Here is a 48,609-nt window from a genome sequence, read left to right as displayed (position 1 = left end):
GAGAGTTACCTATTTTGTTTTGATTAAAGATTCGACACCTTTATCAAAACGGGTAACTCTCATCTTTTCAAGAAGAAGTGTCAGATTAAGTCGAGACTAATTCACCTTAGATGACTATAACTCTAAACTAGCACTTTATATAGCATCTTTATTAGCCGCTTTTGGTATTGAAGCTAACGCGGCGCAATACGAAGAAGTAAATAATAGGCTAATTGAACCACTTACCAAGCGAGAAGAAGAGTTATTGCACCTCATTAATAAAGGCCATACTAATAGCAAAATTAGTGCGTTACTAAGCTTGTCAGAAAGTACAGTTAAGTGGCATTTAAGCAATTTATTTTCAAAATTAGGGGTTAAAAGAAGAAATCAAGCTACCTCAAAAGCACGAGAACTTGGTTTATTATAAATTTATTTTTGCTTAATTTGACGTCTTTTTACCTACTTGATAAAGCATTGAACGATTCTAAAGAAACTTATCAAAGCCCCAAATGTATAACGGTCTAGCTTGAATGTCGTTTTGGATATGAGCCTACAAAACTTAGTTACTTTTCTATCAAATTTTAAAACGTTAGCTATATTTAAGACAATTAAATAGCAGAATATGACCTGAATTTCGCATAAAGGACTCTACTATTGATAAAAGATAACAATAAATTTAAGTGAAATTAACAATCGGGAAAGTTATGAGAACCAACAATGTTTTTGTAAAAAGTCGCTTAGCGGCGGCTATCGGGGTTTCATTCTTATTTTCAGGCAGCTTGTACGCAGAAGAAGCTGCTGGTGAGCAGGCTGAAAAAGCCAAAGAGAAATCTGGCTTAGAAGTCATCCAAGTAACAGCTCGTAAAAGAGTAGAGTCAGTTCAAACAGTACCTTCAAGTGTTAACGCGGTAACAGGCGAACATATGGAAGGCATGGGCGTACACAGTGTTAACGACCTTGCTAAGTTTGTTCCAGGTCTTGAACAGCCACAACTAGCTAACCATTCACGTTTATCACTTCGTGGTGTTTCATCAGGTGATAACCAGTCATTTGAACAGTCTGTAGGAACATATGTAGACGGTGTATACCGTGGTCGTATGAATCAACAGCGTTCAGGTTTCTTCGATATGGAGCGTGTGGAGGTATTAAAGGGCCCACAAGTGTCACTTTACGGTAACAGCTCAGTTGGTGGTGCGTTAAGCATGGCTACTAAGCGTCCTGAAGTTGGTGATGAACTAAATGGTAACTTTACCGTTAAATATGAAACAGAATATGAAGAGTCACAAATTTTAGGCGGTGTAAATATACCAGTAACAGACGAATTAGCTGTACGCTTTGCGGGTAAGTGGCGTGATCAAAATGGTGGTGCGGCATTTAACCATTATACGGGTAAAGTTGAAAACTCTTATGAAGATTCAGCGTTTCGTATCAGTGCCGTATGGGAACCAAATGACGAGCTCAATATTTACCTTCGCCATGAGCAAGCTACCTTTGAAAAGCACGGTGAAAGCCTAGCTATCTACGCTCATGTTAATCCAGACTTTACACCAAGAGCTGATTCGCCTTTGGCACCATTTGGTATTGGTACTGGTGAAATGTACACAGGTAATGATCAAAGCATTTTTAACAATGGTCCGTCGGGTAACTATAACGACAGTGACGAAACCATGTTGGAAGTGGTTTGGAACATTAACGACGACATGACATTAACGTCAATTACTGCTGACAGTAATTATGATTATTATCATACGCTTGATGTTGATATGACACCGGCAAACTTTATGTCGACAAATACACCTGAAGATTACAGTCAGTTTTCTCAAGAATTGCGTTTAGATACTGAAATAAACGACCAATTAAACATTATGGCAGGCCTTTATTATCAAGATGCAGATTTTAATACAGGTTTTGATGTTGACTTTTATATGCCTCATGTAAGCACATTAATTGGTAGCCCATTAGAGTTTGGTTCATTCTCTCGTTCAAACTATTTAAGGCAGAATACTGAACAGCAAGCGATATTTACGCAATTTGACTACAATCCAACAGATAAATTGAGTTTAACGCTTGGTGTTCGTTATACCGATATTACTAAAACTGCAACACAAGGTTTAAGATTACTTGATATTGATGGTTCTACGTACGATGAAGCGCCATACCCTGAAGGTCACCCATTTGCTGGTTTAACGCCTGCATTGTTTAGTTATTGGGGGGTTTTAAAGTCTGTGGGTGCTCCGCATGAATTTCAAGATATGGTACGCGAAGAAGATCACTTAATGTTACAAGCAAGTGCTAGTTATCATTTCTCTGATGACTTTATGGGTTATGTAAATTACGCCGATGGTGCTAAAGCGGGTGGTTTTGATACGCTTTATGAAGGCCCAGTTACAGCGAGCCCTCTTGGCACATCACCTGGACCTTCAGCGGGTACGCCAGAAGATACTGAATTTGAAGATGAAAGTGTATCAGCGTGGGAAGTGGGCTTTAAGTCAGACTGGGAAACAGTTCGCTTGAATGTTGCAGCCTTTTATGGTGTTTACGACAACCTACAAACGTCGATTTTCAATGGTTCTATTGGATTTAACGTAGGTAATGCAGGTAAATCAATTCAAAAAGGTGTTGATGTAGAGTTTATCTGGCAAGCAACAGATGATCTAAAAATTACTGCAAATGCGGAATACTTAGATTTTTACTACGATGAATTCCAAGGTGCAGCGTGTAGCTTAACTGAAGTTTATAGAGGTGAGCAGGGCGCAGATGGCAAGTGTGACTGGTCTGGTGATAGCCTTGCTTGGGTGCCTGAGTTTACTGCGGTTGTAGCTGTGGAGCATATTGCAGAAGTGTTTGGTGATTATGAATTAGTTAATATGTTAAGTGTTAGCTATAAGTCTAAACATACGGTCGATTCAAGTAATGAAGTAAACCTTACTCAGGATGGCTACGCTTTAGTTGACTATCGCGTCACACTAACACCAGCAGACAGCAATTGGCATGCTGCATTTACTGTAAACAACTTGTTAGATGAAGACTATGAAGTTTACCTAACTAAGATCCCATTAATTGCAGGTGCATATGCTAATGGTGTTCATCAAAGTAAACGTCGTATTAACTTCGAAGTAGGTTTTAACTTCTAAATTAAACTCGAATAATTGCTCGCAAGTTAAGGCGAAAGTAAGGTGACATTGTTACCTTACTATCGCCTTTTTTTCGCTCGTCTATTTTTGGAAAGTATAAAATGTTAAAGAATTTCAAAGAAAAAGCCCCCGAACCTCAACACCTGTTGCATGTAGGTAATAACTTATATTGGCTGCGCATTAGTATGCCATTTGCACTTGATCATATAAATATTTGGCTAATAGAAGAAGCTGATGGTTGGGTGGTAATTGATACTGGCCCGAATACATCAAAAGCCAAAGAGCAGTGGCTTGCGGTAATAAATAACCAGTTAAAAGGTAAACCAATCACTCGCATTATTTGTACTCATGGTCACCCTGATCATATTGGCTTAGTGGGTTGGCTACTTGAAGAGCTAGAGCACAAGCCTAGTTTTAGTATTTCAATGCCTGATTACAAATATTATCAAATGTTATTTTCTTGTGAGCCAAGTGTACCAAGAGATCAGCTCAATGAGTTTTATACTGGATACGGTGAAGGACAAAAACAAGTAAAGGCTTATTTTAGGAATATTGATACCTTTCGCAGTATTATTTACCCTGTAGACTCACCTTGTCAGGTATTACAAGATGAGCAAATAGTTACTTTAGGTAATCATCAATGGCGAATAGTGATGGGCTATGGCCATGCGTCGGAGCATGCATGTTTTTATTGTCAGGAATTAGATATTCTTATTGCTGGTGATCAAATATTACCGAGTATCACGCCAAATATCAGTATTTGGCCTGATGCGCCTGATGCTAACCCTATGCAATTATATTTTGATTCAGCACAGCACATATCAACAGTGATTACAGATGAAACCTTGATTTTGCCAGCACATGGTTTAGCTTTTTATGGTGGTGTTAGCCGATTAAATAAAATAGTTTATGGGCATAAAGAAAAGCTTGAACAGCTTTATCTGCATTGTAAAGAACCCAAACAAGTTAATGAAACTTATCAAGTGTTATTTAACTGTGAAGTTGACTCAGGTAATGACTTATTTGCATTTGGTGAAGCATTAGCTAGTTTGCAAATATTGGTTAAAGCGGGTCGCTTAAAAGTGACTCTTAATGAGCAAGGTGTAAAGTTATTCCAACAAGCTTAGGCTAAGTTGTGTAGAATTAGTAATTTATAGATTGATAAGCTTTGCTTTGTAAATGGTTAGCATTACAACCATGTAGTTAATCACATTATTTGTGTATCGGGTGTTTAAGAGCACTGGGCAATAAATTTATTTTATCTTGCGTAATAGCTAAAAAACTTCTTTAAGTTTTGTTTTAATTTATTAATTTTAAGGGATAACTTTGCTAATTCGGTTTAAAACATCAATGGCTTTAATTTGGTGTTTCTTTGTCTTTTCATTATTTGTTAGTTTTAAAAGTGAAGCTAACAAAGACTTAAGCTGTGCTTCTTGTCATCAAACTCAAACACTAGCTTGGAAAAGCTCACACCATTTTCACTCTATGGCTGAAGTATCATCGGACTCTAATTTGGGAGATTTTACTTTAGGCAAGGTTAAGCTAAACGATGAAGAAATAAAGCTACTGATTCAAGACGACAAGTATTTAATAACTATGCCTGGAGTAGATGGAAGCCCAGTAACTAAAGAGTTACTTTATACTTTTGGTTATTACCCGCTACAACAATATATGTTTAGTGATGGAGCAGGAAAGTATCAATTTATTCCTTACGCTTGGGACAGTCGCTCAAAAGCTGAAGGTGGACAAAGGTGGTTTAACCTTTATCCTGAACTTAATGCTGAAGATGAATTTCATTGGACGCAAATGGGGCAAAATTGGAATCAAAACTGCGCCGATTGCCACAGTACAAACTTTAAGAAAGGCTTTGATTTAGAAACACTTTCATATCAGTCGAGTTATGACGTCATTAATGTTAGTTGTTCCGCTTGTCATCAGGGAAGTGAGCAACATTTAACGTGGGTAAAAAATCCTGATAGTAAAATAAAAAATCCTGACAGTAATAAAAATAAATTTGGCTTTAGCCAAGATATTTCAACAAAAGTACCCGCATTTGCTACTAATGACTTAGGTAAGCTATTTCCAACAACGCGAGTGAAAAAAACACAGCAAGTGGAAGTATGTGCTCAGTGTCATAGCCGAAGATCACAACTGTCAGATCACACTGAATCAGTGCCATATCATCAGCAATATCAATCGTCATTAGTAAATACGCCTTTATATTACCCTGACGGGCAAATTTTTGATGAAGTATATGTATATGGTTCGTTCAAGCAAAGTAAAATGTATCAAAATGGTGTTACTTGTACTAATTGCCATGATCCGCATACTTTAAAGCTTAAACATGAAGGTAACGCCACCTGTACCCAATGACTCCGTACTGCATTTGCAAATCGGGCTTTTGATAACTTGGCAGAACTAATGTAGTAACGATACTCAAGGGATTCTTTACCCTGTTTCGTCTGCCGATAGCTCAGTGCTACACCAATAGTTTTCAGTTCTTTCCATTCACAGAAGTTATCCGTTAACGAACCCGCTTCCATTACATGATACGCTCTGGCTTCACTTCTTCCGTGAGCTTTTTCCAGACAAATTACTTCCTGATTTATCGCACCAGAAAGCGCCTTACGGACGGCATCATGCAGCTCTTTTTGATTTCCTTTCAGGGCCAGAAGGTAGTCACCACCACCATCAATAATTTGCTCAGCGATTTCTTTCTGGCAGCCCATTGCATCAATGGATATCAGACAGCCTTTTATGTCCAGCATAGTCAGCAAAGCTGGAATGGCGGTGATTTCATTCGATTTGCTCTGAGTTTTAATCTGTCCTAATACGACGTTATTCTCTGAGGCAAAGGCGTTAACCATGTGGATAGCCGACTGCCTGTTTTCCCGGTTATAAGAGCCACAAAGCCGCTTGCCATCAATAGCAATGAGTTTCCCCTCGGATAACTCCACCACCGATTGCATCCAGCCGATAAAACAACGCTGAAACTGCCCACTGTCTATCCGCGATATCACACGCGCTATGGTGTCATGAACCGGTAAGCCGTTCTTGAATAATCCCTTAGCGGCAAACCAGTCAAAATGCAGATCGCCAAAATCTTCGATATCTTCCCATCCTTTGGCTCCAGCGATGGACGCACATACCACCAAAAATAAAATATCAGTAAATAGATGGGCTACCTTGGCTGACTGTCTGGGATCTTCTAACTCACCAAAAAACTGTTCAAATGCGCCTGTTTCCATGACTCTCTCCGCAAAAGAGAGTATAAGATCACAGACGCTTACTATCGTCCAGAGTTGTTGGCGATTCAAACGTCAATTGAACGATTTATGTTCATGATCTTGCCCTGTACTCTAATCATTCCATTTCGACGTAGCCAACCCAAAGCCGGAAAGATAAGAATCAGTCTCGCGATGCAAAGGGTGGCAAAAAATATTGGTCAATCAAAATAAGTGAAAGATTCGAACGTGATAGAACAACTACTACAGCCAATCAATCAGTTTTTATTATGCCAAACACCAGTAGCTTGGGTAGACGAGGCTAAGAAATCAGAAAACCTTCCCGTAGTATTGCTTGACCATTTGGTTTGTGAATTAAAGGCCGCTCAATCAGCTATGTACCTTATTCGCAAGTATGCCGTGGATAAGGACAGTGGTGATGCGTTGTTAGCGTGGTTGAAGCCATTCGAAGATTTCACTTACCGCAAACAAGGTGACTGGAAAGCGTTAGCTGACCACGAAAAGCTGACCAAATCTATGATCCCCAAATCTGGTGCGCCTTACAGCCAAGACTTAATTGATAAAATGGTGTTGTTGATAAAGGAAGAACTGCACCATTTTTATCAGGTTCTGGAAATCATGGAAGAGTATGGTATTGCCTATGAATCCGTTGGTTCGAGTCGCTATGCCCGTGGTATGCTCCGTCATGTAAGAACGTATGAGCCAGCTGCTTTAATTGATAAATTGATATGTGGGGCTTATATAGAAGCGCGTTCGTGTGAGCGCTTTGCGGTATTGGCACCCCATGTTGATAAGCGTTTAAATGATTTTTATGTGTCGTTGTTGCGCTCAGAAGCACGCCATTATCAAGATTACCTTACGTTGGCTGAATCAATAGCTACATCGACCTCCGGCGAGGATATCACTGAGCGGGTTGCCTTTTTCGGTGAGGTAGAGGCTGACCTGATTTCATCGTCAGATGATGATTTTAAGTTTCATAGTGGTGTACCAGTTTAACTGGCACTCGTCAATCGAAAAGATCATATGTTCTCAGTATTATACGTCCTGGTGTACTCCATATGACAGTTTCGGATTTTGAGTTCAATCAAACGTGACAGTCCGCAACAAGTTAATGTCCGAAAAGAGCGAATAGCAGACGTTAGAGGAGCCTCCGTTGTAGACTAGCTATCTGATCGTATACCGGTCGTTCAGATAACCACGAACCACTGCCAATTTCTGTCACTCTGGTCAGTTTACTTACCAGCCCAACAAGGTACACTATAGACTTTTACATTAGCAAGGATGCTGATGTTAGCTGCAGAGCAATACACCTATCAACGCCATCGTCCAGAGCAAACATTGCTCTATCAACTTGTTGAGAAACATTACCCTGCCTTCGCCGAGATGATGCAATCTCAGGGAAAGGCATTACCATACCATGTGATCAAAGAGTTTGAAGAGTTTCTTAAGTGTGGTCGACTTGAGCATGGATTTCTGCGCATAGTCTGTGATGACTGCAAACATGAGAAGCTTGTAGCTTTCAGTTGCAAGCGAAGAGGTTTCTGCCCGAGTTGCGGAGCTCGAAGGATGGCTGAGAGTGCGAAACTACTGGTTGATGATGTATTGCAGGGTTACCCTGTTAGGCAATGGGTGTTAAGCTTACCTATTCCCCTAAGGTTATTACTCGCCAGATACCCCAAAGAACTCAGCAACGTCCTGCAAATCGTTCACCGCGCAATTTCCACAGACATCATCCATCGTTCAGGCTACTTGAAGAAGCAGGCTAAGACAGGGGCAGTCACCTACATTCAGCGTTTTGGTAGTGCGCTTAACTTAAATATACATTTCCATATGCTGTTCCTTGAAGGTGTCATCACACAAGAGCATGGACAAATGACATTTAAGCGAGTCAAAGCGCCGAGTCATTCCAATATGGAGGCGTTGGTAAACACCATCAGCCAGCGCATCGCACAATATCTCGAAAAAGCAGGGCTAATTCAACGCGACATTGACAATACCTATCTGGACTTGCCAATTAACGATGAAGACAGCTTGTTACCACTGCAAGCTGCTTCGGTCAGCTACCGGATCGCAGTTGGTGCAGATACTGGTAAAAAAGTGTTTACTTTGCAAACCATGCCAGCAAAAGATCCTGATCACTTAGGACAACTCGCAAAGATAGCTGGATTTAGCCTACATGCAGGGGTCTTCGCAGATGCAGATCAACCAGAAAAACTAGAAAGATTGTGTCGTTACATCGCAAGACCTGCAATAAGCGAAAAACGCTTAAGCCTCACAACGACAGGTAATGTCAGATACGAACTCAAGACACCCTACAGCAATGGTACGACTCACGTATTCTTCTCGCCGATTGACTTCATTAGTAAGCTAGCTGCCTTGGTACCACCGCCTAGACTGAATCTGACGCGGTTTTATGGCGTGTTTGCGCCAAATGCCAATGTACGAGCAGAAGTAACTGCTTCACAACGCGGCAAGAACAGCCCTCGTTTAGCAGAGCATCTGAAAGATTCAGATAAGCCCTACCAGGCGCGCAGCATGTCATGGGCACAGAGGTTAAAACGTGTATTCAACATTGACATTACCATTTGCGAAGCTTGCACAAAGGCGAATGTCAAAATCATCGCATGCATTACAGAGCCTGCCGTCATCCAAAAGATACTCTGGCATTTGGATAAGCAAGATTCACCAATTACCGCTAATTCTTGCAGAGCGCCGCCACTGATTGAGTCAAAACAAATAAGAACTGACGATTACGTTATTCAGAGAGATTTCAACTTTGGCGCTTAAGGGCTCCACCGCCAATATAGCTTGAACACTCATGTGTTGAGGCATCATGTTGCACATATCGAGAGAATTTTTCAGTCCCAATGATCAGTCTATTTTCTTATCTTGACTACACTTACTTCGTAATTGCTTCCTGTTTTTGGACCTAAATCGCATGAAACAAGCCTTAAAGCCAGTTGTCACAGAGGATAGTAAATAGCGTTAATTTGTCTTAAACTCAACCAGATTGAGTTCTTCTTTAACTTGTTCGGTACAAGCAGGGGGTATGGCGACGTGAAGTATGTCGTCTATATGCAACACAATATCGGGCGATACACCAGCTTTCAGTTCACGCCAGCCGCGAACTCGCTGAGATAAGTCGAGGATACGGATGCCGTACTTTTTATACAATTCACTTTCGCCAATGGTTTTCCCGTGCAGCGGTGAGCCGATGGCTACGCGTAAATAGGTTAATTCCTTTTCAACTCGATATTCATCCCACAATGCTTGTACCGATCTACTTTTGGATTCTTCACCGCTTGGAGCACCGTCAGGAAGCCACTTCCGACCGTAGCTGACCATGTATAACACCAAACCGGCTAGCACAATTAAGCCAGGTAACGTGAAAGAAAAAAAGCTGAGTGGTTCAAAACCTTGACTCTTTAAACCCGCACTTACCACTAAGTTTGGCGGAGTAGCAATTAAGGTCAACATACCACTAACCAAAGCCGCGTAGGACATGGGAAGGAGCAGTTTACTTGGGCTATTGTTGGAATATTTAGCAATGCGCAGCACAATAGGTATAAAGATAGCAACAACGGCGGTCGAACTCATTACGGCGCTAAGTATGGCGCTCGCTAACATCAGCATAATCAGCATTTTGGTCGTTGAGCTACTACTATTTTGGCTGATCCAATTACCGACAAATCTCGCTACACCGGTTCTGTCTAGCATCTCGCCAACCACGAGTAAGCCAGCTATGAGTATGACAACTGAATTGCCAAAGCCTGCCAATGCTGCGTTAACGGGCAGTATGTTGGTCAGTATTAGGGCCAAAACCACACATATTGCAATCATGTCGTAACGCACACGGTTACTCGCCATGAGTAACGCCGCGGCGGCAATCAGTGCAAACACGAAATTTGCGTGATATTGCTCAGATAACGTGAACATGATGATAGCTCCTTGCGTAAATTCGGAAAATAGAACGAAAGTGAACGTTCAAAACAACCCGATGACGATAAGAGGCTGAAAGAAAACCTTTCGTAAAATGAAAAAGCCAGTTAAAAGAGTGTTCTACAATCGTCAAACACTATTCTAGCTGGCTTTATATTACTTAGATAAGTTTTTTAGGTATTGGGGTACGTTGGACCACCACCACCCTCGGGTGGACGCCATGTAATGTTCTGTGCTGGGTCTTTTATGTCACAGGTTTTACAGTGAATGCAGTTTTGTCCATTAATTTGGAACTGCATTTCACCGTCGCTTTCCACCACCTCATAAACGCCTGCCGGGCAGTAACGTTGCGCGGGTTCATCGAAGCGAGGCAAGTTCTGCTTAATAGGGATAGACGTATCGGTTAATTTCAGATGACACGGCTGATCTTCTTCGTGGTAGGTATTTGAAATATAAACCGAAGAAAGTTTATCGAAGCTAAGTTTACCGTCTGGTTTCGGGTAGTCGATTTTAATGTGCGCACTAGCCGGTTCCATACACGCGTAGTCTTCTTTCGAATCGCGTAGTTTTAACAGTGGCTTACCACCAAAAATCTTCTGCTCCATCCAGTTATAGCCGCCACCAACGATAGGGCCAAACTTATGCAAGGCAGGACCAAAGTTACGCGAGTTATATAACTCTTGATACGCCCAGCTCTGTTCGAATAGTTGTTGGAAGTTGGTTGTACCCTTTTCTTCAGCATCGGTACCGAGCGCTTCAAGGATCGCATCAGCGGCAATCATACCTGACTTCATCGCAGTATGAACGCCTTTGATTTTACTGAAATTCAAAGTTCCAGCGTCACAGCCAACCAACATACCACCGGGGAAACTCAGCTTGGGTAGTGCATTCAACCCACCTTTGGTAATTGCACGCGCACCATAGGTGATACGTTCGCCACCGCTGAGTGTTTCAGCAATAATCGGATGATGCTTAAGGCGTTGGAACTCATCGAACGGGCTGATATGCGGATTGGCATAATTCAAGTCAATGATTAACCCAACGAATACTTGCTGATTTTCGGCGTGATAGAGGAAGAATCCGCCACCCATGCCTTTACTTAGTGGCCAACCTGAACCATGCACAACCAACCCCGGTTTGTGTTGCGACTCAGGCACTTGCCAGATTTCTTTAAAGCCAATGCCGTAATGTTGAGGATCAGCGTCAGAATCAAGCGCGAACTTCTTGATAATGCCTTTACCAATGTGACCACGGCAGCCTTCACCAAGAATAGTGTACTTAGCAAGGATATCCATACCAGGGGTATAGCCTGGGCCTGGTTCGCCATCTGCGCCTACGCCCATGTCGCCTGTGGCTACTCCACACACTTTACCATTGTCGTCGAAAATCACATCAGCGGCAGTGAAACCAGGGAATATTTCTACCCCAAGCTCTTCTGCTTGCTCTGCGAGCCAGCGACATAAATTCGCCACACTCACAATGTAATTGTTGTCATTGTGCATTGAAGGTGGCACCGCCCAATGAGGTAACTCAGTGGCTCTAGACTCGTCGCGAAGTAAATACACTTCGTCTTTAGCTACAGGCTGACCTAGGGCAAAGCCGTCTTCTTTCCAAGTAGGGAAGAGTTCGTCCAATGCTTTGGTTTCAATGACTGCGCCAGAGAAAATGTGAGCACCTACTTCAGCGCCCTTCTCAAGCACACAGACGTTGACTTCTTTGCCTTGTTCAGCAGCTTGCTTCTTAATCTGACAAGCTGCCGACAGGCCAGAAGGGCCAGCGCCAACAATAACAACATCAAATTCGATGGATTCGCGTTCTGGAGTATCCATGACGTTCCTCTTTATGGCACTTAATTTAAAGTACGCTAGCTAATTTGGCTTCTAATTCCGGTACTAGGTCGTGTAAATCACCGACTAAACCGTAGTCCGCCACTTCGTAAATTGGTGCGTCTGGATCTTTGTTAATCGCTACGATAACTTTAGAGCCTTGCATACCTGCTAAATGCTGAATGGCACCAGAGATACCTACCGCTACATACAAGTCAGGTGCAACAATTTTACCGGTTTGACCAACTTGGTGGTCGTTACCAATAAAGCCTGCGTCAACTGCTGCACGCGATGCACCGAGGGCTGCATTCAAACGGTCTGCTAGTTTTTCGATAAGTGCGAAATTCTCTTCACTACCTACACCGCGGCCACCCGAAACTACAATACTTGCAGAAGCGAGTTCAGGGCGTTCACTTTGGGCAATTTCTTCGCTAACTACACGCGACAAGCCACAGTCAACAGCATTATCTACCGCAGTGATAGCGCCAGTGCCAGCTCCTGTTGGCGCAGCATCAAAAGCAGATGTACGCACAGTGATAACTTTCACAGCATCGCTAGAAGTAACGGTTGCAATGGCATTACCCGCGTAAATGGGGCGCACGAATTCAGCTTCACCATTAACACCGGTAATATCTGAAATTTGACCTACGCCGAGTAGTGCGGCTAGGCGTGGCAGTGCATCTTTCATTACACTCGTCGCCGGTGCAACAATGTGGCTGTAGCCTTCTGCATTAGCTTGTAATGTTGCTGCTAGGTTTTCTGCACCTTGATACGCTAGTGCATCGTGGTCAGCAACCAGTACTGCGCTAACGCCATCGACTTTTGCCGCTTCTTCGGCAACGGCTGCACACCCTTTACCGGCCACAAAAATATCAAAAGAGGCACCAATTTTAAGTGCTGCCGACACGGCTGCTAAGGTAACAGGGCTGAGTGTGGCGTTATTGTGTGATGCAATTACTAAGGTTTTCATTAAATCACCTTCGCTTCATTTTTCAGTTTATCGACTAGCTCGTCTACCGACGCAACTTTGATACCTGCCTGACGTGTAGCAGGAGCAGCAACAGAAAGTTGTTGTTGCGTTGACGTAACTTCAACACCTAAATCTGCGGCAGTTGTCTCTGCGATAGGTTTGCGTTTCGCTTTCATGATATCAGGTAGTTTGGTAAAACGCGGTTCATTCAAACGTAGGTCAGCCGTCACGATAGCGGGAAGCTTCAGAGCTACAGTTTGTAGACCACCGTCGACTTCGCGTGTAACTAGCGCTTCGTCACCTTCAATTTTAACCACTGAGGCAAAAGTTCCTTGTGGGCGACCCATAATACCTGCAAGCATTTGACCCACTTGGTTGTTGTCGCTGTCGATAGCTTGCTTACCCATCATGATCAGGCCCGCGTCTTCTTGCTCGGCTACTTTCGCTAGTAAACGGGCAATAACTAATGGCTCTGGTTGCTCTTCTACATCAATACGAATGGCACGGTCAGCACCCATCGCAAGGGCAGCTAGGATCTGCTCTTTAACGATTTTGGGACCAATACAAACAGCGATAACTTCACTTGCTGTGCCCGCTTCTCTTAGGCGTAGTGCTTCTTCAACCGCTATTTCACAAAACGGGTTGATAGACATTTTGGTGTTGCTCAAATCGACGTCTGAGCCGTCCTGTTTAATACGTACTTTTACGTTGTAATCGATAACCCGTTTTACCGGAACAAGGATTTTCATAGTAAACCTTCTAATTCTAATTAAAATTGATCAACAGCAAATTCATACAGTGCTTGGGGGTTTTGTACCATTACACCAAAATGATGTAGTGCACGTGGCAACAAGCACTGGCTGTAGTACATCGCTGAAATACGCTTCTTAGCAAGGAACTCTTCACCGTACACGTCGTCGTTCGCGTCAGTTAAGGCGATAACGGCGAGTAAGGTACGGCCTTGCATCCAACCACCACACAAATAGCCCATTGCCATTAGCATATCGAAACAAACTGCTTGTGATAACTCTTTTTCGCTCGGTGCGTTAGTCAGTAGCCATTCTTTTGCCGCACGCGCTTTGTCCACGGCTTGGGCGAATGCTGCACCAAAGGCTTGCGCGTCGGCGTTGCTAGAAGCGCTCAATTCAGTGGCGGTAGCCGTCATGTCGTTTAATAGACTTTCCAGTGCTACACCACCGTCCATTAATACTTTACGACCAATAAGGTCGAGCGCCTGAATCGCCGTTGTGCCTTCATAAATAGGTAAGATACGTGCATCGCGGAAATGCTGCGCTGCACCTGTTTCTTCAACATAACCCATACCGCCATGAACTTGTATGTTAAGCGAAGTGAGCTCTTGTGCAAACTCCGTCATCCAACCCTTTACAATAGGTGTAAACAGTTCAAGACGCGCGTATTTTTCTTTACTGTTATTGTCGGCGTGAGCAAAGTCTAGCGCGGCAGACGCTTCTAGCGCTAAAGCGCGCATCGCTTCAACCCCAGAACGCATGGTTAATAGCATACGGCGAACGTCAGGGTACTCGATGATAGGCTTTTTACTACCATCTCTGTTTTTACCTTGAACTCGCTCACGTGCATACTGCACCGCTTGTTGGTAAGCGCGGTCTGAAATACCCAAACCTTGTACACCTACGCCTTGGCGGGCGTGATTCATCATGGTGAACATATACGGCAAGCCTTTGTGCGGTTCGCCAACTAAATAACCAATCGCGCCCTCGTTATCACCAAATGCCATAGTACACGTTGGCGAGCCGTGGATACCGAGCTTGTGTTCAATTGAGATGGGGTATACATCGTTGCGTTCGCCTGGTTCGCCGTTTTCGTCGAGTACGAACTTAGGTACGATGAACAGTGAAATACCTTTTACGCCCGGAGGTGCGTCGGGTAAGCGTGCAAGTACCAAATGCACAATATTGGGGGTCATTTGGTGATCGCCCCAAGTGATGAAAATTTTCTGGCCTTTAATGCGATAGTGATCGCCATCTGGTGTTGCAGTTGTTGATACTGCCGCGAGATCTGAACCAGCGCCTGGCTCGGTCAGGTTCATGGTGCCAGTCCACTCACCAGCGATTAAGCGGGGTAGGTAAAGGGCTTTTAGTTCGTCGCTACCATGAGCAAGTAATGCCTCTACAGAGCCGATGCTCAATAACGGGCAAAGTGCAAACGCCATATTTGATGCTTGCCACATTTCGCTGACTGCAGTGCCTAAAACCTGAGGAAGATTTTGTCCACCAAACTCTTCTGGTGCTGTTAATGTAGACCAACCGTTATCCACAAACTGTTGATAGGCTTCTTTTAATCCAGGAGATTCAGTGACGGCATTATCAGCCCACTGCGCAGGATTTTGGTCGGTGTCCCAGTTCAACGGAGCAAATACTTCTGAGCTCAGTTTACCGGCTTCTTCTAAGACCGCATCTGCTAGGTCAATATTAATATCTTCTAATTGAAGTTTTTCACACAAACCATCGAAACCGATTAACTGGTCAAGTACAAATTTAGCATCAAGTACAGGGGGTTGATATTGACTCATTTCAGAACCTATCCTAGTGATTAACGTTGTTGGATTATCCAAATAGTATAGGCACTAGTCTGCAATTTGCGCTTAATTTGTTCAATTACCAAAAAAGTCTATTGCTTGACATATTCGGACACTCGTTTGCTCACTTCATCAAACTATCTCAATCTGCATTTATATTAGTTTGGGCTGATGTTTTGGTGCTAGATAAGTGTGTTCTCGCGATATAAGGTAGGCGTCTGTCCAGTCCATTGTTTAAAGGCGCGCGTGAAGGCTGCTGGTTCAGAAAAACCTAATTTATTCGTAATGGTGGAAATCGGAATATCGGGTTGGCTGAGGTAATAAATCGCCATATTTTTGCGTAATTTATCTTTGATTTCTTGAAAGCTGGTACCTTCTTCGGTCAATTTCCGACGTAGCGTGCGTTCAGACACATTCACGCTATCAGCAATATCTTGCATGCTAGCTTCGTGCTCGCGGTACTCGGCCAAATAATCCATCACTCGGCGGGTATAAACTGGTGTGAATTCTTGACGTGTAAACCAGTTGAGTGGGGCTTGCTTGAAGTGTTCGCGCAGGTTCTCCGCGCGCTGGGTGACAGGGTTTACTAGTTCTTCTTCACTAAAAACGAAGGCATCGTAGTCATGGCCGTAGGTGATGGGGCAGGGAAACATAAAACGATACTCGGCGGCATGAGCGGGTTCTGCACCACGCATCTTAACTTGTTGCAGAGGAATACTTTTACCAATTAACCAACCCGGAAAACGGTGCCAAAGCAGCAAAAAGAAATCTCGAAACAGTAAGTTACGGTCGATTTCAGGTTGGACTTGACGCATGCGCAATTCAACCTGTCCTTTACTTATATACAATGACAGTGAAATTGACTGGTTAACCAAACTGTAAAAACGGCACAGGTGTTTATAAACCCGATGTAAATTTTGCTCTTGAATCGCCCCATCGGCGAATAAACGGAACACGCCATACTTACTGGGCTGCGTGGTTAAGCCTAAAAATTCATCGTCACTTTGCTCCCATACCGAGCGCATAAGTTGACTAAATTGTTGAGAGGTTATACGACTTTGCGGATTGTCGAGCAGAGGCTGGTTAAGTCGAGCACTTTGTAGAATCGGCTCCAAATTCAAACCGAGTTGGCGCGCTGCGTCTAACACCGCATTGGCAAAGTGCACAGAAACACTGTGACTGTAGTGAAGCGACATACCTAGCTCAATGAGTCATTCGAAATTGATGCTATTTTGCGAGAGCGGTAGCCGATTAGCAAGTACAACTTGGGTGGCTTTAGTGCGGGTGTGACAGCTCCTCTACTTGGAAAAGTAGTGTAATTGGACCAAGAAAATGGCGTAGTATGTGTATTCAAACACCGATACTCAGAAACATGAGTAATAACGACGACGAGAAAATATCATGCAAAAAAGACTGACGAGATTACTTTCTGGATTAGCTACCACGCTCGCTGTTTCAATGTCTGCAAGCTTCGCCGGCTATGCGTCTACAGTAGTGACCAACGTGACTGGGTATACGCTAAACCCGCAGGGTGAAATGGTAACCTTCAACACAATAGTGTTTGATGAAGGTAAAGTAGTGCAACTTAATCCCACCGAAATGCCAGCTGATGCAACAGTGATTGACGGCAACAATAAAGTATTACTGCCGGGGTTGATTGATGCTCACGGGCATTTGCTCGGTTTGGGCGGTAACTTAATGGAAGTCGATTTACGCGAGAGTTCCTCAATGCAACAGGCAGCCCAATGGGTAGCTGACTATGCCATGATGCATGCTGACCAAGAGTGGATAAAAGGCCGCGGATGGAATCAGGAGTTATGGAGTGATCGCTCATTCCCAACAGCCGCTGTACTCGATGCTAAACTGAAAAATAAACCCGTCTGGTTGACGCGAGTCGATGGCCATGCCGCTTGGGTGAATAGTAAAGCGTTACAGATGGCGGGTATCAATGACAGTACGCCTGACCCCGCTGGAGGCCAAATTTTGCGCGATGCTGATGGCAAGGCAACAGGTGTGTTGATTGACCATGCCATGGATTTAGTGTCAGCGATAATGCCAAAAGATTCAGCGTCACTCTATGCAGCACAACTCAACGCTGCAGGCGAGCATTTGCATTCGGTTGGCATAACCGCCATGCACGATGCGGGTATTGGCCATCATGTCTACGACTTTTACTTGGCGCGAGCCGCTCAGGGTGAACTGCCCGTGCGTGTTTATGCCATGCTAAGTGCGACAGATCCGCTGCTACCAGAGATGCTAGATGTTGGCATTATTCGCAGCCAAGACGACTTTTTACATGTGCGCAGCGTAAAAGCTTATGGCGACGGAGCATTGGGTAGCCGAGGTGCTGCGTTAATCAAGCCATATTCAGATGCACCTCATCAGCATGGGTTATTACTAACGCAACCTGAAGATTTTCCCAAAGTAGTACAGCAAGTGTTAGGCGCGGGTTTCCAGTTGAACTTTCATGCCATTGGGGATAAAGCCAATCAGTTAGTACTTGATGAATTTGAGCGTACCTTTGAGCTACTGGGTGGCCAAGCCCTGCGTAACCGAATTGAACACGCGCAAATCATTGCGGTTGAAGATTTGCCTCGCTTTGCCGAGTTGAAAGTATTGCCGTCGATGCAACCTACTCATGCCACCAGCGACATGAATATGGCGGAAGATCGCTTGGGTAAAGCTCGGATGGAAGGTGCCTATGCATGGAAAACATTATTGAACAGTGGTATTCCAATGCCACTAGGTTCAGACTTTCCGGTTGAGTTGGCCAATCCATTCTACGGCTTACATGCCGCAGTTACTCGCCAAGACCGCAATAATCAACCCGTCGCTGGTTGGTATCCCGAACAGGCTATGAGTATTCAACAAGCTTGGCGCTTACTCTACGTCAACAATTTTCAATGTATTGGTTGCACCCACTTTTTCCATTTCATCACCGTAAGTTAAGATGATGCTGTCACCACTTTTGACTAGCCCTTTTTCTTTTAACGATGCAATAACGTCGTATTTCAAACGGCCTGGTTCACTGTTAGATGAGTCGAAGAAAACTGGCTTAACACCACGACAAAGCGCCATCGTATTTAGTGTAGACTCGTGACGTGACATGGCAATTATTGGCAATGAAGTTGTAATGCGAGACATAAGTGTTGGCGTGCTGCCGCTTTCTGTTAAACCGACAATGGCTTTTACGCTTGGTAAGTGGTTAGCGGCATAAACAGCTGATAGGGCAATAGATTCACTTGTTGAAGAGAATTGTTCGTCCATGCGGTGTTTTGAAAGCTTAACACTTGGGTGGGTTTCTGCACCTTCACAAACTCGAGCCATAGCTGCAACGGTCTCAATAGGGTAGTTACCTGCAGCAGTTTCAGCCGATAACATTACCGCGTCAGTACCGTCTAGTACCGCATTGGCTACGTCCATGACCTCTGCACGAGTAGGCATCGGGCTGTCAATCATCGACTCCATCATTTGCGTTGCAGTGATCACCACTTTGTTTAACTGGCGAGAGCGAGAAATCAGCTTTTTCTGCACACCCACAAGCTCTGCATCACCAATTTCAACACCAAGATCGCCACGGGCAACCATTACCGCATCTGACGCTCTGATGATGTCGTCCATCGCTTCATCACTTGCTACAGTCTCAGCGCGTTCAACTTTGGCGCAAATTTTTGCATAGCAACCTGCTGCTTCAGCAAGCTCTCGCGCGTAGTTCAGATCTGCGCCACTGCGCGGGAAAGATACCGCAAGGTAGTCAACGCCAATTTTAGCCGCCGTCTTAATGTCTTCTTTGTCTTTCTCAGTTAAGGCATCAGCAGACAGACCACCACCTTGGCGGTTAATTCCTTTGTTGTTGGAAAGTTTGCCACCAACGGTTACTTCAGTAATAACTTTACGCCCTTCAACACCGGTCACTTTAAGCTGAATGCGTCCATCGTCTAGAAGCAAAATATCGCCAGCAGATACATCGTCGGGTAGGGCTTTATAATCAATGCCCACTTGCTCGGCGTTGCCTTCATCTCTACCTAGTTCTGCGTCAAGAATAAAGGTTGCACCCACCGCTAGTTGAACAGGACCTTCTGAAAAGCGGGCTACGCGAATTTTAGGGCCTTGAAGATCGCCCAAAATGGCGACGTATTTTCCAAGGTTTTGCGCTGCCTGGCGAACGCGCTTTGCTCGTTCAATATGATCCTCAGCCTGACCGTGAGAGAAATTCATTCGCACAGTGTTTGCACCTGCCGCGATTAACGCTTGAATTTTTTCTAGGGTGTCTGTTGAAGGACCAAGTGTGGCAAGAATTTTTGTTCTTCTAGTCATGAGATTCCGTCGCTGTTTCTAAGTTAGAAATGACAAAGAGTGATTGGTATCGGGTGATCCCCGCTACCTGTAATCGCTTTACGTAATTTTATTACAGAATAGTAGTTTAATTTGACAAAAATGTGAATGAAAGAAAGAAAAACTGCCAACTGGCTCGACCAGTTGCGGTGTTTTTTTGAATTCTGAACAAAATTTACAACGCGAAAGCAAAGAGCAAATCTTATTCTCCAATCACATTTTTAATTCACGTATTTAATTCACGTAGTGTAGAAATAAAAAGACGCTGTTAAGTAGGGTAGGACGCCATTAACGATATAGCAAATTGACCGAATAAACCGGTGTGTTGCTACACATCGTCAGTGGCTTTTTGAGCAGTGCCAAAGTGCACTTTGCGGATGGCTCATTGAGGCCGCATTGAGGACTAATTTACCGCTCGATTGAATTATTAGTAGTTTAGTCGTTTCGCTTCTCAAAGCGCGAGCCGCGCAATGTGTCTTTAACCCGCTTTAAATTCTCTCTAAACTTATTGCCTCGGCGCAGCGTAAAGCCTGTTGCAAGTACATCAATCAAGGTTAACTGCGCAATACGAGATGCCATAGGCATGTACATGTCGGTATCTTCTGGTACTTCAAGTGATAATACATAGCTACATTCTTGAGCCAGTGGGCTATCTGCAGAAGTAATGCCTACCACGGTTGCATCGTTCATGCGTGCAATTTGGGCAATCTCAACTAAGCTTTTTGTTCGTCCGGTATGACTTATCAAAACAACAACATCGCCGTCTGAACAATTCATACAACTCATGCGTTGCATGAGGATGTCTTCAAAATAGACAACCGGCACATTAAAGCGAAAAAATTTGTTAAGCGCGTCATGAGCAACAGATGCCGAAGCGCCAAGGCCGAAGAAAGAAATCTTTTGTGCCTGTGTAAGCAGATCTACAACGCGATTTACCACATTCACGTCAACAGATTGTCTTGCCACTTCTAAAGACGCCATGGTCGATTCAAAAATTTTATTGGTGTATTCGTCAGGGCTATCGTTCTCATCGACGTGACGATTTACATAAGGCGTACCGTTAGCAAGGCTCTGAGCCAAATGTAATTTGAAATCAGGGAAACCTTTTGTATCAAGACGTCGGCAGAAGCGGTTAACCGTTGGTTCGCTCACATCCGACATTTTAGCAAGGGTTGCTATACTCGAATGAATAGCTGTTTGCGGGTTAGCAAGTATAACCTCGGCTACCTTTTTCTCGGATTTACTGAATGCAGCTTTATTTTGAGTGATTTTTTCTAAAATGTTCATACAGACTATAGCAATTTAATGGTGCATGGATTTGTAAAGTACATGCGTAATAGTACCCATTGTGACGTCAGTGACAAGAAAAATGTAATTTTTTGACATTTTTTATTGATTAGATCGGGTTAAATCGGGGTAAACTGAGGGAAACAGCAAAGTTTCAGATCCGGTAGTTGGTTGAAGTTGTAATTTTACTACATTTGGTGTTAACTATGCAGTAATTAATGTCGATAGTATTGTAAACAACCATGCAATACATCGCACACACTCATTTAAAAGGTCGACGAATATGGTATTGGATAATTCCTACGAACCCTGTGATTTTGTACTTTTTGGTACACTGGGTGATCTTTCACGACGCAAGCTTTTGCCTTCGCTATATCAATTAGAAAAAGCCAATCTGATCCACCCAGATACCACTATTGTGGGTGTGGCGCGTCAAGAAATGTCGTTAGAAGCTTACATCGATGAGGTTCATGCCAACTTAGTTAAGTTCGGTGACAAGAACTTATGTGAAGCTACATGGGAAAAGCTAAAGGCGCGTTTACACTATGCGTGTGTAGACATGAAAGACGTTGGAAGCTACTGCGTTCTTGACGATCACGTAGACTCATCTCGTACAATGGTGTGCTATTTAGCTACACCTCCTTCAATTTATGGCGATATTTGTCGCGGTTTGCACAGCTGTAAAATTATCGACTCTAGCGTTCGCGTTGTTTTAGAAAAGCCAATTGGTCACGATTTGGCGTCATCGAAAGTTATCAATGAACAGGTAGCTGAATATTTCGATGAAAAGCAAATCTATCGCATAGACCATTATTTAGGTAAAGAAACTGTACTTAACCTTGTTGCATTGCGATTTGCAAATTCAATATTTGCGACCAACTGGGATCACAACTGTATCGATCACGTACAGATATCGGTTGCCGAGTCAGTAGGTATTGAAGGGCGTTGGGGTTACTTTGACGACGCTGGTCAAATGCGAGACATGGTGCAAAACCACTTGCTACAAATTCTAAGTTTGGTTGCGATGGAGCCGCCTACAACCCTTGATGCCGACAGCATCCGTGATGAAAAGCTCAAAGTCCTTAAGGCATTGCGCCCAATTAATTCGTTTAACATTAACGAAAGTACAGTTCGCGGACAATACACATCAGGTTTTGTTAAAGGTGAAGAAGTACCTGGTTACCTTGAAGAAGAAGGTGCCAATACACAGAGTAAAACTGAAACCTTTATTGCAATAAAAGCTGAAATTGACAACTGGCGTTGGGCCGGCGTGCCATTTTACCTGCGCACAGGTAAGCGTATGCCGACTAAGGTGAGTGAAGTTGTTATTTACTTCAAGCGTCAGCCGCACAACTTATTCGGTGACAGCTTCAAGAATCTTCCGCCAAACAAGCTGGTTATTCGTCTACAGCCAGACGAAGGGGTAGAAATCACCGTAATGAATAAAGTACCTGGCTTAACCAGCTCAGGCTCTATGGATCTACAAAAATCCAAGTTAAACCTAAGTTTCTCTGAAGCGTTTGCCGATGAGCGTATTCCTGATGCATACGAAAAACTCCTTCTTGAAGTTATGTTGGGTAATCAGGCGCTATTCGTTCGTCGTGACGAAATTGAACAAGCCTGGACATGGGTAGACTCAATTCTTGAAGCGTGGAAGCAATCGAGTGAGCCACCAGAACCGTATCAAGCAGGTACATGGGGGCCGGTAGACTCTATAGGTCTTCTTGCTCGCGAAAATCGCAGCTGGTACGAAAGCAAAACAGGGAAGAAAAAGTAATATGGCGTTAACAACTCTATCATTCGAAACACCTGATGCATTGACTGACGCATTTGCGCAAGACTTAGTCAGTATCTTAAAAACAGGTATTAAAACTCGTGGTCGCGCATCGCTTGTAGTGAGTGGTGGTCGCACGCCTCTGGCGCTTTTCAAACAACTAAGTGAAACCGAACTTGAGTGGGATAAGGTTGATATCACCCTTGCTGACGAGCGCTGGGTTGAAGAGGGCCACGAGGCCAGCAACACCAGCCTAGTCAAAAATAATCTAATTCAAAATAAAGCCGCAGCAGCTCGTTTTATCGAATTGAAAAGCGATGCTGATGATGCAAACGAAGGCGTAAATGCTGCAGAGTCAAATTTGGCTAGCATGTCGCAACCTTTTGATGCATTGATTCTTGGCATGGGGGAAGACGGTCACACTGCATCGCTTTTCCCTTGCTCTGAGCAAGTACTTGACGGCTTAGATATGAGCAGCGGCAGAACCTGTATCGCTGTTCAACCTACAACAGCACCTCATCAACGTATTTCATTAACGCTACCTGCGTTACTCAATAGCCGTAATATCTTTTTGCACTTAACCGGTGAGAAGAAAAAGCAAGTATTGCTGGACGCTATTGAAAATGCCACCGAAGCGCAAAAGCCCATCACCGCCGTAGTTAACCGTGCGCCGGTTACTTTGATGTGGGCGCCATAGGAGACAAACATGAATCCAAAAATTGCTGAAGTTACGCAACGAATTATCGAGCGTAGTAAAGAAACGCGTAAGGCGTATCTAGAAAAAATTGAGAGTGCACGACGTCAAGGACCACACCGTGGTGTGTTGTCATGCGGTAACCTTGCTCACGGCTTTGCAGCATGTGGAACAAGCGAAAAATCTGACCTTCGTTCAATGACTAAAGCCAACGTGGCTATTGTGTCTGCGTATAACGATATGCTTTCAGCGCACCAGCCTTACGAGACTTATCCTGCGTTAATTAAAGAAGCAGTGAAAGAAGTAGGCAGTGTAGCCCAGTTCGCAGGTGGCGTACCTGCTATGTGTGATGGTGTTACACAAGGCCAGTCTGGCATGGACTTAAGCCTAATGAGCCGTGATAACATTGCTCAGGGGGCTGCCATTGCGCTTTCTCACAATATGTTCGATAGCGCATTGATGCTAGGTATCTGCGACAAAATCGTTCCCGGGCTACTAATGGGCGCACTAACGTTCGGTCATTTGCCAACCGTTTTTGTGCCAGCCGGTCCAATGCCATCGGGTCTTCCAAACAAAGAAAAGGCCCGCGTTCGTCAAGAATTTGCCGAAGGTAAAGTAGGGCGTGACGCGTTGCTTGAAGCTGAATCTCAATCTTACCACTCTGCTGGTACCTGTACGTTCTATGGAACGGCAAACTCGAATCAGCTAGTGGTTGAAATGATGGGCTTGCACCTTCCGGGTTCGTCGTTTGTTAATCCAGGCACACCTTTGCGCGACGCGTTAACTAAAGCGGCTGCGGTCCAAGCGACACGCCTAACTGACCTTGGCGACAACTATACGCCAATTGGTCACATTGTAGATGCAAAAGCCATTGTGAACGGCCTTGTAGGTCTTCTTGCTACGGGTGGTTCTACTAACCACACCATGCACCTTATTGCGGTAGCTCGCGCTGCAGGTTACATCGTAAATTGGGACGACTTCTCAGATATCTCTAATGCTGTGCCTCTTCTTACTCGCATTTACCCGAATGGCTCAGCTGACATTAACCACTTTGTTGCAGCAGGTGGTATGTCATTGCTAATTAGACAGCTGCTTGATGCGGGTCTACTACATAACGACGTTAAGACTATTTGTGGTGAAGGCTTAGACTTCTACACTAAAGAGCCTGTGCTTAAAGACGGCGAATTAGAATGGCGAGATGGCCCAACTGAATCCCTTGATAAAGAAGTGCTAGCAACTGTTGACGCTCCGTTTAAGCCAGATGGTGGTTTGAGTGTACTTGACGGCAATCTTGGTCGTGGCGTTATCAAAACCTCAGCGCTTCGCACGCCTCACTGTAATATCAAAGCGCCAGCGGTTGTGTTTGAAGACCAGTTTGAACTGGATGACGCGTTTAAGTCTGGCAAGCTAGACAAAGACTGCATTGTAGTTGTTCGCTTCCAAGGTCCTTCTGCGATTGGTATGCCAGAACTTCACCGCTTAACGCCACCTCTTGGTGTGCTTCAAGATCGCGGCTTTAAAGTGGCGCTAGTTACTGACGGTCGTATGTCTGGTGCATCAGGTAAAGTTCCTGCAGCTATCCACGTGACTCCAGAAGCTTATAAAGGCGGTCTACTTGCTAAAGTGCAAGAGGGCGACATTATCGAGCTAAACACACAAACTGGTGCACTAACACTGCATGTGGATGATGAAACACTGGCTGCACGTGAAGCAGCGCCAGCGAACTTAGCTAAGCATCACGTTGGAATGGGACGTGAAATGTTTGCGGGTATGCGCGCTATTCTGACAGGTGCAGAAGAGGGTGCATGTTCACTGTTTTACACGCAGGAGCAAGCATAATGAGCCAGAAGTTTGTGGCTGATGTTGGCGGTACGAATATTCGCGTTGCAAGGGTAACCGAATCAGGTGTGGCCGACATCAAGAAATACATGTGTAATGATTTTGCCAGCATTGACCTTGCTATTGCACAATACTTTAGCGACATGCCGGAATACAGCTTTTCGCAGGGCTGTATTGCTATTGCATGTCCAGTATTGGGCGATCAAGTCGAGATGACGAATCACAGCTGGGCATTTTCGCAAAATGCGCTTCGCTCGCAGCTTAAACTAGATGCGTTGTTCGTTATTAACGACTTCACTGCCGTAGCGCACTCATTGCCTGTATTAGGCGAAGAGCAAGTGGTGCAAATTGGTGAAGGCACAGCGAAAGAAAATGGCAACATCGCTGTTTTTGGGCCAGGTACGGGATTAGGTGTTGAACATATCACGATGACCTCAACCGGTTGGCAGACGCTAGACGGAGAAGGTGGTCACGTAGACTTTGCACCGGTAGATGAAACCGATGTTGTCGTATGGCGTCACCTTCAATCTACCTTAGGACGTGCTTCTGCTGAAGAAGTGATGTCTGGTCGTGGTCTGCACAACATCTACACTGCGCTAGCCAATCACGCTTCTTCGCCAGTTGTATTTACTGAGCCTGCACAAATTACAGAAGCGGCGCTGAATGGAACCTGTGAGTTAGCCGAAGCAACACTTACACAGTTCTGCCGAATTATGGGTAGCTTTGCAGGTAATCTTGCACTGAACATGGCGACTACTGGCGGCATCTTTATAGGCGGCGGTATCGCAAACCGTTTCCCTGAATTTATTCAAAACAGCGACTTCAGAGCGCGTTTTGAAGCGAAAGGGCAAATGAAGCATTACGTAAAAGACATTCCCACCTATCTTATTGCAGAGCCTGATCACGGGTTATTAGGTGCGGCTGCATATCTGAATCAAAATACAGCGAGCTAAATTATGACATCTAAATGGAAAACCTCTCCAGAGGAAATTTTTGCGGCCGGCCCAGTTGTACCTGTATTGGTTATCAACGATGTAGAAAAAGCCGTTCCTCTAGCAAAAGCACTTATGGAAGGGGGGATCAAGGTACTAGAAGTGACGTTGCGTACACCTGCAGCAATCGACGTTATTAAACGCATTGCCGACGAAGTACCTGATTCTCTAATTGGTGCGGGTACAGTAACCAACGCACAGCAGCTTAAAGCGGTAGTTGAAGCCGGCGCTAAGTTCGCAATTAGCCCAGGTATGACGGCTGATTTGCTAAAAGCGGGTATGGATTCAGAAATTCCACTTATCCCTGGTATCTCTTCAACTTCAGATTTGATGAAAGGTAAAGACGCGGGTTACACCCACATGAAATTCTTCCCAGCTGAAGCCTCGGGTGGCGTTAAAGCTATCAAATCTATCAGCGGTCCTTTCCCTGATGTGACGTTTTGCCCAACGGGTGGCATTGGTCCAAACAACTACAATGACTATTTAGCGCTTAACAACGTTAAATGTGTAGGTGGTTCGTGGCTTGCCCCTGACGACGCAATTGAATCAGGTGATTGGGCGCGTATTACGCAGCTAGCAAAAGAAGCTGTTGCGGGTGCTAAACAGTAATTTGCTGAACCTTTAAATGAAAAAACCTGCTCATTGGCAGGTTTTTTTATATCTCTTGATCGTGAACTGCGACTGTCTACCTTCCGAAGTGTCAGCGAAATTGCGCTTGCACTTCAAATAATTTACTTCGGAACAATAGATTGTTTCAGTGTGTGGCTAGCACCGGGGGACAGTGTCTTTCCCTGAGTTAGCGATGTTTCTACGCACAACATATGCTTATAGCCAAATGGGTCCATGTCTGAAATAGACGCGGCGCCTAACCACGGGTTCCACACTACCAAAGAGTCATTGCCGTCGGATACCACTTCCGTAAACGTGTTGCCTTCGACTTCAATTTCTGCTGTTTTAATCGGCGCAACATGAATGCGATCCGTTTCGCCTGTGATAGTGTAAGGACTCGGTGTCGTCTTAAGTCCCCAGTCGTCAAGTTTGTCTTTATATTGACCTTCAATTCCAGTTATTTTGGTATGTTGAATGTGATCAACGTGGAAATATGTATGTAGCGCACAGTTAAATTCGAATGGTACAACCCCCGTATTTTCTGTAGTTAGCGCGACGTCCATCGTCTCACCAACTGTAATTACCATGGTCACGTTACAATCGTTTTCAAACCCTTCAGCTCGGGTAAAGCTTGGCGAAAGCGTAATCGTTGTTCCGCTTTCTGTATCTTCTGAATGAATTAGTTTCCACACTTGGGTTCTTAAAAAGCCGTGAGAGGGCAGGGAACCTTTTTCCCTCCCGTGGTCGTCGCTAAACCATGGCCAACAAACAGGTATTCCACCGCGAATTGGACGCTCTCCATTTAGATAAGCGTGTGGGCTTACCCATAGCCGCTCTTTGTTATCGCTTTTAGGAACAAAAGACAAAATATGGCCACCAAATAAACTTATACGCGCTGTGGCGAAAGCGTTATCCACATCTAAAAAGGTGAGGCCATTAGACTCGCTAACGGTAACTGAATTCACAGGTGACATAAGTCCTCCTTGGACTGAATACTTAACTTACTAATAGATGACGGGAAAATAGGCATCGCTGGAAACCGTCTTTATATGAGACAACAAAAAAGGTGCAAACATAATGTTTGCACCTTTAGATTAACTCAATTTTGAAACAAATAGTTTAACTATTTGTTTTATATTTTGTTTATTACTTAGAAATGTGAGCCACAAGGTCTAGAACCTTGTTTGAGTAGCCCCATTCGTTGTCGTACCAAGATACTAGCTTAACAAATGTGTCAGTAAGCGCGATACCTGCTGTGGCGTCAAATACCGATGTGCGTGCATCGCCAAGGAAATCGTTAGACACAACCGCATCTTCAGTGTAACCCATGATACCTTTCAGCTCGCCTTCTGAGGCTTCTTTCATCGCTGCGCAAATTTCATCGTAGCTAGCCGGCTTCGCAAGATTTACAGTAAGGTCTACTACTGAAACATTTGGGGTAGGTACACGGAAAGCCATACCAGTTAACTTACCATTAAGCTCAGGGATAACTTTACCTACGGCTTTTGCAGCACCAGTTGACGATGGAATGATGTTTTGACCCGCGCCGCGGCCGCCACGCCAATCTTTCATTGAAGGGCCATCTACCGTTTTTTGAGTCGCAGTAGTCGCGTGAACGGTCGTCATCAGGCCGTCCACGATACCAAATTTATCGTTAAGCACTTTGGCAAGTGGAGCAAGACAGTTAGTTGTGCAAGACGCGTTTGAAACGATAGTTTCGCCAGCGTAGCTTTCTTGGTTAACACCGATTACAAACATTGGCGTGTCGTCTTTAGACGGTGCAGACATTACAACTTTCTTCGCACCAGCTTCAATATGCTTCGTGGCAGTTTCTTTAGTCAGGAATAAACCTGTCGACTCAACAACTACGTCAACGTCTACTTCGTCCCATTTAAGCGCTGCTGGATCTCTTTCAGAAGTAATGCGGATAGTTTTGCCATTTACAACTAGACTATTGTTATCTACTGTAACTTCACCGTCGAATAGACCGTGTGTAGAGTCGTATTTCAAAAGATAAGCAATGTAGTCCGTGTCTAGTAAGTCGTTTATTGCAACAACTTCGATGTCGTTGCGCTCGGCTGCTGCGCGCATTACTAGGCGTCCAATACGGCCAAAACCATTGATACCGATGCGAATTGTCATAACGTACCCCGATTATTTAAATAAAATGAAAATAAATTACGTAAAGTATGGATCAAAATGCCATAATTAGCAAAATAAAAAGCAAAAGTGTTGCAAAATTACGAATTAGCGCTATTGCAATCGTATTCACATATCGCGAAGCCTTTGTTTCTAGAATAATGTTAAAAATTTGTTTGCAGACGCACCTTTAAACCTCTGGCGAGTGCGTTTTTCACCGAATAACAGGAATGACACACCATGACACAACAACTTCTGCAACAACTGGTTGAAATGCGGGGAATAGAAACCCAATACGTCGACGCATGGGGAAAACCAGCAACCATCGCAGAATCAAGTAAAGCAAAACTGCTCAACACACTTGGCTATGACACCAGCAGTGACGAAAAAATTCAGTCGCAAATTACACAAGATATAAAGTCGGTATGGTTGTCGCCGTTAAATCCTGTTCAAGTAGTTCGCAATACCCAAGAAATCAACCTAGCAGTTCGTTTGCCTATCGAGTTAGTAAACGATGACCACACGCTAACGGTTACCTGTGAAAATGGTGACGTGCTCACTCACCAATTTACTCCAGTCGACCAAGAAATGACGACAATGGCGCATATCGACGATGTCGAGTTTCATGAATACGTGTTAACCCTACCTTTGGATTTACCTCTTGGGTACCACGATGTAGCCTTAAGCGCTGACGACGATGAGTTTGCGCGTTCTCGCTTAATTGTGGCACCAGAAGCGTGCTATACACCGAAAGAGATCAGAGAAGGTAAAAAAATATGGGGCTTAAGCGTTCAGCTTTACTGCGTTCGCAGTGAAAAGAACTGGGGAATTGGTGACTTTTCTGATTTAGCTCTGCTTATTGAAAAAGCCGCTGGTGTGGGCGCAGACTTTATCGGGCTTAATCCTATTCACGCGCTTTACCCTGCAAACCCTAATGCGTGCTCGCCTTATGGACCAAGCTCACGTCGCTGGCTTAATTATTTGTATATCGATGTGACAGCCATTGATGGCTTCGAGGATGCATCAGTACAAGCGGTAGTAAGCAGTGATGAGTTTAAAGCTACCTTGGAACATGCACGTAGTGTAGAACATGTAGACTATGAAGCGGTAGCTCATGTGAAATTGGCCGCCCTTAAAGCGGTATTTGATGCCTATGATGCCAAATACCTTCGTAAAAACACCAAACAAAATAAAGCGTTTAAAGCGTTTGTGGAAGCGGGCGGTGAAAGCTTAGATATCTTGGCAGTGTACGATGCCTTGCAATCGCACCTAAAAGCTGAAGGTAAAGACAGCTGGGGGTGGCCGGTATTTCCACAAGAATATAAAGACTATCACAACCCAGCCGTTGCCAAGTTTAAGCGCGCTAACGAACAAGACGTTAAATTCTACTTGTTCTTGCAGTGGATTGCGGCGCAGCAGCTTGAACTTGCAAGTAGTAAAGCTACAGATGCGGGTATGACTATTGGTCTTTATCGCGACCTAGCGGTAGGGGTGAGCGAAGGCAGTGCAGAAATTTGGGGTAACAAAGACCTATACTGCACGGGCGCAAGCGTAGGTGCTCCACCGGATATCTTAGGCCCACTAGGCCAGAACTGGGGGTTGCCGCCTATGGACCCTCGTAAGTTGTATGAACAGGGTTATCAACCTATTATTGACTTGTTTGCGTCTAACATGGCGTCGTCGGGTTCACTGCGCATCGATCACGTTATGGCGTTGCTGCGTTTATGGTGGGTAGTGAAAGGTGATAATGCAAAAGATGGTGGTTACGTTTATTACCCTGTAGATGATTTGCTTGGTATTTTAGCGCTAGAAAGTCACCGTAATCAAAGCCTGGTTATTGGTGAAGACTTGGGTACTGTACCAGAAGAAATTCGCAGTAAGCTTGCCGATAATGGCGTGTACTCATACCGCGTATTTTTCTTCGAACAAGCCGAAGACGGTGGTTTCTTCTCACCTAGCCATTATCCTGTTCAGTCTATGTCAACATTGACTACTCACGATATGCCGACGCTGATTGGTTACTGGCACTGTCTAGATTTAGAGTTAGGCAAAGAGATAGGGCTATATCCAACAGAAGAAATTCTACAAACGCTTTATGCGGATCGTCACGAAAACAAACAGGCGATTTTAGATACTTTGCACGGCCACGGCTCAATTGGCGACAACGTGGGTCACGATGTTAACTATACAGGGATGAATCGTGAATTGAATAACGGTATGCAGGTACACATGGCTGGTGGTTCAAGTGCTCTGTTAAGCCTTCAGTTAGAAGACTGGTTAGAAATGGATAAGCCGGTAAATATTCCGGGCACATTTGACGAGTATCCGAACTGGCGAAGAAAGCTAACCGAGAATATCGAGTCGATGTTCGATAGACATGATATAAATGAGTTAGCGTCTAAACTTACTCTCGCCAGAAAGCAAGCAAGTCAAGGTTAATTACTATTATCGAATAAAGGGTAATAGTATGTTGCTTGGGTAACTTAAACGAGTAAGATAGAGTATCAGTACGGTACTAGACAGAGCTTAAATGTGGTCAACGCATTTAAGCTCACAATTCAACCCGCTGCCATGCGGGTTTTTACTAGGAGTAGCGAATGCAATTAGCGCAGCAGTTTGAACAGGTATTATGTTCACAGCCGTTTTCCCATTTAGGTGTAATTACCAATAAACAAGAATCGATACTTCGCGTTTGGCACCCCAATGCCAGTCAAATAACGATTAAATGGGAGAATACAGCGCTAGCAAATGTAACCGCGACCTCCAACAATGGTCTTTTTGAAACACCATTACCTAAAGAATATCAGGGTGAAATTTATCGTGTTATCGCCGAAGGCTTAAATGACGATAAGGGCTATATCGACCCTTATCAATTCTCCGAGCAGGCGTACCATGCGGTACACTACATCGATAGCAAGCCTTCAAATTTGTACGAGCAAGCGGGCGCGCAACTTTTAACACTCACTTCATCACAAGGCGATTCGGTAAAAGGTGTCAGGTTCTGCGTTTTCGCGCCCAATGCGAGTACGGTGTCGCTCATTGGCGATTTCAATCAGTGGGATGGGCGCACGCATCCTATGGAAAAGACCTCTATGGGATACTGGGTACTGTTTGTGCCAGAACTCGCAGAGGGAGAGCGCTACAAGTATCACATTAAAGATGCACACGGCCACGATCTACCGCACAAGGCTGATCCACTTGGCTTCAGTGCAGAGCAGTATCCTTCTCATGCTTCGAAAATTTACAACCACAATAACTATGAGTGGAATGATAGTGCATGGATGGAAAAGCGAAAGGGGAACAAGTACAACAGCCCAATGAGCATTTATGAAGTGCACCTTGGCTCTTGGAAGCGCCCGGGTATTGATACTGATGCGCGCTACCTTACTTACAAAGCGCTTGCCGATGACTTAATAAGCTACGTCAGCGATATGGGTTACACTCACGTTGAACTGCTGCCTATTTCCGAGTTTCCTTTCGACGGTTCGTGGGGCTATCAGCCCGTGGGAATGTTCGCACCAACGAGTAGATTTGGAAACCCAGATGAATTTAAATACTTTGTTGATAAGGCCCACCAAGCAGGTATAGGCGTAATTATCGACTGGGTACCTGCGCATTTCCCAGAAGACGGCCATGGCTTGGCGCGATTTGATGGTTCTTGTGTTTATGAATATGAAGATCCGAGAAAAGGTTGGCATCCGGATTGGAATTCTTGTATTTACGATTTCGGCAAAGACACAGTTCGTCAATTTTTAGTTGCAAACGCATTGTTTTGGCTAGACAAATTTCACGTTGACGGACTCAGGGTTGATGCAGTGGCATCCATGCTTTATCTCGACTATTCACGCAATGACGGAGAGTGGATCCCGAATGTGGATGGTGGCAACGAAAATTACGAAGCCATCAGCTTACTGAAATGGATGAATGAAGAAGTGTACAAGCACTTCCCTGACGCCATGACTATTGCCGAAGAATCAACGTCGTTTCCCAAGGTTTCTCGTCCAGTATTTGATGGTGGTTTGGGCTTTGGCTTTAAGTGGAACATGGGGTGGATGCACGACTCATTGCACTACATCGCTAAAGACCCCGCCTATCGCAACTATCACCATGGCGATATTACCTTTAGCATGGTTTACGCGTTTGACGAAAACTTTGTGCTGCCGATTTCGCACGATGAAGTGGTACACGGCAAAGGCAGCATGCTGCATAAAATGCCTGGCGATGAATGGCAGCAAGCCGCTAACCTGCGTTGTTACGCGGGCTTTATGTACGGCCACCCCGGCAAGAAGCTTAACTTTATGGGGAACGAGCTTGCGCAGGCACGAGAATGGAACCATGACAGTAGTTTAGACTGGCACTTGCTCGATTACGAAAAGCACAAAGGCATTCAAGCGCTTTATAAGGCGCTCAACCACCTCTATACGTCTACGCCAGCGCTTTACGAGCAAGACCACGAACCAGGGGGCTTTGCTTGGTTGGACCACAATAATGCAGACCAAAGCGTAGTTTCATTTGTTCGTATGTCAAAAGATGCGAGGCAAAAAGTATATGTGGTATCTAATTTTACGCCTGTGCCGCGTCAGAACTTCAGAATAGGCGTAGATGATGCATGCACGCTGACGCTAGCATTAAATACAGATGATGGTGCATATTGGGGTAGTGACTACGACGTTGCTTCTACTGTAAATACGCAAACCATACCTTGGAATGAGCGTACACACTCTGCAGAAATCACGTTACCGCCGCTAGCCACAGTATTTTATGTTGCCAATGTGGATTAATCCGACTAGGGCGACACGCCCTAGTGAAGAGATAAATTGAGAACGAAGTGAACGAAATTCGAGACACCGCACTAATTGTAGAAAGTGGAATGGGGAAGGCATATCCACTTGGCGCAACAGTTACACAAGATGGGTGTAATTTTGCCGTATACGCGCCCGATGCGAAGGCGGTCGTGCTGTGTTTTTTCAATAGTGACACAGAAGAGGCGGTGAGTGAGCATCCTTTGCCTGAGAAAACCGGTGATGTCTGGCATGGCTACTTTAGCGGCGTTAGCGCAGGACAATACTATGGTTATCGCGTAGAACGCGGTGAGGGAGGGTTACATGCAGTACCCACCGACAAACTGCTGATCGACCCTTATGCCAAGAAAATTAGTCGCGCAATAAAATGGGACGCTAGGCAATACAAACATGACTCTCAGTTTATGATCCCCAAGTGCATAGTAATTGATCAAAATGACTATGCGCCCAGTCATGTTAGCGCGCCTGTTATCCCGAAACACAAGCGAGTAGTTTACGAAGCACATATTAAAGGGCTCACAAAACTCCATCCCGATGTACCTAAAGAACATCGTGGCAAATTCATCGGTGCTGCCCATCCGAGTGTCATCAAGCATCTCAAAGCATTAGGCATAACCACGGTGCAATTTATGCCGTTGTGCTCATTCATGCCTGAACCATTTATAACAGAGAAAGGCTTAACTAATTATTGGGGATACAACCCGGTTAACTTCTTTGCGCCTGAACCACGCTACGGTGTGTCAGACGCGCTTGCTGAACTGAAGTCTATGGTTGATGCTTATCATACAGCCGGACTTGAGGTCATTGTTGATGTGGTATTTAACCATACAGCAGAGGCAGGCAATGGCGGTCCTATTCTTTCTTATAAGGGGTTTTGCCCTTACCAAGCGTACTTATTAGAGCAAACGAAAAACGGAGAATTGGTTTATTCCAACCACTCAGGCTGCGGTAACACGGTAAATACCGCGCAGCCATTTATGATGGGACTTATTTTAGATGCCATGCGCCACTGGGTATCCGTAATTGGCGTTGACGGCTTTCGTTTCGATTTAGCAGTATGCTTGGGAAGAGAGCCACAAGAATACAGTAAAAAATCTGGGCTATTGAGAGCCATTAATAGCGATCCTGTCTTAAAAGAGAAAGTATTGCTTGCCGAACCCTGGGATATTGGGCCTGGAGGCTACCAAGTGGGTAACTTCCCGTCTCCGTGGTTAGAGGTGAATGATAAATACCGCGATACGGTGCGCGCCTTCTGGCGTGGAGACGATGGCGTTACCGCGGACTTTGCTACCCGCTTAATGGGCTCACGGGATATATTTCACAAAGGCCATCGACATATCAGTACGTCGGTAAATAACGTGACATATCACGATGGGTTCACGCTGCACGATATGGTGACCTACGCCGAGCGTCACAATCTCGATAACTTAGAAGAAAATCGAGATGGCCATGGACACAACCTGTCTGCCAATTATGGTATTGAGGGGGAAACGAATGACGAGCAGATACTCGTTATGCGTGAACGTCAAAAGCGCAATCTCTTTGCAACGCTGATCTTCTCGCAAGGTACACCGCATATTCTTGGTGGCGATGAATTAAGCCGCACCCAAAATGGCAATAATAATGCCTATTGTCAGGATAATCCTATTAGCTGGATGAATTGGGAATTAAACAAGCGCAAGCAAGATTTTCTTAGCTTCTGCCAATATGTGATCCGTTTGCGTCAGTCCTCTTCACTGTTAAGCGAACTAAAGCTGAACGATGATACTTTTACGCTCTCACGAAATGTAAAAGAAATAAATTGGTATAAGCCCGATGGTTCTGACAAAGCGTCTGAAGATTGGAATGCGCATCATAACAAGGCGTTTGGTGTGGAAATAAAAGGTTGTGTAACGGGCGAACAGAAGCCAGAGCATTGGTTCTTGTGTGTTAATGCAAGTGAAAGCGACGTGCGTTTTCACCTACCTTCTGTCATACCCAGGGGAGGGTGGACCATGCACCTGGATACGCGCTACAGCTCTCTTGAAGAACAGCCTTCAATTTGCATTCAGAAGGTGTTTTTACAGGCCAGCAAATCGCTAACCTTGTTCAGTTTCTCTCAGTTCTCTGGATAGAATAATGGCTTACAATACGACCTTATACTTGGTTAAGAGTGCCGTTAACGAATTTCAGAGTGCCGCTAAACGGCACTTTACCCAGTGCACTTTAGCTGAATAGGAAACAGAGTCTTTACCTTTGTGTGAATTTCATACAGCATGGGTAAAAGCGCATAACGCAGGTGCTGAATGCGTGCCAAAGTCTCGGCTAAACTTGCTTACAAAACCCGTTAATGTTTACCGCTGGTGACAATTACACCACTGCGCACTAAATTGTTAGCTTAGACTGTTCTTTATTCTTTCAGGTGGTATCATGCGCAGCCATCTGAAATGTGAGGGTGTTCCTATGCAAAAGAAAGGTGGTAATTCGCACGAAGACAAGTCGTGTGACATTGGTTTTATCGGTTTAGGGGTGATGGGTAGTAACCTTACCATGAACCTAGTGGACCACGGCTATCGTGTAGCGTGTTTCGATTTAGACCAAAATAAAGTTGAGTCTATTCTTGCCAAAGACGCAAGCGAAAGAGCTGAAAATACTGAGCCTCGCGTTGAAGGCTGCAGTTCTTACACCGAGCTTTTAAGCAAGTTAAAAGCCCCGCATCTTATTATTATCTCTGTGCCTGCTGGCGATCCTGTTGACCACGTTTGCAATCATCTTATTGACGCCGGAATTCACGCTGACGATATCGTGGTTGATACTGGCAACAGTTTGTGGACAGACTCTGTAGCACGTGAAGAGCAGTACAAAGGTAAATTTATCTTCTTCTCTACCGCCGTGTCAGGTGGTGAAGTAGGCGCTCGTTTCGGGCCATCTCTTATGCCTTCAGGCAACCCTTATGCATGGACACGCATTGAGCCTGTTCTTAAAGCTATTGCTGCAAAGGTTGACCCAGAAACAGGTAAACCATTAGAAAGCCATACGCCAGGTCAACCAGTGTTAGAAGGCGAACCATGTGCGACCTACATCGGTCCGGTTGGAGCCGGGCACTATGTAAAAATGGTGCACAACGGTATCGAATACGCCGACATGCAGCTTATCTGCGAAACTTACCATGTTATGCGCGAAGCGCTACATATGGCGCCAGCTGAAATAGCAGAGGTGTTTCGTCGCTGGAACGAAGGCAAGCTGAATAGCTACCTGATGGAAATTAGTGCTGAAGTTCTTGAGCAAATGGATCCAGAAACACAGCAGCCGTTGGTTGATGTGATCTTAGATAGAGCAGGTCAAAAAGGTACAGGCCTTTGGACTGCAGTAAGCGCATTACAAGTAGGTAGTCCGGCACAGACCATCACTTCTGCGGTATTCGCGCGCAGTATCTCTAGTTTGAAAGACGAGCGTGTAGCTGCGAGTAAGGTCCTTTCAGGCCCTGATGCGCCATCGTTCAGCGATGATGAGAAAATGTCGATCATCAACAAGCTAGAGCAAGCGCTTTATTGCTCTAAGATCTGTGCGTACGCACAGGGCTTCCAGTTAATGGCTATGGCAGGCAAAGAACACGGCTGGACACTGGAGTTTGGTGAAATAGCGAAAATATGGCGTGCAGGCTGTATTATTCGCGCCGTATTTCTTCAGTCTATTTCTCAGGCTTACGAGAATAACGAAGACTTAGCCAACTTGCTATTGGACCCGTTCTTTGCGGAACAAATTACGCAGTATCAAGCTGACTGGCGTGAGTCTATCGCCCAAGCGACACTGGCTGGCGTGCCTTGCCCTGCAATGATGTCGGCGCTAAGCTATTACGATTCATATCGCACAGCTGTGTTACCTGCTAATTTGCTGCAAGGACAACGCGATTATTTTGGCGCACATACCTATCAGCGTGTAGATAAGCCAGCTGGTAAAAAGTATCACATCGAGTGGAGTGATCCTGCACGTCCGCAAACCGCTATCAAAAAATAGTATGAACTAAATAGTGTTACACGCGCTCATAATTGAGCGTAAACTATCGAAAGGTGTATTTGTTTTCAAATACACCTTTTTTGTTTTAAGAGGTAAGTTATGTCGACAGATGAAAAAGCAAACGCATCAATAGCTAAAAAAGACTGGAAAACTGAGCTCACTGACGAGGAATATTATGTATGCCGCGAAGCGGGTACTGAGCGACCTTTCACTGGAGTATTGTTAGACGAGCAGCGAGATGGATTGTACGTGTGTAAGTGCTGCGAAGCGCCACTTTTCCCCTCAGATACTAAATTTGATGCTGGTTGTGGATGGCCTTCATTCTATAAGCAGCTTGATGACGGTAATGTAGATTACAGAGAAGACTTGAGTCACGGTATGCGTAGGGTTGAGATATTTTGTAAGCAGTGTGGCTCGCACTTAGGCCATGTATTTCCAGATGGTCCTGCGCCAACGGGTCAACGCTACTGCGTAAATTCGCTATCTATGACCTTTAAAGGCGAAGATGATACACAAATTAAAGGTTAAAAAGCCCTAGGTGAGCGCTTGATTAAGGTAAACATCTGATTAAATTTTGACCTCATGTGGAAAGTCGAGAGATCCAATCATAAAAAACCGCCCATAAACGGCGGTTTTTTTAATTATTTACCAATGAAATTGTGTAATTGAGTTTCAAAAAATTAGAGCTTATCCAGTTTCAATGAATCTGCGTTGAAGGTCGCGCTATTCAAATTACTGACTATTTCATCAACAATGTTATCTAGAATACCTACTGGAAGGGCATAGCGTTGTCCAAGTTGAACACGCTGAGTGTCGTTAAGTCTTTCATCGAAGGCTTCAGCCACACCATACCAGACGTAAGAAAAACGATAGTTGTCCATATCCATTCCCATTGAAGCAAGCGAGTAGAAAATACTGACATCAATGTCGTCGCTATCTTTATATAAACTTAGCGCGCGATATAAGGTTTCAATAGTACGCTTTTGGTCTGTTTTAATCTGAACAGAGGCCAGTGCGACCAGTAGCTTTGGATCGCTTACGCGGTTGCTGGCAGCGTAGCGCTCAAAGCGATGAAAAGCCTCTTTGTCGTTATATCGTGTCCAATGATAGTAAGAAAGGTAAGGATCAAGGGAGTCTTTCGTCTCGCGGCTTAGGCGTTTAATTTCACGCTGAGCAGTAATAACGCCTTTTAGCCGTGTCGCTTCCTTGCCTTTGCGTTTAACGTGTTCGATATGCTGCACTTCTTCAACGCAGGTGAGATACTCTTCGAAGCTCAGAAGAAGTGGGAATTTGTAAGCGTCGTCTTTTGAATCTTGATTGTAGTAACGCAGGCGAATAATCTCAGCTCGCTCGCCGCGACAACGGGCATCCAAACTCAAATCTAAGCAAATCTCGCTGTGAGATTCACAAATTTCACTGATAGTAGGTTCAAAAAGATCGCCACAACCCGTCAGTGTTGTCGCTGCTGCGAGCCACACCGTCGTTACATAACCTTTTGTTGGAAACTTACTAAATAAATTCGTTGTTATACGAGTTTTCATAGAGGTTTTGAAACTTATCAACAATTTGGTCTTCCTTGCTTGTTTATTTAAGATACTGCTCGTCACCGTCAGGCGAAAACTCACCTAGTGTACCCTAAAAATAATAAAAAGCTGACGCGTAATTAGGATCAGTTGTACGTGTTTGTGCCACAAAAAATTGGCCGCGCATACAACAATGACAACACCGTTAAATTAATATCGATGAAGGCAGAAGCATGAATCAACAGTTTGAGCAGGAATTACAAAGCAGCTGGCAAGAGCGTCAGGAATACGCAGAAATGATGTTGCCCCTTATTGGTAAATTGTATCGCAATAAGGCAGTTGAAATTTCGGTTTATGGACGCTCGCTACTGAACGCCAGTGCTATTGATGTTATTAAAGCGCACCGCAAAGTGCGTCTGCACGAAGGTATTAAGCTACGCCTACGCGAAAGCTATCCAATCTTAGAAGCCTTGAGCAACATGAAGCTTGCTCCTGCACAAATTGATATTGGTAAATTGGCTTTTGATTTTCACTACGGTTCTGCGGTCGACAACAACGACCTTACGGCCTACCTTAACGAAAAACTAAACGACGTTGCCGATAAAGAGGACGACCAGAAACCTCAGGACGTTGTACTATATGGTTTTGGCCGTATAGGTCGTTTACTTGCTCGCTTGCTTATTGAACGCCAGGGTAAAAACAATAAGCTTCGCTTACGTGCCATTGTGGTTCGTGGCGGGCGCGATGGCGACCTAGAAAAACGCGCAAGCTTACTGCGCCGCGATTCAGTGCATGGGCCGTTCAACGGCAGCATTACAGTTGACCACGAGCGTAACGCGCTAAAAGCAAACGGTTCATACATTCAAGTCATTTATGCCAACAGCCCCGATGAAGTGGATTACACGCAATATGGTATCGATAACGCTATCATCGTAGACAACACGGGTATTTGGCGTGACCGCGATGGCCTTGGCCTACACCTTAAAGCTAAGGGGGCAGCGAAAGCTATCCTTACTGCCCCGGGTAAAGGTGACATCAAGAACATCGTACACGGTGTAAATGACGAAGAAGTAACACCAGAAGACACAATTGTATCTGCTGCAAGCTGTACAACTAACGCAATAACGCCGGTACTTAAAGCGCTAGACGAAGAATATGGCATTGAAAACGGTCACGTTGAAACCGTTCACTCTTACACTAACGACCAAAACCTTATCGATAACTACCACAAAGGTGATCGTCGTGGACGTAGTGCGCCACTTAATATGGTTATTACCGAAACGGGCGCTGCGAAAGCCGTTGCCAAAGCGTACCCGAAACTGGCAGGTAAACTTACCGGTAATGCTATCCGCGTACCTACACCTAATGTATCGCTAGCGATTTTGAACCTAAATCTTAAAACGCCGGTGGATCGCATTGCAGTTAACGAGTTCTTGCGCGATACCGCGTTGTTCTCAAAGCTTCAACACCAAATTGACTACACGGCAAGTAAAGAGATTGTGTCAACAGACTTAGTCGGCTCTCGCGCGGCGTCTGTGGTTGACTCTCAGGCGACCATCGCCGCAGATAACCGCCTGACACTATACGTGTGGTATGACAACGAGTTTGGTTACAGCTGTCAGGTACTGCGCGTGGTTCGTGATATGGCAGGGCTAAGTTTCCCTACGTTGCCGCTTTAAGCAACACGCAATTTAATTAACTGTATAAAAAACCGACCTAAGTGGTCGGTTTTTTGATGGTGTAAACATTTTGTATACTTTCGATAGTACAAAACCCGCTGTGTGCGTGGAATTTGTGTTTACGTCTATGCTAAATTAGCGCTCAAATAATGAGGAAAACGACAGTCTATGCATATTTCCAGTCAATTCGACAGCGGTAACATTGAAGTTGTTACCGCACAATCACCAGACGATATCCGTCTAACCATTCCCAACGACAACCAATCTGAATTTGCTCAGTGGTTCCATTTTCGTTTAGTGGGCGAAACTTTTGTAACTCACACAATGACGATTGGTAATCTGGCTAAGTCAGCGTATCCAGAAGGTTGGAAGGGATATAACGTTCTAGCGTCTTACGACCGTCAAACTTGGTTTAGAATTCCTAGCGAATTTGACGGTGACAATCTTACGTTCTCACTAACGCTAGAACAGCCAAGCGTATACTTCGCGTATTTCATTCCTTTTAGCTACGAACGTCACCTTGATCTTGTGCACGACGCGCAGATGTCACTACTGTGCGAGCACAAATTCCTAGGCCTTACCCTTGATGGCCGTGATATGTCTATGCTGGTTATCGGTGAAGAAACACCAGAAAAGAAAAAAGTCTGGATCACAGCACGTCAACACCCTGGCGAAACCATGGCCGAGTGGTGTGCCGAAGGTATTATTTATCGTCTGCTCGACGAGCAAGATGGTTTGGCGCGACAGTTGCTTGATAATGCTGTTTTCTACATTGTGCCAAACATGAACCCAGACGGCAGCGCACGCGGTCATCTGCGTACCAACGCTGTAGGAACCAATCTAAACCGCGAGTGGGCGACGCCTTCGCAAGAAAAAAGCCCAGAAGTACTTTACGTACTGAATGCAATGAGCGAAATTGGTGTAGACATGTATCTTGATTTGCACGGTGATGAGGCATTGCCGTACAACTTTGTCGCAGGAAGTGAGGGTAACCCTAGCTACAATGACACCATCAAAATGCTTGAAAATACGTTTAAAGATGCGCTGTTGAACGCTACGCCAGAGTTTCAAGATGAATTTGGTTACGATAAAGATGAGCCAGGCAAGGCTAATTTAACCGTAGCGTCAAATGCGGTGGGCGAGAAATTCAAATGTATGGCATATACGGTGGAAATGCCATTTAAAGACAATGCAGATGTACCGGACGATATCTACGGTTGGTCGGTACAGCGTAGCCGTCAATTAGGTGAAGATTTACTTATTGGTGTGAATGCAGTTGTTAAAAAGCTAAAAGCATCAGAGCAATAAAATAAAAATAAGGAAGCGAAAGTTTCCGCAAAAAGGCCTCGACAAAAAGAGGCCTTTTAATTATTAAAATAAAACAACAATTAAACATAATAAAAAAGGGGAATAACGTTGGAAGGGTTATATGGTTTTCTAACTATGCTCGATGGATTCTTAGGAGGCGCGTTCTGGTTTCCTTATGTACTGTTAGGCGTAGGTCTTTTCTTTACGGTTTATCTTAAATTTCCGCAAATTCGTTTCTTTAAACATGCTTGGCAGGTTGTTACCGGTAAGTTTGATAAAGAAAGCGATCCAGGCGACACCACCCATTTTCGCGCGCTAACTACCGCACTGTCTGGTACCGTAGGTACAGGTAACATCTCAGGTGTTGCATTCGCTATTTTCCTTGGTGGCCCCGCTGCACTATTTTGGATGTGGGTAACCGCCTTTTTAGGTATGACTACAAAATTCGTTGAAGTTACTCTGTCGCACAAATATCGCGTAAAGACAGAAGACGGCACCATGGCCGGTGGCCCTATGTATTACATGGACCGTCGCCTAAACATGAAGTGGTTAGCGGTTGCATTTGCTGTTGCAACGGTAGTCAGCTCATTTGGTACCGGAAACCTTCCTCAAAGTAATGGTATCGCGCAAAGTATCGAAGCAACGTTTGGCTTCGAGCCTTGGATGGTAGGTAGTGTACTGGGTATTCTTCTTGCCTTGGTAATTCTTGGTGGTATCCAACGCATTGCCGCGTTTACAGCGCGTGTTGTTCCAGTTATGGCTGTTATCTACCTCATCGGTGCGCTAGCGGTTATTTTCGCTAATCTTGACAACATAGGGCCTTCGTTTGCCGCAGTTATCGGTGATGCGTTTACTGGTTCAGCTGCCGCAGGTGGTTTCTTGGGAGCTTCGTTAGCTTATGCGTTTAACCGTGGGGTTAACCGAGGCCTGTTTTCAAACGAAGCGGGTCAAGGTTCTGCACCTATCGCTCACGCAGCAGCAAAAACGAAAGAGCCTGCTTCAGAAGGTATGGTGTCACTGCTTGAACCCTTTATCGACACTATTCTAATTTGTACCGTAACGGGTTTGGTTATTCTGTCGTCGGGCGTGTGGAAAGAAAAACACGAAAACGTCTTCGATCGTTCAGACATGTACTTTGTTGCAGGTCAATACGACGACTCGAATCAGGATGACGTAAACAAACTATATGGTTACTTGAATGAAATTGAAGGTAACAATGTACAGCCTTACACTGGCTCAATTACCGTTGTTAACGGCACGGCTGTAAGCGATGGTTTTACACTGCTTAACGCTAGGTCTGTAGCAGAAGACGTGAAGTATGCAGTAGGTAGTGAAGACTTGTTTACTGGCACGCTTAAGATTGTCGACGGAAAGCCGGTTAAAGAGAATCTTGAAGTAAGCGGTAAGTCACTGGTTCACTCGGCAGCGCTCACCACCATTGCCTTTACTCGCGGTTTCTTTGGCGATTTCGGTCAATATATCGTGTCAATTGGGCTTATGCTGTTTGCGTTCTCAACCGCCATCGCTTGGTCATATTATGGTGATCGCGCTATGACATATTTGTTCGGTCCTCGTTCCGTAATGCCGTATCGCGTCATCTACGTCGCCGGTTTCGTTTGGGCTGCATTCTCTGACACCACATTAGTTTGGGCACTTTCAGCTGTGGCTATCGTGGTAATGACCTTGCCAAACTTGTTCGGCATCATGTTGCTTTGTAAAGAGATGAAAGAAACGGTTAACGACTACTGGTCTCGACATAAAAAATAAGGTGAGTATTGCCTAAAGCATTGCCCCTGCTTGAGTTTCACTGAAGGGAAACGCAACTTGGCTATCAGGTAAAAATGCGTAGCGGTGAACTTTGTATAAAAGTTAACACCCTGCGCATTTTTGTTTTATGGCGATAAGGTTAATCCACAGAATCGACTTCATTGTTGTGATGAACTTAAGTATGATACCCATCCGCGTATAAATGCGTCTTCGCTCAATAGCGAGTTGCGCATTTCCATTTCGCACCCAATAAACAGGAGCAACATATGGCATTAGTTGACTGTCCTTCGTGTAACAAAAAAACGTCTGACAAAGCGAAGACGTGTCCTCACTGTGACTTTAAAATCGGTGATGCGACCTCTGAAGATATAGAGCGCAAACAAAGCTTACAAAGATTTAAAAAGTTAGCCAGTATCCAGAACCAATCCCTTCTTGCTATGCTGATATTCGTTGCGAGTTTTGGCTTCATGTATTGGGGCGGAACACGCCCAGGTGATTTGCAACATAATTTAGCTATTTTGGGCGCAGTGGTTGGCTTTGTTTGGTACTTAGTAAACCGCGCGCGTATTGTTTACATTAAGCGTTTTTCCTAAATGAATATAGAAGCACTTTTAGCCAGCATGACGCCGGAGATTTACGAGCGTCTGCGTCAGGCTGTTGAAACAGGTAAGTGGCCAGATGGCACGCCTTTAAACGAAGAGCAAAAAGCAAGCAGTATGCAGGCTGTTATGCTGTATCAAGCAAAAATAGAAAAGTCCTCTGAGCATATGACAGTAGGTGAAAGCGGCGAAATCGTACATAAAAGTAAAGCCGACTTTAAACGCTCGTTACGCGATGAGCAGGATGATAATAATACAATAGCGCGGTTTAAACAGGATGATATTTAGTCGTATATTTGCGCCTTCACACCAAAGCCCAAAGCCTGAAAAACGGATGCAGGCAATCGAGAGTCTCTCTCCCGAAAAGGCACAGGAAAAAACAATTCTTCACGAACTGGCATTTAATGACGAAGATGCAAATGTCAGTTTAGCAGCACTCGAAAAGCTTAATAGCTTTGTGCTGTGGCTTAAAATGTCACAAATTGCCAAGCAGTCTCGCGTTAAAAAAGCGGCGGAGAAAAAGGTAAACGCCGCTTTGTTAGGCGAGGGGGATGTCACACTCTCCCGCCAAGAGATATTCTCTTTTTTAACTGAAACAGCCAACGCCGATTTGGTAGTGCAGTTAGTACCGCAAATGTTGAAGAAAGAGCCTATGCTCTTACAAGATGATGCGCTAGCTAACGCGCTAATCGAAAAAGTAGCGAAGCCATCTTTCACCCAGTTTGTTTTTTTAGAAGGCGCAAGTCCCCAACTGCAGACTCAACTAATAAACGCACATTCAGACGTATCAGATTTGCAAAAGCTTGCTAAGAAAGTGTCAGATGATGCGCTTGTTACGCAAATTAATGCGCGGATCGATGCTATCAAAGAGGCTGCAATGCGCCCAGTGGAGCTTAAAAAGCAGCTCACTTTGGGACTTTCAAAATATCAGGCTTTACTCGACAAGTCAGATGTAGAAACCATTGATGAAAAGCGCAACGAACTTGAGAGCGAATTGACTGGGCTGTTTGCTCAAATTGACCTACTCACTTCAGAAGAACGCGCTGATTATGAAGAAAAGCGCGCGCGTATAGGTGAGCAGCTCGAGCGATATTTAAGCCGTATCCGCCCAGCATGGGAAGAGAAGCAACAAGCGTCGCAACGTGCCAATACCAAAGCATTGTGCGAACAGCAGCTTACTCATGCCAAGGAGCAGGTAGCTTGGTTGTACAATAACAGGCTTTGTGAAGCGACGCTTGCTGATGTTGCTACGGTTAATGAAAGCGTGCGCGGTGTTGAAGCAACGCTCGAACAGCTAGCGCGTCTCGATGATGAATCTGCAACTGATAAGCGAATTACACAGATTAAGCGCTCTGTCGACGAACTAAACGAGCAGCTTGATCGCTTCTCTATGCAGCAGCAATACGGCCAAAAGCTACTGATAAAACTTCAGGCGCTCGAAGACATTGCCGCTAAGATCGTTTCGGCAAGCGATAGCGAGTCGGGTAAAGATACCCGTGATGTGAGCGTTGAAGAAGCTAGCGCATCGACTGAGAATTTGAGTCAGGTAAATGGTGGCGACGCATTGCAAAGCAGTAGTGTAGTGGCTCTTAAAGCGGAGTTTGACGAAGCACGTCAAGCGTATAAAGCGCTTAGTCGCGAAATCGATGCCATTCCTAAGGCGCTGTCTAAACGTTTTAACGCAGCGACAAGCAGTGTAAATGCCAAAGAGCGTGCTCAAAAATCCAAAGAAAATGAGCAAGTAAAACACATTAGAAAGCACATTAGCGTTATCGATAACTTAATTGCTCAGGGTAAATTCCGCGTTGCTATTTCAAAATTTGCAAAGCTTCAGGAAAGTTATGCTGCGCTTCCTGGTTCAGCGAAAAAGTATGTAGAGAAACGTTTTGAAAAAACCGCTGGTGATGTGTCGCGCTTAGAAGGATGGCAGGATTACCTTGCTGCGCCGCGCAAACCCGCTCTTGTAGAAGAAGCAAAAGCGTTAGCCAGCGCTGACGCAGAAAATATTAAGCAAAGAAGTGAGGCCATTAAGTATCTTCGTAAGCAATGGTTATCACTAACACCGTCATCGTCAACGAGTGAAGAAAGTAGTGATGACGCGTTGTTACAGCAGCAATTCGATGATGCACTTGAAAAGGCCTTCGAGCCTTGTAGAGCGCATTACGCGAAGTTAGATGCACAGCGGGCTGCTGCGCGTGAACAGCGTATGTCGATTATCGCTACCGTTAAGGCAATGGACATTAACATGCCGGAAGCCGAGTTAGTGAAAGTTTTCGATAGAGTGTCTAAACAGTGGCACGCTGCAGGTCAGGTTGAACGTGAAATTTATGAACAGCTGAAGCAAGAATGGAAGGCGGTATCATCGCCCATTCAGGCTAAAGTAAATCAATGGCAAAGTGACAACCAAGCCCAAAAGCGTGCGTTAGTCACCCAAGCTTGTCAACTTGCTATGGAAGAAGATGTCGCTGGCGCTGCCGACAAGGCTCAGCAATTGCAAAGCCAATGGAAGCAGGTAGGCCATGCAGGTAAACGTGAAGAGAGTAAGTTGTGGGCAGAATTTAAGGCTGCCAATGACACCGTATTTGAACGTTTAAAAGCCGAGCGGAAAGTACAGAATAATGCATTTAACGCGTTAGTAGATTCGCTACTCAAGCAAGTGGAAGCTGTTGACATCAACAGCGATGATGCAACGTTCAGTCAATCAATAAGCGACGTTCGCGCTCAGTTAACCGACTTGCCTAAAGCGCAACGTACGAAAGTAGATAAAAAGATTGATTCACTTGAAAGTAAGCGCGCGGCGCAAGCGAAAAATGCACAATCTCAAGCCCGATTGGCGCGAGCTCAGGCTCTGATTTCTTTACTACAGCTAAGTGTAGGTGAGGGAAGTGGTGATGAGCAATCTCTAGCGGAAACGTTAGGGAAGCGTTGGTCAAGCGTATTGGGTCAGTCAACTGGAAATAAAACAACTCAGCACGATAGACAATGGTTGACGGTAGCATTAGAAGTCGCAACTGGTATGCCAAGCCCAGATGCAGACGCATCTATACGCTCTAGCGTACAGCTACAAATGATGACATCTAAGTTGGAACAAGGCGAAGCGGCAACAGCTCCCGACATTCTTGCTGACTGGTTATCATACGACTCGATAAGCGAAGAAGATAACCATTTGCTGCAACGAGTTGTTTCAGTTATTGATACTCATCCTGAAATTGTTGCTTAAACGGAAAGCCTAAATGGAAAACAGTGTTGAGTTTCAATTTGAAACAGAAATGTCTGCCTATCGCTTTTTGAATACCGTGAAGCATATTGACGCAGAAGGGTTAAGAGTGAAGTTCGGGCGTACGGATCATCACGTGAGTGTAAAATACCGTTACGGCGTAGGTGAATTTGATTCGACGCTATCTACACTAGACGATCTTGCTCGTGAGTTAGGTGGTGAAGAAGTGTCTTAACTAACCATAGGTCAAACCACGTCGACTGTAAATACAAAAAGGGCCAGACAATTGTCTGGCCCTCAGACTGTTGAAAAAGCCCTAGACGAAAGTCTGGGGCTTTGATCTAATAGGCATAGTGAAATTCGGAGTGTTCACCATGCTAACCCCAAAGTCCCCACAAC

General features: G+C 44.7%; 35 protein-coding genes and 1 pseudogene. 24 read left to right on the top strand and 12 right to left on the bottom strand.

What is annotated here, in order from left to right:
* Positions 1-139 precede the first annotated feature (139 nt).
* The 4 genes from F0261_RS20255 (at position 140) to F0261_RS20150 (ending at position 5,486) form a co-directional block, all read left to right on the top strand.
* Positions 140-406 (top strand): response regulator transcription factor, encoded by a 267-nt coding sequence (locus F0261_RS20255; protein WP_367613871.1) that lies wholly within the window; start codon positions 140-142, stop codon positions 404-406.
* Positions 407-683: 277 nt separating this feature from the next.
* Positions 684-3,113, top strand: a complete 2,430-nt coding sequence (locus F0261_RS16715) for a TonB-dependent receptor (RefSeq protein ID WP_171338503.1) — start codon at positions 684-686, stop codon at positions 3,111-3,113.
* A gap of 101 nt (positions 3,114-3,214) precedes the next feature.
* Entirely contained in the window at positions 3,215-4,240 is a 1,026-nt protein-coding gene (locus F0261_RS16710) for an MBL fold metallo-hydrolase (RefSeq protein ID WP_024017274.1), read from the top strand.
* 223 nt (positions 4,241-4,463) lie between these two features.
* A complete protein-coding gene (locus tag F0261_RS20150) occupies positions 4,464-5,486 on the top strand; it encodes a multiheme c-type cytochrome (protein WP_171338502.1) in 1,023 nt (340 codons plus the stop codon).
* Here the strand turns inward: F0261_RS20150 and F0261_RS16700 are convergent.
* A pseudogene (locus F0261_RS16700) lies at positions 5,480-6,361 on the bottom strand (ISAs1 family transposase); the annotation flags it as partial. The gene F0261_RS20150 and the pseudogene F0261_RS16700 overlap by 7 nt on opposite strands.
* Positions 6,362-6,586: 225 nt before the next feature.
* Between F0261_RS16700 and miaE the strand changes: the two are divergent.
* Together miaE and F0261_RS16690 are read left to right on the top strand one after the other, a co-directional pair.
* Entirely contained in the window at positions 6,587-7,354 is a 768-nt protein-coding gene (gene miaE, locus F0261_RS16695) for a tRNA isopentenyl-2-thiomethyl-A-37 hydroxylase MiaE (protein WP_171338500.1), read from the top strand.
* A 291-nt stretch (positions 7,355-7,645) separates the two neighbouring features.
* Positions 7,646-9,145 carry an IS91 family transposase gene (locus tag F0261_RS16690; RefSeq protein ID WP_171338499.1) on the top strand — a complete coding sequence of 500 codons (1,500 nt, stop codon included), beginning with the start codon at positions 7,646-7,648 and terminating at the stop codon, positions 9,143-9,145.
* Positions 9,146-9,343: 198 nt separating this feature from the next.
* On the opposite strand, the gene F0261_RS16685 is transcribed toward F0261_RS16690, so the two are convergent.
* From F0261_RS16685 to F0261_RS16660, 6 genes are all read right to left on the bottom strand, one after another.
* Positions 9,344-10,294, bottom strand: a complete 951-nt coding sequence (locus F0261_RS16685) for an SLC13 family permease (protein ID WP_171338498.1) — start codon at positions 10,292-10,294, stop codon at positions 9,344-9,346.
* Positions 10,295-10,470: 176 nt separating this feature from the next.
* On the bottom strand, positions 10,471-12,126 hold the full coding sequence (locus F0261_RS16680) for an electron transfer flavoprotein-ubiquinone oxidoreductase (protein ID WP_008305471.1): 1,656 nt from the start codon (positions 12,124-12,126) through the stop codon (positions 10,471-10,473).
* Between the two features lie 25 nt (positions 12,127-12,151).
* Complete coding sequence (locus tag F0261_RS16675) at positions 12,152-13,093, bottom strand: electron transfer flavoprotein subunit alpha/FixB family protein (protein WP_008305470.1); 942 nt, start codon at positions 13,091-13,093, stop codon at positions 12,152-12,154.
* Positions 13,093-13,842 carry an electron transfer flavoprotein subunit beta/FixA family protein gene (locus tag F0261_RS16670; protein WP_008305469.1) on the bottom strand — a complete coding sequence of 250 codons (750 nt, stop codon included), beginning with the start codon at positions 13,840-13,842 and terminating at the stop codon, positions 13,093-13,095. The genes F0261_RS16675 and F0261_RS16670 overlap by 1 nt, the downstream gene beginning before the upstream one ends.
* A gap of 20 nt (positions 13,843-13,862) precedes the next feature.
* The gene (locus F0261_RS16665) at positions 13,863-15,644 is read right to left on the bottom strand and encodes an acyl-CoA dehydrogenase (protein WP_008305468.1); all 1,782 of its coding nucleotides are present in this window, start codon (positions 15,642-15,644) and stop codon (positions 13,863-13,865) included.
* Positions 15,645-15,832: 188 nt separating this feature from the next.
* The gene (locus tag F0261_RS16660; RefSeq protein WP_008305465.1) at positions 15,833-16,846 is read right to left on the bottom strand and encodes an AraC family transcriptional regulator; all 1,014 of its coding nucleotides are present in this window, start codon (positions 16,844-16,846) and stop codon (positions 15,833-15,835) included.
* A 205-nt stretch (positions 16,847-17,051) separates the two neighbouring features.
* Between F0261_RS16660 and F0261_RS16655 the strand changes: the two genes are divergently transcribed.
* Positions 17,052-18,599 carry an amidohydrolase gene (locus tag F0261_RS16655; protein WP_015067460.1) on the top strand — a complete coding sequence of 516 codons (1,548 nt, stop codon included), beginning with the start codon at positions 17,052-17,054 and terminating at the stop codon, positions 18,597-18,599.
* Here the strand turns inward: F0261_RS16655 and pyk are convergent.
* Together pyk and F0261_RS16645 are read right to left on the bottom strand one after the other, a co-directional pair.
* Positions 18,531-19,967 (bottom strand): pyruvate kinase, encoded by a 1,437-nt coding sequence (gene pyk / locus F0261_RS16650; protein WP_015067459.1) that lies wholly within the window; start codon positions 19,965-19,967, stop codon positions 18,531-18,533. The genes F0261_RS16655 and pyk overlap by 69 nt on opposite strands.
* 453 nt (positions 19,968-20,420) lie before the next feature.
* A complete protein-coding gene (locus F0261_RS16645) occupies positions 20,421-21,272 on the bottom strand; it encodes a MurR/RpiR family transcriptional regulator (RefSeq protein ID WP_015067458.1) in 852 nt (283 codons plus the stop codon).
* Between the two features lie 283 nt (positions 21,273-21,555).
* Here F0261_RS16645 and zwf point away from each other — a divergent pair, with 283 nt between their 5' ends.
* From zwf to F0261_RS16620, 5 genes are read left to right on the top strand one after another with little or no spacing between them, the layout of a single operon-like run.
* The gene (gene zwf / locus F0261_RS16640; protein ID WP_015067457.1) at positions 21,556-23,049 is read left to right on the top strand and encodes a glucose-6-phosphate dehydrogenase; all 1,494 of its coding nucleotides are present in this window, start codon (positions 21,556-21,558) and stop codon (positions 23,047-23,049) included.
* Position 23,050: 1 nt separating this feature from the next.
* Positions 23,051-23,743, top strand: coding sequence for a 6-phosphogluconolactonase (pgl, locus tag F0261_RS16635; protein ID WP_014979596.1), 693 nt, complete (start codon positions 23,051-23,053; stop codon positions 23,741-23,743).
* A gap of 9 nt (positions 23,744-23,752) precedes the next feature.
* Positions 23,753-25,579, top strand: coding sequence for a phosphogluconate dehydratase (edd, locus tag F0261_RS16630; protein ID WP_014998717.1), 1,827 nt, complete (start codon positions 23,753-23,755; stop codon positions 25,577-25,579).
* Entirely contained in the window at positions 25,579-26,532 is a 954-nt protein-coding gene (locus F0261_RS16625) for a glucokinase (RefSeq protein ID WP_171338497.1), read from the top strand. The genes edd and F0261_RS16625 overlap by 1 nt, the downstream gene beginning before the upstream one ends.
* Positions 26,533-26,535: 3 nt before the next feature.
* The gene (locus F0261_RS16620) at positions 26,536-27,180 is read left to right on the top strand and encodes a bifunctional 4-hydroxy-2-oxoglutarate aldolase/2-dehydro-3-deoxy-phosphogluconate aldolase (RefSeq protein WP_171338496.1); all 645 of its coding nucleotides are present in this window, start codon (positions 26,536-26,538) and stop codon (positions 27,178-27,180) included.
* A gap of 122 nt (positions 27,181-27,302) precedes the next feature.
* On the opposite strand, the gene F0261_RS16615 is transcribed toward F0261_RS16620, so the two are convergent.
* A complete protein-coding gene (locus tag F0261_RS16615; protein WP_171338495.1) occupies positions 27,303-28,154 on the bottom strand; it encodes a D-hexose-6-phosphate mutarotase in 852 nt (283 codons plus the stop codon).
* 172 nt (positions 28,155-28,326) lie between these two features.
* Positions 28,327-29,322 carry a type I glyceraldehyde-3-phosphate dehydrogenase gene (gene gap / locus F0261_RS16610; protein ID WP_171338494.1) on the bottom strand — a complete coding sequence of 332 codons (996 nt, stop codon included), beginning with the start codon at positions 29,320-29,322 and terminating at the stop codon, positions 28,327-28,329.
* A gap of 237 nt (positions 29,323-29,559) precedes the next feature.
* Between gap and malQ the strand changes: the two genes are divergently transcribed.
* The 5 genes from malQ to msrB all read left to right on the top strand — a co-directional run bounded on the left by malQ (position 29,560) and on the right by msrB (position 38,645).
* Entirely contained in the window at positions 29,560-31,758 is a 2,199-nt protein-coding gene (malQ, locus tag F0261_RS16605) for a 4-alpha-glucanotransferase (protein ID WP_171338493.1), read from the top strand.
* A 158-nt stretch (positions 31,759-31,916) separates the two neighbouring features.
* Complete coding sequence (glgB, locus tag F0261_RS16600; RefSeq protein WP_171338492.1) at positions 31,917-34,100, top strand: 1,4-alpha-glucan branching protein GlgB; 2,184 nt, start codon at positions 31,917-31,919, stop codon at positions 34,098-34,100.
* A 47-nt stretch (positions 34,101-34,147) separates the two neighbouring features.
* Complete coding sequence (glgX, locus tag F0261_RS16595) at positions 34,148-36,235, top strand: glycogen debranching protein GlgX (RefSeq protein ID WP_171338491.1); 2,088 nt, start codon at positions 34,148-34,150, stop codon at positions 36,233-36,235.
* 328 nt (positions 36,236-36,563) lie between these two features.
* Positions 36,564-38,117, top strand: a complete 1,554-nt coding sequence (gene gndA / locus F0261_RS16590; RefSeq protein ID WP_052235384.1) for an NADP-dependent phosphogluconate dehydrogenase — start codon at positions 36,564-36,566, stop codon at positions 38,115-38,117.
* Positions 38,118-38,216: 99 nt separating this feature from the next.
* Complete coding sequence (gene msrB, locus F0261_RS16585) at positions 38,217-38,645, top strand: peptide-methionine (R)-S-oxide reductase MsrB (protein ID WP_039216559.1); 429 nt, start codon at positions 38,217-38,219, stop codon at positions 38,643-38,645.
* 152 nt (positions 38,646-38,797) lie between these two features.
* On the opposite strand, the gene F0261_RS16580 is transcribed toward msrB, so the two are convergent.
* A complete protein-coding gene (locus F0261_RS16580) occupies positions 38,798-39,682 on the bottom strand; it encodes a DUF2989 domain-containing protein (protein WP_039216558.1) in 885 nt (294 codons plus the stop codon).
* A 191-nt stretch (positions 39,683-39,873) separates the two neighbouring features.
* Here F0261_RS16580 and F0261_RS16575 point away from each other — a divergent pair, with 191 nt between their 5' ends.
* From F0261_RS16575 to F0261_RS16545, 7 genes are all read left to right on the top strand, one after another.
* A complete protein-coding gene (locus tag F0261_RS16575; protein WP_014979588.1) occupies positions 39,874-41,319 on the top strand; it encodes a glyceraldehyde-3-phosphate dehydrogenase in 1,446 nt (481 codons plus the stop codon).
* 168 nt (positions 41,320-41,487) lie between these two features.
* Complete coding sequence (locus F0261_RS16570) at positions 41,488-42,627, top strand: carboxypeptidase family protein (protein ID WP_171338490.1); 1,140 nt, start codon at positions 41,488-41,490, stop codon at positions 42,625-42,627.
* Between the two features lie 108 nt (positions 42,628-42,735).
* Positions 42,736-44,394 carry a sodium:alanine symporter family protein gene (locus F0261_RS16565; protein ID WP_014949838.1) on the top strand — a complete coding sequence of 553 codons (1,659 nt, stop codon included), beginning with the start codon at positions 42,736-42,738 and terminating at the stop codon, positions 44,392-44,394.
* Positions 44,395-44,660: 266 nt separating this feature from the next.
* A complete protein-coding gene (locus F0261_RS16560; protein WP_014949837.1) occupies positions 44,661-44,987 on the top strand; it encodes a zinc ribbon domain-containing protein in 327 nt (108 codons plus the stop codon).
* Entirely contained in the window at positions 44,988-45,281 is a 294-nt protein-coding gene (locus tag F0261_RS16555) for a YeaC family protein (RefSeq protein WP_014949836.1), read from the top strand.
* Entirely contained in the window at positions 45,271-48,213 is a 2,943-nt protein-coding gene (locus tag F0261_RS16550) for a DUF349 domain-containing protein (protein ID WP_171338489.1), read from the top strand. The genes F0261_RS16555 and F0261_RS16550 overlap by 11 nt, the downstream gene beginning before the upstream one ends.
* 13 nt (positions 48,214-48,226) lie before the next feature.
* Positions 48,227-48,445, top strand: a complete 219-nt coding sequence (locus F0261_RS16545; protein WP_014949834.1) for a hypothetical protein — start codon at positions 48,227-48,229, stop codon at positions 48,443-48,445.
* Positions 48,446-48,609 lie beyond the last annotated feature (164 nt).

The organism is Alteromonas sp. 07-89-2, assembly GCF_013113925.1.
Lineage (GTDB): Bacteria > Pseudomonadota > Gammaproteobacteria > Enterobacterales > Alteromonadaceae > Alteromonas > Alteromonas macleodii.
This window is presented reverse-complemented; position numbering and strand designations above follow the sequence as displayed.

Bases quoted from the DNA above. Each gene is read 5' to 3' on its own strand.
- F0261_RS16715 (WP_171338503.1), top strand. From the start codon at position 684: ATGAGAACCAACAATGTTTTTGTAAAAAGTCGCTTAGCGGCGGCTATC.
- F0261_RS16710 (WP_024017274.1), top strand. From the start codon at position 3,215: ATGTTAAAGAATTTCAAAGAAAAAGCCCCCGAACCTCAACACCTGTTG.
- F0261_RS20150 (WP_171338502.1), top strand. From the start codon at position 4,464: ATGGCTTTAATTTGGTGTTTCTTTGTCTTTTCATTATTTGTTAGTTTT.
- F0261_RS16690 (WP_171338499.1), top strand. From the start codon at position 7,646: ATGTTAGCTGCAGAGCAATACACCTATCAACGCCATCGTCCAGAGCAA.
- F0261_RS16685 (WP_171338498.1), bottom strand. From the start codon at position 10,294: ATGTTCACGTTATCTGAGCAATATCACGCAAATTTCGTGTTTGCACTG.
- F0261_RS16680 (WP_008305471.1), bottom strand. From the start codon at position 12,126: ATGGATACTCCAGAACGCGAATCCATCGAATTTGATGTTGTTATTGTT.
- F0261_RS16675 (WP_008305470.1), bottom strand. From the start codon at position 13,093: ATGAAAACCTTAGTAATTGCATCACACAATAACGCCACACTCAGCCCT.
- F0261_RS16670 (WP_008305469.1), bottom strand. From the start codon at position 13,842: ATGAAAATCCTTGTTCCGGTAAAACGGGTTATCGATTACAACGTAAAA.
- F0261_RS16665 (WP_008305468.1), bottom strand. From the start codon at position 15,644: ATGAGTCAATATCAACCCCCTGTACTTGATGCTAAATTTGTACTTGAC.
- F0261_RS16660 (WP_008305465.1), bottom strand. From the start codon at position 16,846: ATGTCGCTTCACTACAGTCACAGTGTTTCTGTGCACTTTGCCAATGCG.
- F0261_RS16655 (WP_015067460.1), top strand. From the start codon at position 17,052: ATGCAAAAAAGACTGACGAGATTACTTTCTGGATTAGCTACCACGCTC.
- pyk (WP_015067459.1), bottom strand. From the start codon at position 19,967: ATGACTAGAAGAACAAAAATTCTTGCCACACTTGGTCCTTCAACAGAC.
- F0261_RS16645 (WP_015067458.1), bottom strand. From the start codon at position 21,272: ATGAACATTTTAGAAAAAATCACTCAAAATAAAGCTGCATTCAGTAAA.
- zwf (WP_015067457.1), top strand. From the start codon at position 21,556: ATGGTATTGGATAATTCCTACGAACCCTGTGATTTTGTACTTTTTGGT.
- pgl (WP_014979596.1), top strand. From the start codon at position 23,051: ATGGCGTTAACAACTCTATCATTCGAAACACCTGATGCATTGACTGAC.
- edd (WP_014998717.1), top strand. From the start codon at position 23,753: ATGAATCCAAAAATTGCTGAAGTTACGCAACGAATTATCGAGCGTAGT.
- F0261_RS16625 (WP_171338497.1), top strand. From the start codon at position 25,579: ATGAGCCAGAAGTTTGTGGCTGATGTTGGCGGTACGAATATTCGCGTT.
- F0261_RS16620 (WP_171338496.1), top strand. From the start codon at position 26,536: ATGACATCTAAATGGAAAACCTCTCCAGAGGAAATTTTTGCGGCCGGC.
- F0261_RS16615 (WP_171338495.1), bottom strand. From the start codon at position 28,154: ATGTCACCTGTGAATTCAGTTACCGTTAGCGAGTCTAATGGCCTCACC.
- gap (WP_171338494.1), bottom strand. From the start codon at position 29,322: ATGACAATTCGCATCGGTATCAATGGTTTTGGCCGTATTGGACGCCTA.
- malQ (WP_171338493.1), top strand. From the start codon at position 29,560: ATGACACAACAACTTCTGCAACAACTGGTTGAAATGCGGGGAATAGAA.
- glgB (WP_171338492.1), top strand. From the start codon at position 31,917: ATGCAATTAGCGCAGCAGTTTGAACAGGTATTATGTTCACAGCCGTTT.
- gndA (WP_052235384.1), top strand. From the start codon at position 36,564: ATGCAAAAGAAAGGTGGTAATTCGCACGAAGACAAGTCGTGTGACATT.
- msrB (WP_039216559.1), top strand. From the start codon at position 38,217: ATGTCGACAGATGAAAAAGCAAACGCATCAATAGCTAAAAAAGACTGG.
- F0261_RS16575 (WP_014979588.1), top strand. From the start codon at position 39,874: ATGAATCAACAGTTTGAGCAGGAATTACAAAGCAGCTGGCAAGAGCGT.
- F0261_RS16570 (WP_171338490.1), top strand. From the start codon at position 41,488: ATGCATATTTCCAGTCAATTCGACAGCGGTAACATTGAAGTTGTTACC.
- F0261_RS16560 (WP_014949837.1), top strand. From the start codon at position 44,661: ATGGCATTAGTTGACTGTCCTTCGTGTAACAAAAAAACGTCTGACAAA.
- F0261_RS16555 (WP_014949836.1), top strand. From the start codon at position 44,988: ATGAATATAGAAGCACTTTTAGCCAGCATGACGCCGGAGATTTACGAG.
- F0261_RS16550 (WP_171338489.1), top strand. From the start codon at position 45,271: ATGATATTTAGTCGTATATTTGCGCCTTCACACCAAAGCCCAAAGCCT.
- F0261_RS16545 (WP_014949834.1), top strand. From the start codon at position 48,227: ATGGAAAACAGTGTTGAGTTTCAATTTGAAACAGAAATGTCTGCCTAT.